General features: G+C 61.5%; 54 protein-coding genes and 1 riboswitch (2 of these 55 cut by a window edge). Of the genes, 34 read left to right on the plus strand and 20 right to left on the minus strand.

Annotated features, from left to right (window positions below; all coding sequences use genetic code 11):
* The 9 genes from AAIA72_RS14375 to AAIA72_RS14415 form a co-directional block, all read left to right on the plus strand.
* A protein-coding gene (locus AAIA72_RS14375; protein ID WP_369600979.1) for a type II secretion system F family protein crosses the window boundary here: on the plus strand, positions 1-935 show its 3' portion. Its footprint begins 295 nt before the window's first position; the window shows 935 of its 1,230 coding nt (coding positions 296-1,230); the start codon falls outside the window, past its left edge; it ends in the stop codon at positions 933-935.
* Positions 932-1,441 carry a hypothetical protein gene (locus AAIA72_RS14380; RefSeq protein ID WP_369600980.1) on the plus strand — a complete coding sequence of 170 codons (510 nt, stop codon included), beginning with the start codon at positions 932-934 and terminating at the stop codon, positions 1,439-1,441. The genes AAIA72_RS14375 and AAIA72_RS14380 overlap by 4 nt, the downstream gene beginning before the upstream one ends.
* Positions 1,442-1,555: 114 nt before the next feature.
* The gene (locus AAIA72_RS14385) at positions 1,556-1,993 is read left to right on the plus strand and encodes a type II secretion system protein (protein ID WP_369600981.1); all 438 of its coding nucleotides are present in this window, start codon (positions 1,556-1,558) and stop codon (positions 1,991-1,993) included.
* 43 nt (positions 1,994-2,036) lie between these two features.
* Positions 2,037-2,525, plus strand: a complete 489-nt coding sequence (locus AAIA72_RS14390; protein WP_369600982.1) for a type II secretion system protein — start codon at positions 2,037-2,039, stop codon at positions 2,523-2,525.
* The gene (locus AAIA72_RS14395) at positions 2,503-3,012 is read left to right on the plus strand and encodes a prepilin-type N-terminal cleavage/methylation domain-containing protein (RefSeq protein ID WP_369600983.1); all 510 of its coding nucleotides are present in this window, start codon (positions 2,503-2,505) and stop codon (positions 3,010-3,012) included. The genes AAIA72_RS14390 and AAIA72_RS14395 overlap by 23 nt, the downstream gene beginning before the upstream one ends.
* Positions 3,012-3,785: a PilW family protein gene (locus AAIA72_RS14400; protein WP_369600984.1), complete on the plus strand. Its 774-nt coding sequence runs from the start codon at positions 3,012-3,014 to the stop codon at positions 3,783-3,785. Before AAIA72_RS14395 ends, AAIA72_RS14400 begins: the two co-directional genes overlap by 1 nt.
* 4 nt (positions 3,786-3,789) lie before the next feature.
* On the plus strand, positions 3,790-4,191 hold the full coding sequence (locus AAIA72_RS14405; RefSeq protein ID WP_369600985.1) for a hypothetical protein: 402 nt from the start codon (positions 3,790-3,792) through the stop codon (positions 4,189-4,191).
* Positions 4,192-4,424: 233 nt separating this feature from the next.
* Positions 4,425-9,125: a DUF6701 domain-containing protein gene (locus AAIA72_RS14410; RefSeq protein ID WP_369600986.1), complete on the plus strand. Its 4,701-nt coding sequence runs from the start codon at positions 4,425-4,427 to the stop codon at positions 9,123-9,125.
* Between the two features lie 14 nt (positions 9,126-9,139).
* Positions 9,140-13,828: a DUF6701 domain-containing protein gene (locus tag AAIA72_RS14415; protein WP_369600987.1), complete on the plus strand. Its 4,689-nt coding sequence runs from the start codon at positions 9,140-9,142 to the stop codon at positions 13,826-13,828.
* Positions 13,829-13,831: 3 nt separating this feature from the next.
* Here AAIA72_RS14415 and AAIA72_RS14420 read toward each other — a convergent pair whose 3' ends face one another.
* The 4 genes from AAIA72_RS14420 to AAIA72_RS14435 all read right to left on the minus strand — a co-directional run bounded on the left by AAIA72_RS14420 (position 13,832) and on the right by AAIA72_RS14435 (position 17,396).
* On the minus strand, positions 13,832-15,319 hold the full coding sequence (locus AAIA72_RS14420) for an AAA family ATPase (RefSeq protein ID WP_369600988.1): 1,488 nt from the start codon (positions 15,317-15,319) through the stop codon (positions 13,832-13,834).
* Positions 15,320-15,377: 58 nt separating this feature from the next.
* Complete coding sequence (gene speD / locus AAIA72_RS14425) at positions 15,378-16,175, minus strand: adenosylmethionine decarboxylase (protein ID WP_369600989.1); 798 nt, start codon at positions 16,173-16,175, stop codon at positions 15,378-15,380.
* 86 nt (positions 16,176-16,261) lie between these two features.
* The gene (locus AAIA72_RS14430) at positions 16,262-16,684 is read right to left on the minus strand and encodes an OsmC family protein (RefSeq protein ID WP_369600990.1); all 423 of its coding nucleotides are present in this window, start codon (positions 16,682-16,684) and stop codon (positions 16,262-16,264) included.
* Positions 16,685-16,769: 85 nt separating this feature from the next.
* Positions 16,770-17,396, minus strand: a complete 627-nt coding sequence (locus tag AAIA72_RS14435; protein ID WP_369600991.1) for a hemolysin III family protein — start codon at positions 17,394-17,396, stop codon at positions 16,770-16,772.
* Positions 17,397-17,652: 256 nt separating this feature from the next.
* Here AAIA72_RS14435 and AAIA72_RS14440 point away from each other — a divergent pair, with 256 nt between their 5' ends.
* The 7 genes from AAIA72_RS14440 (at position 17,653) to crp (ending at position 24,871) form a co-directional block, all read left to right on the plus strand.
* The gene (locus AAIA72_RS14440) at positions 17,653-18,234 is read left to right on the plus strand and encodes a NapC/NirT family cytochrome c (RefSeq protein WP_369600992.1); all 582 of its coding nucleotides are present in this window, start codon (positions 17,653-17,655) and stop codon (positions 18,232-18,234) included.
* A gap of 28 nt (positions 18,235-18,262) precedes the next feature.
* A complete protein-coding gene (locus AAIA72_RS14445) occupies positions 18,263-20,863 on the plus strand; it encodes a molybdopterin-dependent oxidoreductase (protein ID WP_369600993.1) in 2,601 nt (866 codons plus the stop codon).
* A 12-nt stretch (positions 20,864-20,875) separates the two neighbouring features.
* Positions 20,876-21,685, plus strand: coding sequence for a 4Fe-4S dicluster domain-containing protein (locus tag AAIA72_RS14450; protein WP_369600994.1), 810 nt, complete (start codon positions 20,876-20,878; stop codon positions 21,683-21,685).
* Positions 21,672-21,941 carry a hypothetical protein gene (locus AAIA72_RS14455; protein WP_369600995.1) on the plus strand — a complete coding sequence of 90 codons (270 nt, stop codon included), beginning with the start codon at positions 21,672-21,674 and terminating at the stop codon, positions 21,939-21,941. The genes AAIA72_RS14450 and AAIA72_RS14455 overlap by 14 nt, the downstream gene beginning before the upstream one ends.
* A gap of 6 nt (positions 21,942-21,947) precedes the next feature.
* Positions 21,948-22,595 carry a molecular chaperone gene (locus tag AAIA72_RS14460; RefSeq protein ID WP_369600996.1) on the plus strand — a complete coding sequence of 216 codons (648 nt, stop codon included), beginning with the start codon at positions 21,948-21,950 and terminating at the stop codon, positions 22,593-22,595.
* A complete protein-coding gene (locus AAIA72_RS14465; RefSeq protein ID WP_369600997.1) occupies positions 22,592-24,106 on the plus strand; it encodes a 4Fe-4S binding protein in 1,515 nt (504 codons plus the stop codon). The genes AAIA72_RS14460 and AAIA72_RS14465 overlap by 4 nt, the downstream gene beginning before the upstream one ends.
* 123 nt (positions 24,107-24,229) lie before the next feature.
* Positions 24,230-24,871, plus strand: coding sequence for a cAMP-activated global transcriptional regulator CRP (gene crp / locus AAIA72_RS14470; RefSeq protein ID WP_369600998.1), 642 nt, complete (start codon positions 24,230-24,232; stop codon positions 24,869-24,871).
* 71 nt (positions 24,872-24,942) lie between these two features.
* Here crp and trpC read toward each other — a convergent pair whose 3' ends face one another.
* From trpC to AAIA72_RS14485, 3 genes are all read right to left on the minus strand, one after another.
* Entirely contained in the window at positions 24,943-25,755 is an 813-nt protein-coding gene (trpC, locus tag AAIA72_RS14475; protein ID WP_369600999.1) for an indole-3-glycerol phosphate synthase TrpC, read from the minus strand.
* Positions 25,755-26,801, minus strand: a complete 1,047-nt coding sequence (trpD, locus tag AAIA72_RS14480; RefSeq protein ID WP_369601000.1) for an anthranilate phosphoribosyltransferase — start codon at positions 26,799-26,801, stop codon at positions 25,755-25,757. Before trpD ends, trpC begins: the two co-directional genes overlap by 1 nt.
* Before the next feature lie 73 nt (positions 26,802-26,874).
* A complete protein-coding gene (locus tag AAIA72_RS14485) occupies positions 26,875-27,459 on the minus strand; it encodes an aminodeoxychorismate/anthranilate synthase component II (RefSeq protein ID WP_369601001.1) in 585 nt (194 codons plus the stop codon).
* A gap of 225 nt (positions 27,460-27,684) precedes the next feature.
* Between AAIA72_RS14485 and AAIA72_RS14490 the strand changes: the two genes are divergently transcribed.
* The 3 genes from AAIA72_RS14490 to AAIA72_RS14500 are packed head-to-tail and all read left to right on the plus strand — an operon-like array spanning position 27,685 to position 30,854.
* On the plus strand, positions 27,685-28,686 hold the full coding sequence (locus tag AAIA72_RS14490; protein WP_369603013.1) for an ABC transporter substrate-binding protein: 1,002 nt from the start codon (positions 27,685-27,687) through the stop codon (positions 28,684-28,686).
* A gap of 42 nt (positions 28,687-28,728) precedes the next feature.
* Positions 28,729-29,622, plus strand: coding sequence for an ABC transporter permease (locus AAIA72_RS14495; protein ID WP_369601002.1), 894 nt, complete (start codon positions 28,729-28,731; stop codon positions 29,620-29,622).
* Positions 29,619-30,854 (plus strand): glycine betaine/L-proline ABC transporter ATP-binding protein, encoded by a 1,236-nt coding sequence (locus AAIA72_RS14500; protein WP_369601003.1) that lies wholly within the window; start codon positions 29,619-29,621, stop codon positions 30,852-30,854. Before AAIA72_RS14495 ends, AAIA72_RS14500 begins: the two co-directional genes overlap by 4 nt.
* Here the strand turns inward: AAIA72_RS14500 and trpE are convergent.
* The 5 genes from trpE to AAIA72_RS14525 form a co-directional block, all read right to left on the minus strand.
* A complete protein-coding gene (trpE, locus tag AAIA72_RS14505) occupies positions 30,846-32,318 on the minus strand; it encodes an anthranilate synthase component I (RefSeq protein ID WP_369601004.1) in 1,473 nt (490 codons plus the stop codon). The two genes, AAIA72_RS14500 and trpE, sit on opposite strands and share 9 nt — an antisense overlap.
* A complete protein-coding gene (locus tag AAIA72_RS14510) occupies positions 32,315-32,875 on the minus strand; it encodes an HAD-IA family hydrolase (RefSeq protein WP_369601005.1) in 561 nt (186 codons plus the stop codon). The genes trpE and AAIA72_RS14510 overlap by 4 nt, the downstream gene beginning before the upstream one ends.
* Positions 32,848-33,012, minus strand: a complete 165-nt coding sequence (locus tag AAIA72_RS14515; RefSeq protein WP_369601006.1) for a hypothetical protein — start codon at positions 33,010-33,012, stop codon at positions 32,848-32,850. Before AAIA72_RS14515 ends, AAIA72_RS14510 begins: the two co-directional genes overlap by 28 nt.
* A complete protein-coding gene (rpe, locus tag AAIA72_RS14520; protein ID WP_369601007.1) occupies positions 33,009-33,686 on the minus strand; it encodes a ribulose-phosphate 3-epimerase in 678 nt (225 codons plus the stop codon). The genes AAIA72_RS14515 and rpe overlap by 4 nt, the downstream gene beginning before the upstream one ends.
* Before the next feature lie 71 nt (positions 33,687-33,757).
* Positions 33,758-35,791, minus strand: coding sequence for an alkyl/aryl-sulfatase (locus AAIA72_RS14525; protein WP_369601008.1), 2,034 nt, complete (start codon positions 35,789-35,791; stop codon positions 33,758-33,760).
* Between the two features lie 102 nt (positions 35,792-35,893).
* Here AAIA72_RS14525 and AAIA72_RS14530 point away from each other — a divergent pair, with 102 nt between their 5' ends.
* Together AAIA72_RS14530 and AAIA72_RS14535 are read left to right on the plus strand one after the other, a co-directional pair.
* Positions 35,894-36,154, plus strand: a complete 261-nt coding sequence (locus tag AAIA72_RS14530) for a hypothetical protein (RefSeq protein ID WP_369601009.1) — start codon at positions 35,894-35,896, stop codon at positions 36,152-36,154.
* 156 nt (positions 36,155-36,310) lie between these two features.
* Positions 36,311-37,609 (plus strand): DUF3530 family protein, encoded by a 1,299-nt coding sequence (locus tag AAIA72_RS14535; protein ID WP_369601010.1) that lies wholly within the window; start codon positions 36,311-36,313, stop codon positions 37,607-37,609.
* Here AAIA72_RS14535 and AAIA72_RS14540 read toward each other — a convergent pair.
* From AAIA72_RS14540 to AAIA72_RS14555, 4 genes are read right to left on the minus strand one after another with little or no spacing between them, the layout of a single operon-like run.
* Positions 37,587-38,342: a DnaJ domain-containing protein gene (locus tag AAIA72_RS14540; RefSeq protein WP_369601011.1), complete on the minus strand. Its 756-nt coding sequence runs from the start codon at positions 38,340-38,342 to the stop codon at positions 37,587-37,589. The two genes, AAIA72_RS14535 and AAIA72_RS14540, sit on opposite strands and share 23 nt — an antisense overlap.
* 38 nt (positions 38,343-38,380) lie before the next feature.
* Entirely contained in the window at positions 38,381-39,082 is a 702-nt protein-coding gene (gene murU, locus AAIA72_RS14545) for an N-acetylmuramate alpha-1-phosphate uridylyltransferase MurU (protein WP_369601012.1), read from the minus strand.
* Positions 39,079-40,104, minus strand: coding sequence for an aminoglycoside phosphotransferase family protein (locus AAIA72_RS14550; RefSeq protein ID WP_369601013.1), 1,026 nt, complete (start codon positions 40,102-40,104; stop codon positions 39,079-39,081). Before AAIA72_RS14550 ends, murU begins: the two co-directional genes overlap by 4 nt.
* Positions 40,101-41,240: a patatin-like phospholipase family protein gene (locus AAIA72_RS14555; protein WP_369601014.1), complete on the minus strand. Its 1,140-nt coding sequence runs from the start codon at positions 41,238-41,240 to the stop codon at positions 40,101-40,103. The genes AAIA72_RS14550 and AAIA72_RS14555 overlap by 4 nt, the downstream gene beginning before the upstream one ends.
* A 114-nt stretch (positions 41,241-41,354) precedes the next feature.
* Here AAIA72_RS14555 and AAIA72_RS14560 point away from each other — a divergent pair, with 114 nt between their 5' ends.
* From AAIA72_RS14560 to AAIA72_RS14600, 9 genes are all read left to right on the plus strand, one after another.
* Complete coding sequence (locus AAIA72_RS14560; protein ID WP_369601015.1) at positions 41,355-43,673, plus strand: LPS-assembly protein LptD; 2,319 nt, start codon at positions 41,355-41,357, stop codon at positions 43,671-43,673.
* Positions 43,674-43,676: 3 nt separating this feature from the next.
* Positions 43,677-44,978 carry a peptidylprolyl isomerase gene (locus tag AAIA72_RS14565; RefSeq protein WP_369601016.1) on the plus strand — a complete coding sequence of 434 codons (1,302 nt, stop codon included), beginning with the start codon at positions 43,677-43,679 and terminating at the stop codon, positions 44,976-44,978.
* Positions 44,975-45,973, plus strand: a complete 999-nt coding sequence (pdxA, locus tag AAIA72_RS14570; protein WP_369601017.1) for a 4-hydroxythreonine-4-phosphate dehydrogenase PdxA — start codon at positions 44,975-44,977, stop codon at positions 45,971-45,973. Before AAIA72_RS14565 ends, pdxA begins: the two co-directional genes overlap by 4 nt.
* Positions 45,963-46,775: a 16S rRNA (adenine(1518)-N(6)/adenine(1519)-N(6))-dimethyltransferase RsmA gene (gene rsmA / locus AAIA72_RS14575; protein WP_369601018.1), complete on the plus strand. Its 813-nt coding sequence runs from the start codon at positions 45,963-45,965 to the stop codon at positions 46,773-46,775. Before pdxA ends, rsmA begins: the two co-directional genes overlap by 11 nt.
* 1 nt (position 46,776) lies before the next feature.
* Entirely contained in the window at positions 46,777-47,589 is an 813-nt protein-coding gene (locus AAIA72_RS14580) for a symmetrical bis(5'-nucleosyl)-tetraphosphatase (RefSeq protein ID WP_369601019.1), read from the plus strand.
* The gene (gene thiS / locus AAIA72_RS14585; RefSeq protein WP_369601020.1) at positions 47,586-47,786 is read left to right on the plus strand and encodes a sulfur carrier protein ThiS; all 201 of its coding nucleotides are present in this window, start codon (positions 47,586-47,588) and stop codon (positions 47,784-47,786) included. Before AAIA72_RS14580 ends, thiS begins: the two co-directional genes overlap by 4 nt.
* 53 nt (positions 47,787-47,839) lie before the next feature.
* Positions 47,840-48,634, plus strand: coding sequence for a thiazole synthase (locus AAIA72_RS14590; RefSeq protein WP_369601021.1), 795 nt, complete (start codon positions 47,840-47,842; stop codon positions 48,632-48,634).
* A 173-nt stretch (positions 48,635-48,807) separates the two neighbouring features.
* The gene (gene slmA, locus AAIA72_RS14595; RefSeq protein WP_369601022.1) at positions 48,808-49,422 is read left to right on the plus strand and encodes a nucleoid occlusion factor SlmA; all 615 of its coding nucleotides are present in this window, start codon (positions 48,808-48,810) and stop codon (positions 49,420-49,422) included.
* A 45-nt stretch (positions 49,423-49,467) separates the two neighbouring features.
* Entirely contained in the window at positions 49,468-50,268 is an 801-nt protein-coding gene (locus tag AAIA72_RS14600; protein WP_369601023.1) for a substrate-binding periplasmic protein, read from the plus strand.
* Here the strand turns inward: AAIA72_RS14600 and AAIA72_RS14605 are convergent.
* Together AAIA72_RS14605 and AAIA72_RS14610 are read right to left on the minus strand one after the other, a co-directional pair.
* Positions 50,257-51,081, minus strand: coding sequence for an inositol monophosphatase (locus tag AAIA72_RS14605; RefSeq protein WP_369601024.1), 825 nt, complete (start codon positions 51,079-51,081; stop codon positions 50,257-50,259). The genes AAIA72_RS14600 and AAIA72_RS14605 overlap by 12 nt on opposite strands.
* Positions 51,074-51,919 (minus strand): prephenate dehydratase, encoded by an 846-nt coding sequence (locus AAIA72_RS14610; RefSeq protein WP_369601025.1) that lies wholly within the window; start codon positions 51,917-51,919, stop codon positions 51,074-51,076. Before AAIA72_RS14610 ends, AAIA72_RS14605 begins: the two co-directional genes overlap by 8 nt.
* Before the next feature lie 77 nt (positions 51,920-51,996).
* On the opposite strand from AAIA72_RS14610, the gene AAIA72_RS14615 reads away from it, so the two are divergent.
* A complete protein-coding gene (locus AAIA72_RS14615; protein ID WP_369601026.1) occupies positions 51,997-52,311 on the plus strand; it encodes a DnaJ domain-containing protein in 315 nt (104 codons plus the stop codon).
* On the opposite strand, the gene AAIA72_RS14620 is transcribed toward AAIA72_RS14615, so the two are convergent.
* Positions 52,271-52,990 carry a phosphotransferase gene (locus tag AAIA72_RS14620; protein ID WP_369601027.1) on the minus strand — a complete coding sequence of 240 codons (720 nt, stop codon included), beginning with the start codon at positions 52,988-52,990 and terminating at the stop codon, positions 52,271-52,273. The genes AAIA72_RS14615 and AAIA72_RS14620 overlap by 41 nt on opposite strands.
* Before the next feature lie 64 nt (positions 52,991-53,054).
* Positions 53,055-53,146, plus strand: a riboswitch (TPP riboswitch).
* Positions 53,147-53,191: 45 nt separating this feature from the next.
* Between AAIA72_RS14620 and thiB the strand changes: the two genes are divergently transcribed.
* Genes thiB through AAIA72_RS14635 form a run of 3 tightly spaced genes read left to right on the plus strand, consistent with a single transcriptional unit; the run spans position 53,192 to position 56,302 of the window.
* On the plus strand, positions 53,192-54,172 hold the full coding sequence (gene thiB, locus AAIA72_RS14625; RefSeq protein WP_369601028.1) for a thiamine ABC transporter substrate binding subunit: 981 nt from the start codon (positions 53,192-53,194) through the stop codon (positions 54,170-54,172).
* The gene (locus tag AAIA72_RS14630; protein ID WP_369601029.1) at positions 54,172-55,674 is read left to right on the plus strand and encodes a hypothetical protein; all 1,503 of its coding nucleotides are present in this window, start codon (positions 54,172-54,174) and stop codon (positions 55,672-55,674) included. Before thiB ends, AAIA72_RS14630 begins: the two co-directional genes overlap by 1 nt.
* The gene (locus AAIA72_RS14635) at positions 55,658-56,302 is read left to right on the plus strand and encodes an ATP-binding cassette domain-containing protein (protein WP_369601030.1); all 645 of its coding nucleotides are present in this window, start codon (positions 55,658-55,660) and stop codon (positions 56,300-56,302) included. The genes AAIA72_RS14630 and AAIA72_RS14635 overlap by 17 nt, the downstream gene beginning before the upstream one ends.
* A gap of 69 nt (positions 56,303-56,371) precedes the next feature.
* Here the strand turns inward: AAIA72_RS14635 and AAIA72_RS14640 are convergent, their stop codons facing one another.
* On the minus strand, positions 56,372-56,431 hold the 3' end of the coding sequence (locus AAIA72_RS14640; protein WP_369601031.1) for a PEP-CTERM sorting domain-containing protein. 687 nt of this gene lie beyond the right edge of the window; the window shows 60 of its 747 coding nt (coding positions 688-747); its start codon lies beyond the right edge, outside the window; it ends in the stop codon at positions 56,372-56,374.

Consider the following 56,431-nt stretch of genomic DNA (forward strand, 5'->3'; position numbering starts at 1 on the left):
GCTCCGAAGCGCTGGCGGAAACCCTGAACGACGTGACCCGTCGCCTGGAATCAGGGGTCAACCTGGCCACCTCCATGCGTGCACATCCGGAAGTGTTCAGTGACCTGTTCGTGGCCATGATTCATGTGGGCGAGAACACCGGTCAGCTTGAAGAGGCGTTCAGGCAGCTGGCGGAAAACCTTGAGCTGGAACGGGAAACCCGCAAGCGGGTCAAGCAGGCGGTGCGGTATCCCATCATGGTCATTGTCGCCTTGTTTGTGGCGCTCATGATCGTGAACTATTGGGTCATTCCCGCCTTTGCCGGCGTATTTGCCAAACTGGGAGCGGACTTGCCCCTGCCCACCAAGATTCTGATTGCGTCCAGCAATTTCTTCATTCACTACGGCTGGCTGGTGGGCATCGTGCTCGTGGCCACCGGATATGGGCTCTACCGCTGGGTCAAGACACCCCGGGGCCGCTATCTGTGGGACAGGCAGCGCCTGCGTTTGCCAGTGCTGGGCCCGCTGTTCGAGCTGGTGGCGCTGAGTCGGTTTGCGCGCAACTTCGCCATGATGCTGCGGTCGGGCATGCCGATCATCCATGCCCTGTCTCTGGTGGCCGATGCGGTCAACAACGCCTACGTGGGCGAGGCCATCCGCAACATGCGTTCCGGAATCGAGCGGGGGGATACGCTGCTGCGAACCGCCAATCAGACCGGGATGTTCTCGCCTCTGGTGCTGCAGATGCTGGCCGTGGGGGAGGAGACCGGACAGATTGACGGGCTGCTGCTGGAAGTGGCCGACTTCTACGATGAAGAAGTGGATTACGCCCTCAAGCGGTTGTCCGAGTCCATCGAGCCCATTCTGCTGGTGTTCATGGGGATCCTGGTGCTGATTCTGGCGCTGGGCGTGTTTCTGCCCATCTGGAACCTGGGGCAGGCGGCACTGGGCAAATGATGAACCGGCTGGCCGAAAAGGGACTGAGGCTGGAGTTCTGGATTACCCTGACGGTCGTGGCCGTGCTGGCGGGATGGCAGCTTCGGGCGCTGGAGCGGGCTGCCGATGACGCCATCACGACTCAGGCGGAACAGGCGGCAGCGGCCTTGCGCAGCGCTCTGCGTGGCATGCACCAGGTCTGGCTGGTGCAGGGTCAACCCGGGGAAGCCGGGCCGCTGGAGACGCCCCCGCAACTGGGGCTGCAGGATGGTCTGAAGTGGTGGTTGCGCATGAACGCGGCCGGTTGGCCGGTGGATGCCCGGCTCGAAAGTGATCCGCAGCAGGTCGCCGGTGCAGAGCCCTGTGAGCGGCTGTGGCAGGCACTCTGGGCCAGCCCGGCACTGCGTTACGCCGGCAAGGGGGTGGAGGTAATGCCCATTGAGGACGGTTGCCTGTACCGGCTGCCGGGCGGCGACATTGAATACCGGATGTCTGCAGGGGAGGTGAGCCTGAAAAAGCAAAACTGAATACATTTGGCACCCGGCCGACAGATTTTCAAAAGTTTACAATGGATTTGTAAATTTGGATCTATACTGGAACTAAATCTGGAAAATTTGATCACGCACTGAAAGAGGTCTGCAATGAAGAAACAAACCGGTTTTACCCTGATTGAACTGATCATGGTGATTGTCATCCTGGGCATTCTCGCCGCCTTTGCGCTGCCGAGGTTTGCGGATTTTGGGAGTGATGCGAGGAAGGCCTCCCGATCTGCAATTGATGGGGCGATTCGATCCGCATCTGCCATCGCGCATGCTGCATGTTTGGTTGATTCCGGGTGCGATGCAACCGCGGCGACAGCTACCGTGACTCTGGATGGCCAGACTGTAGATATGGTATATGGTTATCCGGCAGGTTCTGCTACTGGAATCGGTGTGGCGGCTGACGTTCAAAACGTTACTGCTGCATATGCTTCGGGTGTTGCAACGTTTACGGTTGGCACAAGCTGTACGGTAACTTATACACAGCCATCTGCAGCAGGAAATGCTCCCACTGTCGCTGGTGTTTCCACTTGTCCCTGATGCAAGCTAGGCCAGGTGAGGTCGTTTAAGGAGCCCGTGAGCTGTGAATCAGCGGGACGGTGGCTTTACCCTGATCGAACTGATCATGGTCATGGTGGTGCTGTCGGTTCTGGCCGTCAGCACCATCGGCCTCTTTGCCGGGCAGGGTGAGTTTGCCGGCAGGCTGCAGCGGGATCAGTTGCTGGCCCATCTGCGGCTGGCGCAGCAGGTGGCCCTGGCCCGGCATGATGTGAGTGCACCCGCGACCACCTGGACGCTTTCACGGAGTGGCGGCACCCTGCAGGCGCAGATCGTACAGGGCGCCTACAATACGGTGCGCAGTCTGGAAGAGGCGGGAACCACTGTCACCTGGTCCTCTGCCACGACAACCAGCTGTGGTGCGGCGACCGGCACTCTGCCGCTCACGCTGACCTTTGACCAGCTTGGCGATCTGGCCAGCGAGACCCTGATCTGCGTCAGCGGCAACGGTCAGACCTGGCCGGTTTGTGTGTCAGCAGCGGGGTATGCCTATGCCGGCGTATGTACACCGTGAGCGTGGTGTCACGCTTATCGAACTCATCATCACCATTGTGATCCTCAGTATTGCTGTGGTGGCTGTTGTGTCGGCCATCAGCAGCAGCATTGGCCGCAGTGCCGATCCGCTCTGGCAAACCAAATCCCTCCAGCTGGCGCAGGCCTATCTGGACGAAATCGGCACCAAGCGCTTTGACGAAGATACCGGCAATGGCGGCGTGCCTCCGGATACCAGCGGTGTGTGCGATATCGGGGCAGAGGCCGGAGAAACCCGCGCCACCTTTGACGATGTGGATGACTACGACGGGGTCGATGACTCGCCGCCGGTTCTGCAGACGGCTGCGGGCTTCTCCAGTTATACCGGTTACCGGGTTCAGGTGGCGGTGGTCTGTGCCGGGACCGAGATGGGCGGTGCAGACAACAATGCCGCGAAGCGGATTGACGTGACCGTCACCCCGCCGGGGCAGTCTGCTCTGGTATTCTCGCTCTATCGGGGGAATTTCTGATGTGTGGCGCACGGGGTTTCACGCTGATCGAGCTGATCATGGTGATCGTGGTCGCCTCCGTGCTGGGCATGGGCGTGGTCAGTTTTCTCGGCCACTCGGTAGAGGGATATGTGGACACCGCGCAGCGCCAGCAGATGGCCATGGCGGGGACGAGTGCCATGGAAAAAATGTCCCGGCGTTTGCGCGACGCCTTGCCCAATTCCATCCGGGTCGGCAGTAGTGGTCGCTGCATTGAATTCATTCCCATTCTGGCGGGTTCGGAATACCTGTCGGTACCCATTGCGACGGCGGCTTCGACCTTTGATGCGGTGACCGGTGCGCGTGCTTCTGCGGTCACCGGCCGGGTCGTGGTCTATCCCATCAGCACCTCGGCTCTGTACAACCCGTCCAACCCCGGTACCCTCACGACTGTCGACGGTACTTTGCCCGCAGGCACGGGGCAGGTGACGGTGACATTGGATGCGGCGCATCAGTTTGTGCAGGACTCACCCACACGTCGTTTCTTTGTGGTGAATACACCGATGACCTACTGCCAGGTGGGCACGCAGCTTTTCCGCTATCAGGGGTATGGATTCAATAGCACGCCCGCCTGGCCGCCAACGGGCGGGACACGGACACTGATTCTGGACAATCTGGTGGCCAATTCCGTGACCTTTGATTATCTCCCCGCAACTCTGGTTCGCAATGCGGTGGTCAACCTTGGCCTGGAACTCTCCGTGGGTGGGGAGAACTGGGTACTTCAGCAACAGGTGACCTTGCGCAATGTGCCCTGAACACATGTCCTCACGACGCCAGACCGGTATTGGCCTGCCGGCGGCCCTGTTCGTCATCGTGGTGCTGGCTCTGGTCGCGGTCGCCATTACCGAACTTGAGCGCAGTTCGGCAGAAAGTTTCAGCTTCAATGTGCTTTCTCAGCGTGCATTCTACGCCGCAGAAAGCGGCGCCCAGATTGGCCTGAACCGCCTGTTCCCGCCTGGCGGTGCGGCATCCGCCTGCAGCAACAGCTACTTCGGGGCGACCCAGACTTTCAGTCAGGCGGGCCTGCAGGGCTGCTCGGTCACCGTCGCCTGCCGGGCGGATACAGTGGGCATGGAGACGGTCTATACCCTGACCGCAACGGGCCAGTGTGGTGCGGGAGCCGATTCGGCGATCCGGATTGTGGAGGTGCGGGCGAAATGACATGGTGTCTTTTAACATGGCGCCGGTTTTGTCTGGTACTACTGCTGTGCATGGTGTTGCCTGTTCAGGCGGCCTGGATCATACAGACGCCACCTGCCACAGCCTTTGAGCCAACGGCGACGGCGGTCAACTGGACAATGACCGGCCCCTATCCTGCCGATGATGACTATGAGCTGGTCACATTAGGTTTTGGTTTTCCATTCGGAGGTGTGACGTACAATCAGGTTCGTATCATGAGCAATGGCTTGCTGCACTTCGGTGCAGATCAGATGCTGCATCAGGCCTGGCAGAACCAGTCTTTGCCATACGGCCCGGCAGACCGGTTTATTGCACCCTATTGGGATGACCTTTCACCCGCGGCAGGGGGAAGCGTGACCTGGGATGTGCTGGGGACGGCACCCTACCGGCGGATGGTGGTAACCTGGCAAAATGTGCCGCATTTCCCCAATTCGGGACAATATACCTTTCAGGCTGTGCTCTATGAGACAGGCATCATTCGTTTTCGGTATGGTGGCGGGAGTACAGATGGCAGTAGTGCAACCATAGGCCTGGAAGTCAATAACACATTATTTAGTCAGCATGCCTACAACACCTCGGGTAGTGTCGGCACCACTGCCGATCTGTTGTTTATTGAAAGCTTTCCGGCGATTACGGCTGCCGGCGGGGTCTGTGGGACGGAAAATGCGGTGGTGGTTCAGTTTGCCTCTGCACCGCCGATCGCTGCACGGGATCCGCAGGCCTATACATTGAGTGGTGGGGTGTCCGTGCTCAGCGTGACGCAGCAAAGCCCGGATACTTTTGTTCTGCATACCTCTTCGCTAGACGGTGCAGCCACCTACACCCTTCAGGTTCCAGGTCAGGCTCCGGTAACGGTTAGTTATAGCGGCCTGATGGGGCACTACTTTGATCAGCGGGACAGTTCGGGCAATAAGGTAGCGTGGAATGCAGGCGGCTTGTTCACCGGGAATGAGTATTACCGCCAGGATGCACAAATCAATTTTTCATGGAACAGCGGGATGCCCTCCGTATTTTCCATGCCTGGTGATGGGGACCGATTCAGCATCCGCTGGACCGGATTTCTGGTGCCCTCAACAACTGGAGTTTACGAGTTCAGGTTGTATTCCGATGATGGCATGCGCCTGAATCTCAATGGAACCGAAATTGTCAATGACTGGAATCTGCACGCGCCCCGGTTTTCTGCCCGCTCTGCACCCCAGACGCTGCAGGCCGGTACGGTGTATCCCATACAGGTGGAGCATTTTGAGAACGGCGGGCGGGCATACGCGCAGCTTTGGTGGCGCCGGAATGGCGGGGCAGATCAGGTCGTGCCGGCGACCGAGCTCAGAAGCTGTGCTGTGTTGCCTCCCCCACCGACCGCGGTAGCGCATTATGCATTTGAACAGACGGACTTCTCCGGAACAGGGATCCCTGTTGGTGAATATACAGGAAATGGACGTGATGGTGTGACGGTGGGGGCTGTTGCGACAGACCCTGCCGGCAAGGTATGCAAAGGCATGACTGTACCCGATAACACCTCGTCTGCAGTCCAGAGCGCAGTGAATACCCGGCAGGACGTGGATACCGTGCTCGGTAGTCAGGGGACCATTGCGTTCTGGTACCGGAGTGTGAACAACTGGGCTGACGGTGTGAACCGCACATTGCTGGATGCCAGTACCCGCGTGTTTAACTCTGCGTGGGACAAGTATTTTTATCTTGCCAAGCTGGCTGACGGGCGATTACGGTTCGCGCTCGAGGATAGTGCAGATGGTGATTATGTACTGACTAGTGGTGCTCAGAGTATCGGTGCCGGTACCTGGACCCATATCGCGGTGAGTTGGGATCTCCCGAATGACCAGATGTATGTCTTTGTCAATGGTACGCTCATTGCATCACAGGCTTTCAGCACCAATGGTGTGCTGGGGGATGTCGGCAGTCTCTACGTGGGAGATAACAGTTCAACCTACGCGGCGCCCGGAGCTTCAGCCAACGGAACCCTGGATGAAATCCGGCTCTACTCCTCTGTGTTGTTATCCACTCAGGTGGCTCAGGTGATGAATCTGACTCATCCTTGCGCAGCACCGACAGGGTGTGCTGCAGGTTTTCCCGATGCGCTGGCGAGCCCTGCCGGTGGCCCTCTGTCGATGGGTAAAAATGTGACCGTAAGTGGACCGGATGCCATGTTACCGGTAGGCAGCCTTACTGCCGGTGCAGGTACACTTTGTAACGGGCAGCCGTGTGTCGCCGATCCCGCAACTACAGTCGCATCTATTAACCCCGGTACATTTCCGCCGACAGCCGGAACCACAAATCTTTCAGTCCCCCAAAATGGTACGGGTACTCTGGGTAGTGGAGGGCAAACCCAGTACAACAAGGTATCTGTGGGCAAGACAGGGACGCTGAATGTCGTTGCGGGAACCGGGCCTTTTTACATTAACCAGCTTACATTGGCGGATAACGTCATACTCAACCTGGTGACTGGGGATTACTATATCAATCAGAGTAATCTGAAGTTCAAAAATGTCACCCTGAACGTGGTGGGTAGCGGCACGGTTCGTCTGATTTTCAATCAGGCTGTTAACTTCGGAGACAAGCTGAGGGCGAATTCACCCGGTGGCACGTCGGGAGACCCTTCCCGGCTGATCATGTATGGCTATAGTAACATCCGTTTCCGGAAGCAGAGCGTGGTCAGCGCTTATGTGTATGGTCAAGGTACTATCCGGGTGGATGACAACAGTCAGATCAATGGCGCGCTGACCGCAGATACTCTGGATATTCGCCAGAACACAACCATCAGTTACGATGGCACCGCATTGCTCAATGCGGATTTTGGCTCCTTGTGTGGCAGTTGTACGTTGAGCGGGTTTGCTGTGACCGTATCGGCGTCAGCATTGACCTGCCCCGGCAATGCGGCTGCGGTTTCGCTGACGGCACAATGCAGTGGCGGCGTGACCAAGACCGATTATAGCGGCACTATCAACCTCACCACGTCCTCCGCCCATGGCGACTGGTCGGTGACCGCGGGCAACGGCACGCTGTCGCCGAATCCGGATACGGATGACAACGGCGCAGCCACCTATACCTTTGATGCGGCGGACAATGGCGTGGTGACACTGGCCCTGGCCAACAGCCATGCGGATCAGCTCACGGTGGCCGTGAATGATGCCAGTGCGGGCGTGAGTGCCACCAGCAGTCCCATCACTTTCCTCGACAATGCCTTTGTCATCGACAGTACGGACAGCCTGGGTTACGACTTCATCGCCGGCCGGGACCACGCCCTGTCGGCAACGCTCTGGCGCAAGGACCCGTCGACCGGCGTTTGCGCCATTGCCACGGGCTACAGTGGTACGTACAGCCTCAAGGCCTGGCTGACACGGGATGGGGCCGACCCGGGCGGTGCGGCGCCGGCCGTGACCGCAGCCAGTACGGCTACGCTGCCCAATGCGGTGCCCGGCAGCAACAACCTCAGCGTGGCCTTCAACAATGGGGTGGGCGCGCTGACCTTGCAAACGACGGATGTGGGCAAGTACACCCTCAACCTGCGGGATGATACCAGCGGGTTTGTTCAGGACGCTGCCGGCAACCCGCTCACCATTGATTCCACCGCCACCAGCTCACCCTGGGTGGTCAGGCCGTTTGGACTGCATGTGGAAGCTGCGGGCAATCCGGCAGCCGGCTCGGCCACGGGCCCGGTCTTTACCCAGGCCGGAACGGGATTCACCCTGAATGTCCGTGCGGTGCAGTACCAGAGTGCGGACGACGCCGATGGCGATGGCCAGCCGGATAGCGGCGCCAATCTGGCAGACAACGCGGCGACCGCCGGCTTCGGGCAGGAAAACCCTGCAGAAACGGTCACCCTCAGCAGTACGCTGGTTGCTCCTGCCGGGGGCAATGACCCCGGCCTGACGGGCACCCTTGTGCTCAGCGCCTTCACCTCGGGCACGGCCACCGGCACCTATAGTTATGGTGAGGTTGGCATCATCGACATCAGTGCCGCGCTCACCGATAGCGACTATCTGGGCAGCGGCAAGACCCTGACCAGCAGCACCGGCAACGTGGGACGTTTTATCCCGGCGGATTTCAGTCTCAGCATCAGCCAGCCCGGCTCACTGGACAGCGCATGTACCGCTGCGGGCACCTCCTACATCGGACAGGCCATTCCCTGGGCCAATGTGCCGATTGTGACGATCACGGCGCGCAATGCCAGTGGGGCGACCACGCAGAACTATACGGGCGCTTTCGCCAGGCTGGTGGCCGGGGATGTCAGCGTGACAGCACCCGCGTCAGACAGCACCAACGGCCTGAGCGTCACCGCCACCCTCAACACCGGTGCCCTGAGCGGCAGCAACGGCGTGTTCCAGTACAGTTTCAGCGCACTGGATACCTTTATCTATGACAAGGTGCTCACCGCAAAGGTAGCACCCTTTGTTGCCGACCTCCGGCCACAACTGACTGCCGTGACCGACTCGGATGGTGTGTCGGCTACGGGCATGCCGCTGGGTCTCGCGCCTGCAGGCAGCACGGTCTACTGGGGCCGGATGAAACTGGAAAACGCCTTCGGCCCCGAGACCTTGGCCCTGGACGTGCCGTTCAGCATCCAGTACTGGGATGGCAGCCAATACCTTATCCATGCCGGAGACAACTGCACCACCTACGACGTCAATGATGCCACCTACAGCCTGAGCCTGACCCCGCCTGCCGGCCTGACGACCACGGCCAGCGGAGCGGGCACGGTGGTGGCCGGAGCGGGCAGCCTGACCCTGTCGGCACCCGGAGCGGGCAATACGGGCACTGTTATCCTGCAGTGGAATCAGCCGGACTGGTTGCAGGATGACTTTGACGGCGATGGCACGCTGGACCTGCCGTCCTCCGGGGCGACCTTTGGCCAGTACCGAGGCCACGACCGCATCATCTACTGGCGTGAAGTGGTGCAGTAAGGAGAGTGAGGAGGATGGGTTTCAGCATTCGTTCATTCGTCCTGATTTATCAGACCGCGCTTGCCGGAATACTGCTTTGGAGCAGCCTGCTTTTGAGTGCGCCGGCCTACGCCTGGAAAATGGAAGCAGGTACCTTCACCTTGCCGACAACCAGCAGCAGTACGACCTGGGTGCCTGTCAGCTTTCAGCAGTCCTACAGTGTGGCACCGGTGGTGTCTGTCATCATGTCCAATGCCGGGCCCAACGCCAGTGACGTACGGATTCGCAATGTCACAACAACGGGCTTCGAAGCGTTGCAAGTGGAACCCTGGAGTGAAGACGGGCCACATACGACCGTGACGGTGATGTACGTGGCGGTGGAGCCGGGTGCGCACACGCTGCCCGATGGCACGATCCTGGAGGCGGGTACTGTCTCGACCAAGGAGATCCAGTTTCAGACCAGCAATGCAGATAAACCCAAGGATGCGGGATGGACGAAGGTCAAGCTGGCGAGCAAATTTGCAAAAGAGCCGGTGGTTCTGGCTGATCTTCAGACCGCAAACAACGAGTCAGGCGCGGTGCCCGGCAAGCCATCGGATCCCTGGTTTACCGTGGCGGTGGACTCGGTGAAAAAGAAGGACTTTCAGCTGGCGATCGAGCGCAGTGAGGTGTATGACAGCCGCTACTGGTGGTTTGGCTGGTGGTACATATACAATACACCTGCAGCCCCTGAAACCATTGGCTACATTGCCTGGGAAGCGGGCAAATCGAACAATTTAAAATCCATCACCAATCTGACGGTGCTCTGGCAAAGCATTCGGGCTGCTTCCGCGGTCAAGGGATGGAATGATGGTTGTTCCACCGTTGGATTTGGTACCAGCTACGCAGGCACCCCCATCGTTGTTGCCACCAAGAACAGCAGGAATGAGGCAGATGGCGGTTGGTTCCGGTTTTGCAGTCAGTCATCATCTGCCATCGGCCTGACCATCGACGAAGATGATGCCATTGATTCGGAGCGCAATCATGTCGCTGAAGATGCGGGCATTCTGGTATTCAGTGGCAGCTTTGCCTATGACTCCAACTATACGCCTGCACCGCCCGACCCCTTCATGATCGAGGCGGGCGAGTTCACGGTGGATTCCTCTGCCTTCAAGACCGTGACCTTCCAGCAGGTGTACCCCAATCCGCCCGCGGTGTTCTTCTTGGTGGATACCACCAATCCGGATGCCTCCAATGTCCGCATCCGCAACGTGACGCGCACGGGCTTCGAAGTGATCCAGGTGGAGCCGCCGACACGCACCACGGACAACCCCGATCCGGTCGTGACCGTGCACTATGTTGCGGCGACCTATGGTCAGCATACCTTTCCGGATGGCACGAAAGTGGAGGTTGCCAACATTCCCATGACCCGCTACCAGACAAAGCTGCTGGGTGGATCAGGTTGGCTGGCTGCGGGCTTTTCGGCAGGTTTTACATCCACACCGGCGGTGCTGGCCAATGTTCAGACCATGAACAATGAACCGGCACACGTGCCGGGTACGGATTCGCTGCCCTGGTTATCGGCTGCCGTACGCAATGTGACGTCTTCCGGCATGCAGATTGCGCTGGAGCGGGCGGAGGTCAAGGGGGGCTCGGTATCGGTCGCGGAAGATGTGGCCTATCTGGCCGTGGAGCATGGCACCATTGCAGACTTTTATGACATTGCCGGCCAGCTTGTACAGGCAGAGGCACAACGATCACCTGATACGCTGACAGGGTGGGGTACATGCCGGACGATCAGCTTTTTGCAGAGTTACACGAGTGCACCGCTGGTTGTCGGGGAAAAGAATACCCGTGACGGTGGGGATGGCGGCTGGTTGAGGCGCTGTTCCGTTTCGACAACCGGCGTTCGGCTCTCCATTGACGAAGACACCAACAATGACACCGAGCGGAACCATACCACCGAGCGAGCTGGCCTGATGGTGTTTTCGCGTACTTTTGCCGCAGACTTTTCTCTTGTGGCCAATTATACGCTGGACGGCCCGTCCTGGAACGGCACGCCAGGCGAAGTGCTGGACGGGAGTGGGCATAATCTGCATGGCACGGCCATCGGCGGGGCAAAGTCCGCACCGGCCAAGGTGTGTTATGGCGCGACGCTCAATCCCTCCAATTCGGGCACGGATTACATTGAAGTGCCGGACAATACCCTGCTGGACATTGATGAGGAGTTGACGGTTGCTGCCTGGATCAAGATTGACAGTATACCGGCCAGCGACCTCAAGACGATTGTCTCCAAGGACGAGAACTATGAGTTTCACATTGATTCCGGCGGCAGGGTTTTCTGGTGGTGGCAGAATTCCGGCGGTGCTACACGTTCCTTTACTTCCGCGTCGGTGGTGGCTCCGGGCACCTGGACCCATGTGGCCATTGTGTACTCGCTCCGGAATGGCCGGCAAAGCATTTATATCAATGGCGTGGAAGACGCTTTCCGAACGTATGGCGGTGAAACGCTTTTGTTGAACAGCGATCCCTTCCAGATCGGAGCGGATCAGGGCTATGCTGGCCGCGAGTTCAACGGCCAGATTGATGAAGTCCGGGTCTATAGCCGCCCGTTGGATGCGCTGGCACTGCAGGCGGTGATGAACGTGACGCGCCCCTGTGCCGCAGTACTGGATCACTTCGATGTCACGGTATCGCCCAGTGCATCAACCTGTGTGCCGACGGCAGTGACAGTGACCGCACGTGATCCGGGCAACAATATCCTGACCAGCTATGCCGGCACCATCAACCTCACCACGTCCTCCGCCCATGGCGACTGGTCGGTGACCACGGGTAACGGCACGCTGTCTCCGAATCCGGATACGGATGACAACGGCGCAGCCTCCTATACCTTTGATGCGGCGGACAATGGCGTGGTGACACTGGCCCTGGCCAACAGCCATGCGGATCAGCTCACGGTGGCCGTGAATGATGCCAGTGCGGGCGTGAGTGCCACCAGCAGTCCCATCACTTTCCTCGACAACGCCTTTGTCATCGACAGTACGGACAGTCTGGGTTACGACTTTGTCGCCGGCCGGGACCACGCCCTGTCGGCAACCCTCTGGCGCAAGGACCCGTCGACCGGCGTTTGCGCCATTGCCACGGGCTACAGTGGTACGTACAGCCTCAAGGCCTGGCTGACACGGGATGGGGCCGACCCGGGCGGTGCGGCGCCGGCCGTGACCGCAGCCAGTACGGCTACGCTGCCCAATGCGGTGCCCGGCAGCAACAACCTCAGCGTGGCCTTCAACAATGGGGTGGGCGCGCTGACCTTGCAAACGACGGATGTGGGCAAGTACACCCTCAACCTGCGGGATGATACCAGCGGGTTTGTTCAGGACGCTGCCGGCAACCCGCTCACCATTGATTCCACCGCCACCAGCTCACCCTGGGTGGTCAGGCCGTTTGGACTGCATGTGGAAGCTGCGGGCAATCCGGCAGCCGGCTCGGCCACGGGCCCGGTCTTTACCCAGGCCGGAACGGGATTCACCCTGAATGTCCGTGCGGTGCAGTACCAGAGTGCGGACGACGCCGATGGCGATGGCCAGCCGGATAGCGGCGCCAATCTGGCAGACAACGCGGCGACCGCCGGCTTCGGGCAGGAAAACCCTGCAGAAACGGTCACCCTCAGCAGTACGCTGGTTGCTCCTGCCGGGGGCAATGACCCCGGCCTGACGGGCACCCTTGTACTCAGCGCCTTCACCTCGGGCACGGCCACCGGCACCTACAGTTATGGTGAGGTTGGCATCATCGACATCAGCGCCGCGCTCACCGATAGCGACTATCTGGGCAGCGGCAAGACCCTGACCAGCAGCACCGGCAACGTGGGACGTTTTATCCCGGCGGATTTCAGTCTCAGCATCAGCCAACCCGGCTCACTGGACAGCGCATGCACCGCTGCGGGCACCTCCTACATCGGGCAGGCCATTCCCTGGGCCAATGTGCCGATTGTGACGATCACGGCGCGCAATGCCAGTGGGGCGACCACGCAGAACTATACGGGCGCTTTCGCCAGGCTGGTGGCCGGGGATGTCAGCGTGACAGCACCCGCGTCAGACAGCACCAACGGCCTGAGCGTCACCGCCACCCTCAACACCGGTGCCCTGAGCGGCAGCAACGGCGTGTTCCAGTACAGTTTCAGCGCACTGGATACCTTTATCTATGACAAGGTGCTCACGGCAAAGGTGGCCCCCTTTGTTGCCGACCTCCGGCCACAACTGACTGCCGTGACCGACTCGGATGGTGTGTCGGCTACGGGCATGCCGCTGAGTCTCACGCCTGCAGGCAGCACGGTCTACTGGGGCCGGATGAAACTGGAAAACGCCTTCGGCCCCGAGACCCTGGCCCTGGACGTGCCGTTCAGCATCCAGTACTGGGATGGCAGCCAGTACCTTGTCCATGCCGGAGACAACTGCACCACCTACGACGTCAATGATGCCACCTACAGCCTGAGCCTGACCCCGCCTGCCGGCCTGACGACCACGGCCAGCGGAGCGGGCACGGTGGTGGCCGGAGCGGGCAGCCTGACCCTGTCGGCACCCGGAGCGGGCAATACGGGCACGGTCATCCTGCAGTGGAATCAGCCGGACTGGCTGCAGGATGACTTTGACGGCGATGGCGTGCTGGACCTGCCGTCCTCCGGGGCGACCTTTGGGCAGTACCGAGGCCACGACCGCATCATCTACTGGCGTGAAGTGGTGCAGTAGGCGTCAGCCGGCGTTCACGCAGCGGCCGGCGGCCCACTGCCGCAGGGCCTCCACATCCTCGCAGCGCACCACGGAAAGGGGCTGGGTGGCATGCAGGGCATGGAGAATGTCTTCCGTGCCCAATGGCTTTTCACTGTGGGCGCTGTGGTAGATGGCGGAAACAATGGCCTGCTCGATCTCTGCCCCCGAAAACCCTTCGGAAACCTGGGCCAGCGCATTGAGGTCGAACTGAATGGGTTCCAGTTGCCGCTTGCGCAGGTGGATGTCAAAGATCTCCCGGCGCACGCTTTCATCCGGCAGATCCACGAAGAAGATTTCATCCATGCGGCCCTTGCGCATCAGCTCCGGTGGCAGGCGCGAGACATCGTTGGCGGTGGCAACCAGAAAGACCGGATGGGTGCGCTCGGCCATCCAGGTGAGTAGCGTGCCCAGCAGGCGGCGCGAGACACCATCGTCACTGTCGGACTGAGCCAGGCCTTTCTCCACCTCATCCATCCAGAGGACACAGGGGCTCATCAGTTCGGCCATCTGCAGGGCCTCGCGCAGGTTCTTCTCCGTTTCACCCACATACTTGTTGTACAGCGCGCCCATATCAAGGCGAATCAGTGGCAGCTCCCAAAGTCCGGCCACGGCCTTGGCTGCCAGACTTTTGCCGGCGCCCTGAACACCCAGCAGGAGAATGCCGCGTGGGGGCTCCAGTCCCTGAGGCTGCCGGCCCTCCAGAAAGGCGCCACGTCTCTGCATCAGCCACTGCTTGAGATGGGACAGACCGCCCACCTCGGAAAACCGGGCCGTATCCAGTTCAAAGCGTACGGCCCCTTCCAGATCCAGCAGATCGAACTTGGCCTTGTTCACGGCCGGCAGATCAGAAGGCGTGATGGCACCGTCGTCGAAGATGGCCGCCCGGGCAAGCCGTCTGGCATCACTCCATGAAAGGCCCTGCAGGTTGCGGACCAGGGCATTGAGTGCGCGCCCATCCGCTTTCACCTTGCTGCCATGTTGCTGGGCCCATTTGTTGGCTTCCTCCCGGACTATGGCGAGGATTTCTTCCGCGTCCGGCATGCGCAGGCTGAAACGCGCCGAATAACGCCGTATCTCCGGGGGAAGCGTCATCTGGTGGCTGATGAACACCAGTGTATGGCCGAGCTGGCCGTAACGCAGGGCAATGTCCTTGACCAGGCGCACCCGCTCGGGGCTGCCCTCCAGAAACGGATGGTAGTCGCAGAGGGCATAGAGTGCGGGCGTGCGCGCCTGCTTGATATGTTCCAGCACGGCGCCCGGGTCTTTCAGCGGATCTTCCCGGCTCAGCTCGAATCCGAAGCCGCCGGCCCGGTTGAGACCTTCCGTGATGGTCCAGGTATACAGGGTCATGCCCTGCCGGATGGCCACGCGGGTCAGCAAGTCCAGAACATGCTGTTCTTCATGTGATTCCACCACCACAAGTGGTGTCTTTGAGGCAATGATGAGGGCCAGATCACGGGCATCAGGCATGAGAAATCTCCCGGTGTGGATGCCCGAAGCATAGCACAGCCCCCGAGGGGGCTGCGAATCAACGATCCGGCATGTTGCGCGAGTAGAAGATCTCCAGCATTTCCTTGCGCAGGCGCTTGGCAATGCTCTCCTGCTCTTCAGGGCTCAGGGCGTCCACCCCGGTGCCGAACAGATAGTTGTCCAGATTGAACTCCTTGAGCAGCATCTTCGTGTGGAACAGGTTTTCCTGATACACGTTGACGTCAATCATCTGATACGCATTGCGCGTATCTTCACTCAGGAAGTTCTGGATGGAATTGATGTCGTGATCAATGTAGTGCTTCATGCCGTCGGTATCGCGGGTGAAGCCGCGGACACGGTAGTCGATGGTGACGATATCCGAGTCAAAGCTGTGGATCAGGTAGTTCAGCGCCTTCAGGGGCGAGATCAGGCCACAGGTTGATACGTCGATGTCCGCACGGAAGGTGCTGATCCCGTTGTCCGGGTGACTTTCCGGGTAGGTGTGCACGGTCACGTGGCTCTTGTCCAGGTGGGCTACCACGGTTTCCGGCAGCGGGCCGGGGCTCTCCGTCGTGGCATGACTCGGCGGCGCAACCTCATGCTCGGCAATGAGCATGGTCACGGAAGCGCCGTGGGGATCGTAGTCCTGACGTGAAACATTGAGGATGTGCGCACCGATGATATCGACCACGTCCGTGAGGATCTGGGTCAGGCGCTCGGCGTTATACTGCTCGTCAATATACGCGATGTACTCTTCGCGCTGCGATGGCGTTTGCGCGTAACAGATATCGTAGATGTTGAAACTGAGCGACTTGGTCAGGTTGTTAAACCCGTGCAGTTTAAGCTTAGGCTTCATTCCGGATCCTCACGACTGGCCCAAACCCCGCCGGCATTGAGCCGGCATGCTGCCCGCTTGCGCAGGCCCTTCAAGCGAAACGCGAATTATGCACCAGATTGAATCGCGTAGCTATGGGTAATTTCCACGCCGCCGCGTTCGAGCATGATGGATGCCGAACAGTACTTCTCCGCAGAGAGCTCAACGGCCTTTTTCACCAGGTTCTCGCGCAGATTGTTGCCGGAAATGATGAAATGCACATGAATTCGCGTGAACACTGCGGGCACCGCGTCGGCACGTTCGGCGGTGATTTCGGCACGGCAGCCGGTTACATCCTGACGGCTTTTTTTCAGGATGTGGACCACGTCAAAGCTGGTGCAGCCGCCCAGGCCCATCAGCAGCATTTCCATGGGACGCGGTCCCTGGTTCCTGCCCCCGTGATCGGGCGGGCCGTCCATGATGAGGGTGTGTCCGGAGCCGGACTCTGCCACAAACTTGGCGTCGCCGCCCCAGGTAATGGTCGTTTTCATGCTTGGGTGTCCTCCACCGCTGACTATCGCGGCGGAAGCGTACCACAAAGCCGTGTGATTGTTGAGCGGCCTGTCGCGGATGGGATTACGCTGTCAGCACGTACCCGTAGATGGACGCAAAGTGCATCGCTGCACCGCCCAGCACGAACAGATGCCAGATCGCGTGGGAGTAGGGCACCCCCTTCATGGCGTAGAACACGGCACCGATGGTGTAGAGCAGACCACCCCCTGCAAGCAGCCACAGGGCCTCACCGGGCAGTGCCACGTAAAGCGGGTAGATGATCACCAGCGCCAGCCACCCCATGAGCAGGTAGGTGGTGAGCGAGATTTTCGGAAAACGCTGGCCGGCCAGCAGCTTGAATCCGACGCCTGCCGCCGCCAGGCTCCAGATGACCAGTGTCATGGGCACCCCGACCGAATCCTTGAGGGTGATCAGCAGGAAGGGGGTGTAGCTGCCTGCGATCAGCAGGTAGATGGCGGAATGATCCAGGGTTTTCAGCCACTTCTTCATTTCCGGGCGTTTGGCACCGTGGTAGAGGGTGGAGGCCAGGAACAGCAGCACCATTGACAGGCCATAGACCACGGCACAGGCCACTTCAATCGTGCCCTGCGCTCGCATGACAAGGGCCACGAGACCGGCCAGGGCCAGCAGGCAGCCGGCACCGTGAGAAAGGGTATTGAGACGTTCTTCAGCGGGGGAGTATTCGGACATGATGTGCCTTGATGCAAAACAAACTGTGAGGCTGTATGCCACCGTTGGGCAAATTTAACACAATCCGTCGCGAAACCCTAGTGCCCGCCCCGATTGAATAGCAAGCGCCTCCCGACGGCTTTCTTACAAAGCCGTAAGAAAAAGCCGGTGAATTTGACCGGTGTCAAATCGCCTTTCCACCAAAGGGGTATTGTAAACCTGTCGGGGAGCCGTTCCTCGGCGCCCACTTTCTAAAAGAAATAGAGGCCGAGAGAGTATGAGCAGGCGATTGAAGACCTTTTTATCCGTGTTGCCTCTGCTGATCGTGGGAGTTCTGGCGGGCCACTTCCTGACAATCGGGCAGGAAGCCTTCAATGAAGCGACGGCCACAACTGAATTCTGCGGTTTGTGTCACGCGTCGATTGTGGAGAGTGAGACGTTCAAGACGTCCAATCACCGCATGAACCGGTTCGGCGTCACTGCCGAGTGTGGTCAATGCCACACGCGTGAGGGGTTCTATCTTGAAACCTGGGATCATGTGTCCTCGGGTATCCGCAGCCTGGTGCTGGGGATCGCCAAGGGTCACCTGACCGACCCGGAGTTGCAGGATACGCTGGGCGAGGAAATGGCGCACAATGCGCGGGACTGGTTTGTTTCCGTGGATTCGGCGCCGTGCAAACGCTGTCACAACGATCCTTCCGGATACCCCATGTCCGGACGGCCGGGTGTCGCGCGTGAGCATGAAAAAGCCAAGCGGCAGGGGATTTCCTGTATCGGGTGTCATTACAACCTGGTGCACGAAGCGCAACCTGTGCGACCTGAATTCAAAGCCGCCAACACGCTCAAAGATGATCACTGATCGAACTCGCAGATTTCCGGAGGCAGTTATGCAAACCACGCGTCGAGGATTTATCAAGGGCATGGGCGCCCTGGGAGCCGCCGCACAGATTACTGTGGCGCCGACCCTGATCGCCAGCGCCGTCAACAAGGCCAATGCAGCCGAAGCCGCCAAGGGCCCGGTTGTGGATTATGTGAAGTCCACCTGTGTGCACTGTGTGAACTTCTGTGGTATCAACGTCAAGCGCCAGAACGGCGTCATCCGGGCCATCTATCCGGATGAAGCCCGCAAGGAATTCTACAACGACGGCATTTGCCCGAAAGGGGTTTCCGGGGTGTTCAACACCTATAACCCGTACCGGGTGAAGAAGCCGCTCAAGCGTACCAATCCGAAAAAGGGTGTGAATGAAGACCCGGGCTGGGTGGAAATCAGCTGGGAAGAAGCGCTCAATACCATTGCAGACAAGCTCAAGAAAATCAGAGAAGAGAACCCATCAAAGCTTGTCTGGCAGCACGGACACGGAAAGTATCTGATCCAGGACAAGTTTCCAAAGGCATGGGCCAAGGCATTCGGCACACCCAACGTGGTACACAGGACGACTGTCTGCGAATCAGCGCGCCATGTGGCAGATGAAACCACCTGGGGCGGCCATGCCTGGATGCCGGACCTCAAGCAGACCGAGCTGATGCTGGTTTTCGGGGCCAACCCCTATGAAGCCGAGCAGTGGGCACGCTGGCTGGATCATCAGATTCTGGATGCGCGTGAGCGCGGCATGAAGATGGTCTATTTCGATCCGCGTCACTCCAGTGCAGCAGCCAAGTCGGATCAATGGGTGCCCATCCGCCCGGGCAAGGATGTCCTGTTCTGCCTGGGGATGGCGAAGCAGCTCATCGAGATGGGCTACATCGACGAGGAGTTTCTGGTTGAATACACCAACTCCACTTCGCTGGTGGGTGCGGACGGCAAGATTCTGCGCAACAGCAAAGGTGAGGATCTGGTCTGGGATACGGTGACGAAGACCGCCCGGCCCTTCAAGGAAGGCGTCCGGCCCGCATTGCGCGGCAGCTATACCGTGCAGGGGCGCAAGGTGCGTACTGCCTTCGAAGCCTTTGTGGACAGCCTGAAGGAGATTACGCCGGAGTATGTGGAAGAGGTGACTTCCGTTCCTGCCCGGACATTGCTGGAACTTTCCCGCGAGTTTGGCGAAAAGGCCCGTATCGGTGCCACAGTGAAGATTGACGGGGAAGAGTATCGTTACCGGCCGGTGGTTGTGCATACCTTCCGCGGGATGGCCGCCAAGGAGTATGGTGTGCAGAACTGGCGTTCCGGCCTCATCCTGATGATGCTGGTCGGTGCCATGGATGCGGTGGGCAGCCAGCTCCTGCACCATGTCAACCCGGACTACAAGAGCCGCAAGGTGGCCAAGTGCGAGTATCCGCCCAAGCGTGTGGATCTGCAGGAGTCTGTGTTCTTCCCTTATGCCACACATAATGTCGCACAGCAGGTCGCATTGACACAGCTTGATCCTGAAAAGTACGGCTTGCCTTATAAGCCGGAGATGAACATTTTCTATGCCACTAACAGACCATTCTCCACCTCGGAGGCCCTGAAGCAGTTTGAAGGTTATGCCAAGACCTTCAATGTGGTGATCGATATCTATCTGACCGATGTTACGCAGGTGGCTGATATTGTCCTGCCGGACGTGACCTATCTGGAGGATTATCAGTTTGCGCCCACCCGTTGGACGGCTGACACGTCTCATGTGGCAATCCGGCAGCCTGTCGTCAAGGAACGTGCATATGGTGTGAAGTACAGTGCCCAGGAAGTCATGCTGGAGCTGGCTCGCCGTGTAGGCTTCTATGAGGACTACATCAAGAACATCAACAAGAACTTCAAACTCAAGAAGTATGCGCTGGATCCGAAGAATCCCCGTATCACACCGAAGGAATTGGTGGCTGCTCTGTGGCTTGAAAAAACCAAAGGCAAGCCCTTCAGTTATGCGGAAGAGCACGCCTTTGTAGGCAAGCACAAGAAGCCGGAGGATATGTATCACCACGGCGTCGAGAAACACTACAAGGGGGCCGGCAAGCCGAAGATCAATTTCTATGCCGAGCAGTTACTGCATACCTATGAGAAGATTGCCGATCTCAAGCAGAAGCATGGCATTGATGCCATTGATCTCGAGCGCTACAAGGTCGCCCTCTCGCCGGTGCCCACGAAGGAACATGCCTTCCCGACCCCACACCGTGAGGCGAAGGACTATCCGCTGTATCTGACGACCTACAAGCGCATGTACCGGAACCAGGCGGGCAACATGTCCTTCAACCCGATCCTGAACAACCTCGGGCCGGATACGGATCACAACTTCATGCTGATCCAGAAGCAGACAGCGAAGAAGCTCGGGATCCGCAATGGCGACGAAGTGATCATCGAAACCCGTGTCGGCAAGGCGCGTGCCGTGGCCAAGGTGGTGGAAGGGCAGCATCCGGATGTGGTGTCCGTGTCCTATCACTACGGCAACATCGGCGTGGCCTATCCCGACTGGGCGCGCAAGGGCACCTGGATCAACCCGGTACTGGAGCTGCATCCGGATCTCATTGCCGGCATGAACAGCTTCAACGATACCAAGTGCAAGGTCTACAAGGCTTAAGGAGCGGATACCATGACAAAGCTTGTACGTGTAATTGACATGGAGCGCTGCATGGGCTGCCGCTCCTGTATCGCCGCCTGTCACGTGGAAAACCATTTCACGCCGGGCGCCCCCTGGAACATGATGATCGAGCGGGAGGTGGGCAAGTACCCCTATTCGCGCACGGTTTTCTCAACCATGAACTGCATGCACTGTGAAGAGCCGGCCTGCAAGAAGGCCTGTGACGCCATTGGTGTGCAGGCCATCAGCAAGAACGAGTTGGGCGTGGTTATCATCGACTACGACAAGTGCATCGGCTGTGGTTACTGCTTTGCGGTCTGCCCCTATGGGGTGCCGCAGGAAACCAGGGCGGAGAACATTGATAACCTCTTCCCGGGGCAGGACAAGACCCCCTACGAGGCAATCCCGGACAGCGAGCGCCATCCGACCCATCGCAAGAAGGGCAAGACCTATCAGAAGTGCACCTTCTGTGCTCACAAGCTGGACAAGGCGGTGGCCGATGGCAAGGTGGACCGGATCGGCAAGGACCCGGAGTATACACCGAGCTGCGACCTGGTCTGCCCGGTCAGTGCACGGCACTTCGGCGATATCGAGGATCCGAGCAGCGAAGTGGTGCGGATCATTGGCGAGAAAAAGGCAGCGCGCCTGAAGGAAGAATTCGGCACGCACCCGCAGGTGTACTATGTGCTTGAAGGGGGGACTACTAATGTGGACCAAACTTGCAACCGCGGCACTGATCGTGGCGGCCTCAACGGCTTGGGCAGAAAAGCCGGTCAAGAGTGTCGAACTGTCCCGCGTGGCGGAGCAGTTGCGCAACCATGAGATCAACATCGAGCAGGGTCCCGGTCTGGACCGGGAGCATGGCCGCTTCCATGTGATTCACTCGGATGTGCTCATGCTGGACTGCTCCACCTGTCACGGAAAGCCCAAGTATCGGGAAGGCGTGCTGAACTTCTCCAAGTTCAAGCCTTTCCCTGCCAAGGCCAAGGGACAGTTTGAAAAGAGCGTGTGTCTGGGGTGTCATCAGGAAGGCGGTATCGCAACGACTTTCTACACACCGTCCACGACCGACGAGTGAGGTGGCATGACACATACTGAAGAGCTCAGAACCGAGAGTCAGACCCTGTGGCTTCTGGCCGAACTGAGCGCCGAGACACCAGCCCGTGAGCGGCTGGTGTCTTTGCGTCAGGCCCTGGAGACCGCACGGGAAACGGATCCCGAGGATCCGATGGCTGTACTGTGGCTGGCCGGGCTGGAGGAGGCGCTGGATTCCGATGCCGGCTGGCTGGAGGTCCGCAAGGATTATGTGCGCCTGTTTTCAGGGGTGTACAAGGAAGGGGGGCCGACACCCCCCATGCAGTCGGCCGTCATGCCGGACGGCGGTGACATGGTCCAGCTGATGGCGCATCTGGCCGATCTGTTCGCCCGCTCGGGTTTTGTCCGTCCGGAGGGGCTGAGCCATGCCCATGACCACGTGTCAACCCTGTTGTTCTGTCTTGCCGCCCAGCGGTTCGGTCAGGCACAAGCCCTTGATGAAGGGGATACGGAAGCGGCCGAACGGTTTCAGCGACTGTATCATTACACCCTGCGCAATCATCTGCTGCCCTGGGTGCCGGCCTGGCTGGAACAGGCGCAGCGGCATGCGCGCAGCACCTTTTACAAGGCGTGGATGGCCGGCCTCAATGATGCCGTTCACCAGCTTCGTGCCACACTGGAGACAGAAGACGCATGAGTGCACTTGAAGTTGCCCTGACCCCCCTAAAAATGCTGCAACTGGATAACGCGGGCCATGCGCTGGTACTGGGCGCAAACCGTTTGGCGCCGGGGGTGGCCGACGCGCTCAAGGCGGCCGGACTGAAGCTCGTCGCGGCAGGGGCCTCGCCCTCTGAGCAGGATGCGGCCTGTTTCCGTGACCGTATACCGGCTGCACCGGACCGGATTGAAGGTTGGCTGGGACATTTCAGTACCCGCCTTCGCCTGAGGGATCAGGATGAGGATCTCGGCGTATTCAGCGGGCGCTCCGACAACCATTGGGACTGGATCATTGATGCCCGTCCTGCCGGTGCCTTCGCCACGGAGATGGCACCACCCGGTTACCTCCATTTGCCGGACGGCACCCTGACCGAGGCTGCACGGGCGCAGTTGGCCCTGGCGGGCGAAAAGCAGGTTTCCATTCCCCGGCATGTGCAGCACAGGCCGGAACGTTGTGCTCATTTCAATCTCGGCCACGAGGGCTGTACCCGTTGTCTGGAGGTGTGTCCGGCCGGCGCGCTGAGGAGCGAGGACGGCATGATTCAGGTGCAGCCGGAACTTTGTCACGGTTGCGGCACCTGTGTCATGGCGTGTCCCACGGGTGCCATCCGTTACGACTATCCCAGCCTGCAGGGCGTGCTGACTGCAGCGCTGGATGCGCTGCATGAGAGGGGAACTGATGCAGCGGGAACGGTGCGCATCGCATCGGTACCCGTTCCCGAGACACCCGGTGTGCTGGATGTCCAGTTGCCTTCCGTGATCAGTTTTGGTGCAGAGTTGTGGCTGTCATTGCTGGCCATGGGCTGGGCCCGTGTACACCTGGTGACGCAGGGTGTGCCTGCCAGTACCCGGGCATTGATACGGGATGAGGTTGCGCACTGGAACAGCATTCTGGATGTGCCCAGACTGGTGGTGACGGATGTATACGAGGCGAACGATGAGCCCGTGATCCCGGCGCAGGTGACGCCGCTGCCGTCTTCATTCCGCACCTGGAAAACGGACAAGGCGCGCCTGCTGGGTGATGCCCTGGCACGCCTGATTCCTGCGGATGAAGGCTTTCTCGCCCGGCCGCAGGGCTTTCCGCTGGGGCGTGTGGTCATCAATCCGGAAGCCTGTACTCAGTGTCTGGGCTGCGTGCAGTTGTGTCCGGTGGACGCCCTGAGCGCCAATGATGCCGAAGACCGCCTTGAATTCAGTACCCTGCGCTGCGCGCAGTGCGGCATTTGCGCCAGCGGCTGCCCGGAGCAGGCGATTCGCATTGAACCGGGGCTGGAGCTGGCACCTGAACGCCGGACACAGCCTGTCGTATTGTTTGAGGTGGAAAAGGCCCGCTGCCGGGGCTGTGGGGCACCCATCATGTCGCGACGGGTACTGGATTCCGTGCGTGCGCGGCTGGCGTCGGATCCCAAGGTGAATCTGGATGTGCTCGATCTGTGTCAGGAATGCCGGGTGAATCACCTGTTCGGCTTTCCGCTGGGTGACAAGGATTGATTCGCCAGATTGGTCTATACTGTTCACACAGCGAAGTTGCTGCGCACGCGGGAAGTTGGTATAAGTTTCTGAACAACAATATCACTCCTGCGTTCGCAGTTCACAAAGGTGGGACAGAACTCTATGGCGACACTGACCAGAACCGTCGAAAACAAAACCAAGCATCTGGACTATTTCCTGAGCCAGTGCCATCGCCGGCGTTACCCGGCCAAAAGCACCATCATCTATGCAGGGGACAAGAGTGATTCCCTGTTCTATATCATCAAGGGATCAGTGACGGTCATCATCGAGGATGATGACGGGCGCGAAATGATCATGGCCTACCTCAATGCGGGCGATTTCTTCGGCGAGATGGGGCTGTTTGACAATGAAGACTGTCGCAGTGCCTGGGTCAAGGCCAAGACCGAATGTGAAGTGGCGGAAATCAGCTACACCAAGTTTCGCGAGATTGCCCAGGAAGATCCCCGCATCCTCTATTTCATCGGCGAGCAGATGGCCACGCGCCTGCGCCAGACCACCCGCAAGGTTGGAGACCTGGCCTTCCTGGACGTGACCGGCCGCGTGGCCCGTACGCTTCTGGATCTGTGCAAGGAGCCGGATGCCATGACGCACCCGGACGGCATGCAGATCAAGATCACCCGTCAGGAAATCGGCCGCATTGTCGGCTGTTCACGCGAAATGGTCGGCCGCGTGCTCAAGGCGCTGGAAGAACAGGGGCTGGTGCAGGTCAAGGGCAAGACCATGGTGGTGTACGGTACCCGATGACGCTTCTTCTGCGGGCCATGCCCGAACAGGCAGGCCCGCGACCTCAGGGACAGTGCCCCTGAGGTCGGGATTCAGGCTGCGGATTCGGGGAAGAACAGCGTTCTCAGCTGGCTGCCCGGATCTTCTGCCCGCATGAAGGATTCACCCACCAGGAAGGTATGCACCTCGTGGCGCAGCATCAGCTCCACGTCATCCCGTGTGTGAATGCCGCTTTCGGTCACGATGATCTTGCCGGCGGGGATGTCCGGGATCAGTTCGATGGTGGTGTTCAGGTCCACGTGAAAAGTGTGCAGGTCCCGGTTGTTGATGCCCAGCAGCGGTGTGTTCAGGGGCAGGGCAGCTTCCATTTCCCGGGCATTGTGCACTTCCACCAGCACATCCAGACCGATTTCACGGGCCAGATCACAAAGGCGGGTCATGGTGGCGCTGTCCAGCGCGGCGGCAATCAGGAGAATGCAGTCGGCACCGATCATCCGGCTTTCATACACCTGATACTCGGAGACGATGAAATCCTTGCGCAATACCGGAAGCTGGCAGGCATTGCGTGCGGCGATCAGGTAGCTGTCCGCACCCTGAAAGAAGTCCACATCGGTCAGCACGGACAGGCAGGTGGCCCCGCCGGCTTCATAGCTTCGGGCGATGGCCGCCGGGTCGAAATCTTCCCGGATTACGCCCTTGCTGGGAGACGCCTTCTTGATTTCGGCAATCACGGCAGGTTGCTCCCGGTGCAGCTGATCGGCAATGGCCCGGGCAAAGCCCCGCGGCACCGGTGCCCGAACGAGATTGTCACGCAACACGGCCAGCGGCAGGCGCCGTTCCCGGGCAGCCACTTCCTCGTGCTTGCGGTCAATGATCTTGCGGAGAATGGTGGGCGTTTCGCTCATCAGGCCTCATCTTCCTGTGCAAAGATACGGGTAAAGCTTGCCAGTTCCTCGATCTTGGCCAGCGCCAGGCCGCTGCCGATGGCATCCAGTGCCTGCTCCACGCCGGCCTTCAGGGTGTCGGCGAGATCCGCGGCGTAGATGGCGGCCCCGGCATTGAGTGCCACCAGGTTCCGTGCACGCACGGCCACGGGTTCCTGACTGTCACCCAGTGCTGCTTCGATGACCCCCAGACTTTCTTCGGCGCTGGAGACGCTCAGGCCATCCAGGGTGTCGGTGGCCAACCCCACGTCTTCCGGTGTCAGGGTGTAGGTGGTCACTTCCCCGTTGCGCAGCTCGGCCACCTGTGTGGGTGCGGCGAGGCTGATTTCATCCAGTCCGTCATCGGCATGCACCACCAGCACATGCTCGCTGCCGAGCCGTTTGAACACCTGGGCCAGCGGCTCGCAGAGGCGGGCATCAAACACGCCCATGACCTGCTTCCTGACGCCGGCCGGATTGGTCATGGGGCCCAGCACATTGAAAATGGTGCGGATGCCCATTTCCCGGCGCGGGCCGATGGCATGCTTCATGGCGCTGTGGTGAGCCGGCGCGAACAGGAAGCCCACGCCTACGGCCTCGATGGTGCGGGCCACTTGTTCCGGGGTGAGCACCAGATTGACGTCCGCCGCTTCCAGCACGTCTGCGCTGCCGGTGGCGCTGGAGACGGAGCGGTTGCCATGCTTGGCGACCTTGCCGCCCGCCGCCGCGACCACAAAGGCGGCCGCAGTGGAGACGTTGAACAGGTTGGCACCGTCACCGCCGGTGCCGCAGGTGTCCACCAGATGCTCGCCGGTGACGTGGACGGGGGTGGCCAGCTCGCGCATGACGGTGGCCGCGCCGGTGATTTCCTCGATGGTTTCGCCCTTCATGCGCAGTCCGACGAGAAAGCCGCCAATCTGGGCCGGTGTGGCCTCGCCGGTCATGATCTGGCGCATCACGGCGCTCATTTCATCGGTGGAGAGATCCTGATGCTGTGTCACCCGTGCCAGTGCTGTTCTGATGTCCATGCCTGCTCCTGCCTGTTCTTGTCGTGTTGAGGTGCCATTGAAGGCTGATTGTACCCAAGCGGGACGGTGCCTGCTACGCCTGTTGTCCGAGGAAGTTGGCGAGCAGGTCGTGGCCGTGTTGAGTCAGGATGGACTCCGGGTGAAACTGGACGCCCTCGATGGGCATTTCCCGGTGTCGCACGCTCATGATTTCCTCGCGGCTGCCGTCCGGATTGCGGGTCCAGGCCGTCACTTCCAGACAGTCGGGCAGCGTTTCGGGGTCAATGACCAGTGAATGGTAGCGGGTCGCGGTGAACGGATTGCTCAGGCCGGTGAACACGCCCGTGTTGGTGTGCCAGATGTCGGAGGTCTTGCCGTGCATGACCCGTTTGGCGCGGATGATGCGGCCACCGAAGACCTGGCCGATGCTCTGGTGCCCCAGACAGATGCCGAGGATGGGGATGCGTCCGGCAAAGTGGCGGATGGCGTCCATGGAAATGCCCGCCTCGTTCGGGGTGCAGGGTCCGGGTGAGATGACCAGGCGCTCCGGCGCCAGGGCCTCCAGTTCATCCAGCGTGATCTGGTCATTGCGGAACACGCGCACGTCCGCGCCCAGTTCCTGCAGGTATTGCACCACGTTATAGGTAAAGGAGTCGTAGTTGTCGATCATGACCAGCATGATGTCGTCCCCGGCATTGCAATCAGTGGAAAGCGCAAAGAATACCCGTTTTCAGGCGCGCTGGCGAGCCGCCCTGCAGATCCCTGTCAGATATGTTATACTGTTTGGGTATGCTTTAAAAACAACAAGTTATGTTTTGCATGTATCTTTGGCCCGATTTCAGGGCTGTCAGAACGGTTAACTCCGCTCACGATTCACAATCAAACAGAACAAGGTTTACCCATGATGAAAAAACTCGTTGCTCCCGTTGTCGCTGCGCTGTCATTCAGTGCCGGTGCTGTTTCCATGGCCCAGGCGGAAGAGTGCGGTGCAGTCACGATCGCCGATATGAACTGGAACTCTGCAACCCTGATCGCAAACCTGGACCGGATCATTCTGTCGGAAGGTTACGGCTGTGATGCCGAACTGGTGCCGGGCGATACACAGCCCACCGGTGCCTCCATGATTGAAAAGGGCGAGCCGGATATCGCGCCCGAATTCTGGAGCAATTCCATGAAGGAAGCGCTTGACCGGGGTATCCGGGAAGGTCGCCTGGTCAAGGCCGGTGTCACGCTCTCGGATGGTGGTGAGGAAGGCTTCTGGGTGCCGGCCTATCTCGTGGAAAAGTATCCGGAAATGAAGACCATTGATGGTGTACGCAAGCATGCCAGGCTCTTCAAGCACCCGGAAGATCCGGACAAGTCTGCATTTTACGGGTGTCCCGCGGGCTGGAACTGCCAGATTTCCTCCACCAACCTGTTCAAGGCGCTGAAGCTGGCGGACGCGGGTTTTGAATATGTGGATCCGGGTTCAGGTGCGGCGCTGGCAGGTTCCATCGCCAAGGCTTACGAGCGCAAGGCACCCTGGTTTGGTTATTACTGGGCACCCACGGCCATTCTGGGCAAATACAAGATGGTCAAGGTGGACTTTGGTGCCGGTGTGGATGTGGAACACTTCCGGACCTGCATTACGCAGCCTGACTGTCTGAACCCGAAACCGACGGCCTACCCGCCCTCGGCCGTGGATACCATTGTGGTGGCACCCTTTGCCAAGCGCGCACCGGAAGTCATGGCGTATCTGTCAAAGCGCAGTTTTGATAACGCGACCATGAACGAGTTGCTGGCCTGGATGGAAGACAACCAGGCTGACGGTGAGACCGCTGCAAGGCACGTTCTGGAGGACTACAAGGATCTCTGGAAGTCCTGGGTGCCTGCCGCGGTGGCCAGGAAGGTTGAAGACGCGCTTTGAGCCGCATCCGTATAGACAGACAGAGATAGCAGGTAGAGTTTCATGTCAAAAAGCCCGTTTTGGGAGTTTCCGCAGATGGACCGGGCGGACCTGGTTCATCTCAGGAAGGCCATGGATGAGGCCTACCGCAACTTTTCCCGGACTTACGGGGACAGCATCGAGAATTTCTTTGACCCGTTGCTGTCGCTGCTGGTCTGGCTTGAAAAGCTCCTGCTGGCCGCACCCTGGTGGTCCGTGTTGCTGGTGATTCTGGGGATTGTCTGGCTGGCCAGCCGAAGCCTGAAGATGGTGGTGGCCGTTGCCGTCACCTTCCTGCTCATCGGTTACTTCGGCATGTGGGACAACACCATGCGGACGCTGAGCATGATTCTGGTCTGCACTTTCCTGGCAATTGTTCTGGGTATTCCCATCGGTATCGCGATGGCACGTTCGGATCGTGTGCAGCGCTGGGTGACGCCCGTTCTGGATGTCATGCAGACCATGCCTGCCTTTGTCTATCTCATCCCGGTGGTCATGCTGCTGGGGATCGGCAAGATCCCGGGCCTGATCGCGGTTGTGATCTATGCCATTCCGCCGGTGATCCGGTTGACCAATCTGGGTATCCGGCTGGTGGACAAGGAAGTGCTGGAAGCCGCGACCGCCTTTGGTGCCAATGCGCGCCAGCGTCTGTGGGGGGTGCAGCTGCCGCTGGCCATGCCGACCATCATGGCCGGTGTGAACCAGACGATCATGATGGCGCTGGCCATGGTGGTCATTGCCTCAATGATTGGTGTGAAGGGCCTGGGCCAGCCGGTACTCAAGGCCATCACCAATCAGTACTTCACGCTGGGATTGCTGAACGGTCTGGCCATTGTGGCGCTGGCGATTGTCTTTGACCGGGTGTCTCAGGCCTTTGCCAAACGCACTCAGGCACATCTGGGAGGAGACCAGCAATGAATGATGCCAACCAGCCGCTGATTCGCGTGAGAAACCTGTTCAAGGTATTCGGCCCGGATCCGCAGTCGGTCATGCCGCGGGTGCATGCCGGTGAGAGCAAGGCAAAGATTCTGGAAGAGACCGGGCATACGCTTGGTCTGCGCAATATCAATCTGGATATTCAGCGCGGTGAGATCTTCGTCATCATGGGCTTGTCCGGTTCCGGCAAGTCCACCCTGATCCGCCATTTCAACCGTCTGATTGACCCGACCGAAGGGCAGATTCTGCTCGATGGCACGGACATCGTGCGGCTCTCCCAGAGTGAGCTGGAAACCGTGCGCCGTGAGCGCATGGCCATGGTGTTTCAGCGCTTCGGCCTGTTTCCCCATCGTACGGTGCTGGAGAATGCGGGCTATGGTCTGGCTATCCGCGGTGAGCCCCGGGCAGTCTGGGAAGAACGGGCGCGCCACTGGCTCGAAGTGGTGGGGCTTACCGGCTATGCCGACCAGTACCCCAGGCAGCTCTCGGGCGGACAGCAGCAGCGCGTGGGGCTGGCCCGGGCGCTCTGTACGGAAACCGATGTGCTGTTGATGGATGAGGCCTTTTCGGCACTGGATCCGCTGATCCGCAGCGAGATGCAGGATCAGCTGATTGCGCTGCAATCCGAATTGCACAAGACCATTATCTTCATTACACATGATCTGGATGAGGCGTTGCGTCTGGGTGACCGGATTGCCATTCTCAAGGATGGCGAGGTGGTACAGATCGGCACACCGGCGGAGATCCTGCTGCATCCGGCTGATGATTATGTCGATGCCTTTGTCCGTGATGTGAATCGTGCCCGGGCGTTGACCGTGGAAACGGTAATGAAGCCCCCGGCCCTGCGGATCAACGCGGAAACCATTGGGGAGGCCCTGGCACAGATGCGCAAGGGCGCCACCGAGTTCGGTTACGTGGTAACCGATGAGGGTTATGTGGGTGTCGTCTGTCAGGAGCGTCTCGAAGAGCTGGCAGAAAAGGAAGGTGAAGATACCGAACTCGGCCCCGAAGTGCTGGAAGATGTGCCGACTGTCACCGAGGATGCGGTGATTGAAGAAATCATTCCTGAAACCCTCACCAGCGACTATCCCTTGCCGGTACTGGATGAGGAAGGGCATCTGACCGGACAGGTCTCCCCGGACAGCTTGGTGGAAGTGCTGTCGGACAAGTCCGGGGAACGCCTGTCATCCGACGATGACAGGAAGTCAGCCTGATCGTCTGAGGCCGTTTTCCGCCAGCGTCAGGGCGCGCAGCAGCGCGCGCCCCTTGTTCAGGGTTTCCTTCCATTCCAACCGGGGGATGGAGTCGGCCACCACGCCGGCTCCGGCCTGAATGTGGATCTGGCCGTCGCGGATGACTGCCGTGCGGATGGCAATGGCGGTATCCATGTTGCCCTGGAAGGACAGATAGCCCACGGCACCACCGTAAATCCCGCGCTTGACCGGCTCCAGCTCGTCGATGATTTCCATGGCCCGCACCTTGGGAGCACCGCTGAGTGTGCCGGCGGGCAGGGTGGCCTTGAGGGCATCCATGGCACTGACACCGGGCCTGAGCTGTCCCTTCACATTGGAGACGATGTGCATGACGTGGGAGTAGCGCTCGATGATCATCTGATCCGTGACCCTTACCGTACCCGTTTCACTGACCCGGCCCACGTCGTTGCGGCCGAGGTCGATGAGCATCAGGTGTTCGGCAATTTCCTTGGGATCGGCCAGCAGTTCGGCTTCCAGTGCCCGGTCTTCCTCCTCGGTACGGCCCCGGCGGCGTGTACCGGCGATGGGGCGCACGGTCAGCACATTGTCTTCCACGTGGGCCAGGATCTCGGGTGACGAGCCGACCACGTGAAAGTCCCTGAAATCGAAACAGTACATGTAGGGCGAGGGATTGAGGCAGCGCAGGGCCCGGTAGAACGTCATGGGCGCCACGGCACAGGGTGCGCTCAGGCGCTGGGAGATGACGCACTGCATCAGGTCACCGGCAAGAATGTAATCGCGGATTTTCTCCACCGCCGCCTCGAAGGCATCCTGGCCGAACGATGAGACAAACGCGGATTCCGGCGTCGGGGGCAGCTGTGGCGGATGCACCATGTCGTCCGGCACCGGTGCGCGCAGGCGGGCTTCCAGCACATCCAGGGCCGCTTTTGCCTCGGCCATGGCATGGGGGGCGTCCGGATCCACGTGCGTGATCAGCAGCATGGTGCCCGAGAGGTTGTCGAAGACCACCAGTTGTTCGGAAACCAGCAGCAGGATATCCGGCGTCCCGAGAGTATCCGGCGGGCAGGTATCCTTCAGTCTGGGTTCCACGTAGCGCACGGTGTCATAACCGAAATAGCCCACCAGTCCGCCGCAGAAGCGGGGCAGGGGGCGGTCGGATGTCACTTCGTAGGCACTGTGAAAACGGGCAATCCAGTCCAGCGGGTCAGCGGTTTCAAGGGTTTCCACGCAGGCGTCGCCCACGAAACGCCTGAGTGTCGTGCCCCGCACCTCCAGACGCTCCCGGCAGGGCAGACCGATGATGGAGTACCGGCCCCACTTGTCTCCGCCCTCCACCGATTCCAGCAGATAACTCCACGGACCGCTGGCCAGCTTCAGGTAGGTGGTCAGGGGCGTGTCCAGGTCTGCCATGATTTCCCGGATGACGGGAACCCGGCGACGGAGGGGGAGGGAGGTGTCTGTCATGTGCCGTCCAAAGCCTCTTGGTTCAACAGGGTGAGCAGAAAGTCATGAGTCAGGTGATCCAGCCGGTCCACCAGATGATCCGGTCCTGCAGCGGCCACCGGTTCACCATGATTGTAGCCATAGGGAACGGCGATCACCGGCAGGCCGGCATTGCGGGCAGCACGAACGTCCGTGACCGAGTCACCGACCATGATGGCTCGCCGTGCCGGTACGCCAAGTTGTTTGCAGGCGGTCAGCAGCGGAGCGGGATCCGGCTTGCGCACGGGCAGTGTATCACCGCCGATGATGCCGGAGAAGTACGGGGCCAGACCGGTTTGCGTCAGGATGGGGCCGACAAAGCGTTCCGGCTTGTTGGTGACAACAGCCAGGTGCCAGTGCGGTGCAACCGACTCCAGAAAGGGGATGACACCGGGGAAGACACGTGTGTCGGTGTGCCGGCTTGCCCCGTATGCGTCCATGAATCCGGCCAGGGCCTGATTCAGCAGGGCTTCATCCGGTGCATGGCCCAGTGCCCATGCGAGTGCCCTCTCTACCAGCTTTGCCGCACCATTGCCCACCCATTCCCGGGTGCGGGATTCGCCTGCCGGGGCAGGCCAAGCCGGCCAAGTGCCGTGTCCAGCGCCTGCGCGAGGTCGGGCACGCTGTCCACCAGCGTGCCATCCAGATCAAAGAGCAGGGCCCCGGCAGGACTCATTGGCCCCGCACGGCGGCAATGCGTGCCTTCATTTCGGTGATGGTGGCGGCATAGTCACCGGCGTTGAAGATGGCGCTGCCGGCCACAAAGGTATCGGCGCCGGCTGCGGCAATGTCCGCAATGTTGTCGAGGTTGACGCCGCCGTCGATTTCCAGTCGGATTTCCCGGCCGCTGGCCTCAATGCGCTGCCGGGCAAGGCGCAGTTTTTCCAGGGCTGACGGAATGAACTTCTGGCCGCCGAAACCGGGGTTCACGCTCATCAGCAGAATCATGTCCAGCTTGTCCATCACGTGATCCAGCACGTTCAGGGGGGTGGCCGGGTTGAGTACCAGGCCGGCCTTGCAGCCCAGATCCCGGATCAGTTGCAGGGAGCGGTCCACATGCAGGCTGGCTTCCGGGTGGAACGTAATGTAGGTGGCACCGGCGTCGGCAAACATGCGGATCATGTCATCCACCGGCTGAACCATCAGGTGCACGTCGATGGGTGCGGTGATGCCGTAATTGCGCAGGGCCTTGCAGACCATGGGGCCGATGGTCAGATTGGGGACATAGTGATTGTCCATGACATCGAAATGCACGATGTCGGCACCGGCGGCCAGCACCGCATCCACTTCCTCGCCCAGCCGGGCAAAGTCTGCAGACAGGATGGACGGGGCGATCAGGGGTGTGAGCATGACGTCTCCACGCAGTTGGATATCGAAGCGGGGATTTTACCTGCTTGGCGACGCCCTGTCAGGTCATGGTGTCACGATGGCAAAGTTCCCCCCGGTTTGTCCAGCAGACTGAAGAAGCGGATCAGGGCCAGGACGCTGCCTTCCGTGCGCAGTTCGTCACCCGGAATGAGGCGCTTGAGACTGGCGTTGCCGATCAGGATGTCCACGAAGAGCTCCCGGGTCAGATGCAGGGTGGCATCGGCTTCGGCAGAGAGATCGTCAGGCTCGGGCTGCAGGACCGCATTGTCCACGCGAAGGAGCCAGGACTGGTTCAGGTCCGTCAGATGGAGCCGGATGCGCAGCTGCACACCCTCCGCCCTGGGGCCATTCAGGCTGGCGGCCAGGGTATCCAGAAAACGTTCCGGTGGCGTGTGCATCAGCACGTTTTTCATGGCCGTCTTGTCCAGCCCCTTGTCGGGTGCACCATGACGCAGTTCCCAGGCCGCGGTCAGGTATTCATCGCGCCAGGGGCCGGATTCGGAGAGGTAGCCCAGCTGATCATAAACCCGCGCCAGCAGGGCGCGGGCATCCCGGTTGTCCGGTTCGGCAAGGACGGCCTGATTGAGCAGCTGGGCCAGCCAGCGATATTCCCGGTGTGCCGTTTCGGGCGAGGCTTCTGCAACCGCATCGAAGCGGGCCCGGGCATGGTCAACGACCTTTGCAACGCCGCCCATGAGCGCCAGAGTGCGTCGGGCAGCTTCCGTTTCCGGCAGGGGGTCGAGTTCGGCAGGGTTGCCGTTGTACCAGCCCATGTAGCGCTGATAAACCGCCCGGGCATTATGTTTTACGGTGCCATAGTAACCATGATTGTAGGCTGGCATGCTCAGACTTTCCGGCAGCCTGAGCTGGTCGGCGATCTCGGACGGGGTGAAGCCGGCGTTGATCAGGCGAATGGTCTGATCGTGGATGTAGCGGTAAAGATCGCTTTGCTTGCGCAGAAAGGACTGAACGGCGGCCTGACCGCGGATGGGCCAGTGATGACTGCCGAAATAGACCGTGGCATCACCAAATAGGGTGCGGGCCTGGTCAATGTAACGGCTCCACTGCAGGGCATCGCGTACCTTGGCACCTCTGAGCGTGTACAGGTTGTGCAGGGTATGCGATACCACTTCGGCACCGCAGAAGGCCTTGCGATCCGGGAGATAGAAGGTGAACTCCGCCGGGGCTTCGGCGCCGGGGGTGAACTGAAAGACAAAGGGCACGCCGTCAAGGGTCAGCGTTTGCGGGGTGTGATCAATCCACTCGGTGGGCGTGACGATGCCGTGCGTTCCCAGTGCCGGGGCCTTGCCCAGACCGGAATCCACATGCCCGCGAGGCGAGCGGGGCAGGCGGGTCCCATACATGTACATGGCGCGCCGGCTCATGGCCGGGCCGGTGAGCACGTTCTCGGATGTGGCCTCCTCCAGAAAACCCTTCGGGGCGATCACCCGAACCGCTTTCCGTTCGGCAGCGGACATGAACGACAGGACGCCGTCGATACCGCCGAAGTGGTCAATGTGACTGTGCGTGAACAGAATCGCCCGGATAGGCTGGCGGCCCAGATGCTGACGGGCAAACGTCAGTGCGGCGCGGGCGGTTTCCGCCGAGGTCAGCACATCCACCACGATCCAGCCGGTCTGCCCCTGGATGAGGGTCATGTTGGCCAGGTCAAAGCCGCGTAACTGATAAATCCCGTCCGTGACCTTGTAGAGACCTGCCCGGCTGTTGAGGCGGGCCTGACGCCAGAGGCCGGGATGAACGCTGTCCGGGGCGGCGTCGGTCCCGGCAAGAAAGTCATAGTCATCCAGTGACCAGATGGGGGAACCCTCGGGGCCGGTGACGGTCAGATGTGTTGCGGCGGCGATCAGACCATCCTCCTCCGGTTCCGTCCCGGATTGTTTCGGGTCATGCGGTTGCGGACGCATTTGGCGATTGGCGGCTGCCGTCGCCGGGGTAGGGGCGGTAAAGCCGGCGGCGTCCGCATCGGGCGAGCGGGGCAGGGATGTGGTGCAACTGCTGAACAGGGCAGCACCGAGGAGAATCAGCCCCCCGTACCAGCCGGTGGCGGCAAAGTGCTTTCTGGCCATGACGGTCATCCGTTATTGTTGTTTTCCGTGCTCAGCCTAAGGTCATGGCTGAGTGAAATCAATCCTGTGTCCGCCAGGCCGGTCCGGAGAAAAGGAGCGTTCATGCCCTGGAGAATGGTGATGCTGACGACCCTGGCCATGCTGGCCTTTGCCGGCAACTCGTTGCTGGCGCGTGCGGCACTGAAAATGACGGTGCTGGATCCGGCCAGCTTCACAACGCTGCGCCTGGCCTCCGGTGCGCTGGCCTCGGGGCTCGGCTACGCCCTCTGGTATGCCGTGTTGCCCGCCATGCGGCCGTTCCAGGCCGCCAGCGTGCAACTCACGGTACCGGTCCTGGCGGCATTGGGGGGATTCTGCTCCTGAATGAGCCGTTGACGGTGAGACTGGTGGTGGCCTCCGCGGCCGTACTGACCGGGATCTGGATGGTGATCCGGCGCAAGGCTGCCGTTTGAGGCGTCAACTGGCCCTGAAGTTGCTAGACTGTTAGCAGGATCGGATAGGGCGAGGTGTTGCCGGGGCATGGGGATTCGGAATGTGGCGAAGCGAAGCGGGCAGGGGCTGAGGTGGTGGATCGCGCTAGCGACAGTGCTCGGAAGTCTGTGGGGCGCACCTCTGCAGGCGGAGGAGACACCAGCTCAGCCCCAGCCCGAAGCTGCAGGCGGTGCGGCCGAGGGTGACGGGACGCAAGCTGCGGATCAGGGCGCGGAGACAGGCGCTGATGAGGAGCCGGCGAGTGAGGACGGCGGAACGGCAGCTCCCGTGGTGCATCCGCGTCCCGGCTACGATGTGCCCAGAGCCATGGTGAATCCCGAGTGGAATCTGCTGGAAGGGCTGGCCCGTGAAGTACGGGGTGGTGAGTTTGTCCGGCTGGGACAGGACGGGCCGGCGGCCCCGGCCCTGTACTGGCCTGCGGTGGCGGAAAAGAATGAAGGCGGTGCGTTGATACTGGTTCCGGTGGGCGAGGGCTGGACGGTTCAGGGGCTGACCGCCCGGTTGGCGGCACGATTGCCCGAAGCCGGCTGGCACGCTCTGATGGTGGGCCTGGCGGATCCGGTGCCGGCCATTCCGGACCGGGTTCTGCCGGCCAAGGTGGCGATCCGCCCCAAACCGGCGGACTCGGAGGCAGAAGAGGATGCTGCAGATGAAGCGGATGGGAGCACTGCTTCGGATGAAACGGCGAACAACGCCCCGGCACAAGAGGATAGTGCGAGCGGATCACAGCCGGAAACCGGGGATGGAGAACAGCCCGCGGCGGACAAGGCCGTGGACATTGATGTGGCCAAGGGTGAAGGTCCGGCCGCCGAAGGTGCTGTACCTGACGCCAGTCCGGCCCCGGCAGACGGCGCCGTTGCCAAGCCTGTTGCCAAGTCACCGGACAACGCGGCGCGCCTCGCCCTGGCGTTTGATGAACTCCTGCGCCGCGGGCTGGCCAATACGGCAGTCATCGCCCTGGATACGGGGGTACCGGCCGCGCTGGCCGGACTGGCGGCCCGCCCGGAGATTCCCGAGCGCGGCCTGGTTCTGGTGCTGGTCAATGCCCGGTTTGCGGACTGGCAACGCTGGACTCGAAAGCAGCCTCAGCTCAGCCGTCTGGCCGTGCTGGATATCTATGACCGGGACCGGTCCGAGCTGGTGGCACAGGCCCGCCTGCGCCAGCAGAGTGCCCGCCGGCTGAAGTTCGCAAGGTATGATGTCTATCCCATGAGCGCGCCCGGTCTGGGACGAGGCAGTGAGCGACTGGCCCGCAAGGTGACCCGGTGGCTGCTGGAAGTGGCACCGGGGGAGGACCGGATCCTTAATGATTCAGGTGGCGCTTGAGCCGGGCATAGGCTTGCTGAATGGCCTGGGCCTGCTGCTTGTAGCGGGCTTCTGCAGCCGGATCGCTCTGGTGTGCCCACTTGTCAGGATGGTAACGGCTCATCAGGCGCCGATAGGCCTGCCGCACTTCTGCAAAACTGGCTCCCGGTGGCAGTTCCAGCGTCCGGTAGGCCGTATCCAGATCGCTCTCGGGATGATCCTGTTCGAAATGGGCCCGCACGGTGGTTTCCCACTGGCGGAACACGGCAGCGGGAATATGAAAGGCCCTGCGCATGCGTTCCAGCTTGTCGCGCTGGCGTGCGTCCGGGTTGCCCTGCAGCCATGCGGCCTGCAGCAGCGCAAAGGCAATCAGTCCGAGCGCCTCGGGATCGGCCGCGTGCCGGCGGTAAAGGTTACGGATACAGCCGTCAAACTGCGCCGGATCCGCAACGCCCCGGTCATAGGCGCCGAGCCCGGCCAGAACGTCCGCCTCGCTCAACCGGGCATGATGGCCCAGGTGCCGGATCAGGGATTCGGCCACCGCTGGCGGAAGCTGACCTTCGGTGAGCGCACCCAGCGCAGTGCACAGGGTGTCGCTGTCGAGTGGGCGTGAGCCGAGGTGAATCCGGATGTCCGGCAGCAGTTGCTCGAACCAGCGCTGCCAGCGATCGCCCCAGTAGCCACCGATCAGGGCCCCGATGGGGCCGCCGGTCATGAACCCCCAGAATGCCCCCCACTGATAACCTGTACGCATGGTGTTTTCCCTTGTGAGCGGGTCTGTGCCGGTTCAGTTTAACATGCCGGGTGTGGCGGTAAAGTATCGCTCTCGCCACGCAACCACCGGTCCAGCCAGTCGAGCCGCGCAGGGATGCCGATGTCGTACCAGTGGCCGGTGTAGTGTTCACCGAAGGCGGTGCCGGCACGGATGGCCTCCCGGATGACCGGTGCCAGCGGCCAGGGACCCTGTGGGAGTGCCTCGAACAGCCGCCGGTGATACACCCCCATGCCGGTGTAGGTCAGCATGGGCGTGCCCCGGAACTGCACCCGTCCGTCCGCATCCAGGGCAAAGTCCCCGGCCGGGTGATGGCCCGGGTTGTCGGCCAGCACCAGCCAGGCGTCTCTGATCGTTTTTTCGCGCAGCTGGCCGAACGGGTAGTCCGTCCAGATATCGCCGTTGATGACGGCAAAGTATTCGCGATCCAGCAGCGGCAGGGCCTTGCGGATACCCCCTGCGGTTTCCAGCGGTTCGCCTTCCGGGGAGTACAGGAGGGTCACGCCCCAGCGCTCGCCCTTGCCCAGTGCGGCTTCCAGCTGATCGCCCAGCCAGGCGTGATTGATGACCAGGCGGTTGAATCCGGCTTCTGCCAGCCGTTCGATAAGGTGTTCGATCAGGGGCTTGCCACCGGCCTGAAGCAGGGGCTTGGGGGTGTGCTCGGTCAGCGGGCGCATGCGGGTGCCGAGTCCCGCAGCAAGAATCATGGCGGTATCCATCATGCCGCTAGCGTCTCCTCGATGGCCGGCAGGACATGATCACGCACCCAGCGCACGAGCGGGGCGAGTTCCGGATGCCGTTCGCCCACACTGACGATGTAGCTCAGGGTGCGCGGAATGTCGTTCAGATACCGGGGCTTGTGGTCCCGCAGTGCCAGCCGGGCAAAGATGCCGGCCGCCTTCAGGTGACGCTGGATGCCGGTCCAGTCCAGATCCCGGTGAAAGGTCTCGCGGCTCGCGGGCCGGTGCTTGCGGCTGAGGAGATCGTACACCTCGTCAGCGCGGGCGGTTACCCAGTCTTCCGGCCAGCGGATGTAACAGTCACGCAGGAGCGACACCAGATCATAGGTGACGGGGCCGGTCACCGCATCCTGAAAGTCCAGCACACCGGGCAGGGGATCCCGCAGCATGAGATTGCGGCTGTGATAGTCGCGGTGCACCGTTACCTGAGGCTGGCCCAGGAAGACCTGTTCGAGTTTCCGGAAGACGTCCCGGAGCTGGCGCTGTGTCCGGGCATCGGGCGTCAGCTTCAGCTTGCGTGTCATCAGCCAGTCCGTGAACAGGCTGATCTCGTCACGTACCCTGCCGGCATCAAAGGGCGGCAGCGGGTAGTCGGGCGGTGAAGTCTGTTGCTGGATGCGCAGCAGAATGTCCAGCGCCGGTTCGTAAAAGCGTCGAGCAGCTTCGGCCTGATTGGCGTCGGGAACGGCCGTGCCGACGGCGCGGGCAAAGGTTTCGTTCCCGAAGTCCTCCAGCAGCATGAAGCCCTGCTCGCGATCCCAGTCCAGTACCCGGGGAACGGGAATACCGGCGCCGTGCCAGTGCCGTGCGATGGCCACGAAGGGGTGGCAGTCTTCCTTGTCCGGCGGGGCATCCATCAGGATGCAGGTGCCCGCGGGGGCATGGACTCTCAGGTAACGGCGAAAGCTGGCGTCACCGGAAACGGGCTCGGGAGGGGGAACGGGCTGTCCCAGAACTCGCGTGGCCCAATGGTGAGCCGCGGCGAGGCGTGAATCGTCTGTCATACGGTGTCTTCGTTGCAGCGAATGAAGTTGTCGAGCATCTTAGCGTGTGCCTTGGCATCTTCATAGCCCAACTGAATCAGGGCCTTGCAGAAATCGGCGTCAAACAGCAGGTAGCTGGCCAGGCTGCCGCTGGCTTCTTCCGGATCGTTGCCCCCCAGTACCCGACGCAATGTGGGGGGCAGTCCCTGCAGATGCTTGCGGGCAATATCGTTGATGGGTTGGCTGGGGGAGATGACCAGGATGTCCAGGGGAGAGAGACCGCGTTGTGCGGTCACTTCGGGGGGCAGCGCCTGAATCAGATCATTCATGGCCAGGGCCCGGTCGATGTCGTTGTCCACCGTATCCAGGAAGAGCGCATTGAGGATGTGTTCCATGATGCCGGCGATGGTGGGCGCATGGGTCTGCTTGCGGCGGATCACCGAGCAGGTGCGGTTGGCACTGACACTGATCACCAGCAGCCGGCGTGCCCCGAGATGAATGGCCGGACTCAGCGGGGCCATCTGCCGCGTCACGCCATCACCGAAATATTCCCGGTGTATGCGTACCGGCGGAAAGATCATGGGAATGGCCGACGAAGCCAGCAGGTGATCCACGTTGAGGGTGGTGCGCAATCCGACCCGTTGTCCCAGATGCCAGCCGCTGACCTCCTCCTTCGCCTGAAAGAAACTGATGCTCTGGCCACTGGCATAGCCGCAGGCTGTGACACAGACTGCGCGCAGCCGATTGTTCTGAATCGCCTCGTTCATCGCATCGAAGTTGATTTCCCCCTCCAGAAAGTGACGCAGGGGGGTGTTGTCCAGCAGCGAGGCGCGGCTGTGATCGCCATCGGTACCCATGATCGCCTTGGCGAAGCGACCCAGCTGTCTGGCGAGGCTGATGAAGTCATTCTTGTACACCTTGTCGGCAGACAGGTTTTCCCAGACCGATTCCATATGTTCGACGGCATGGCGAAAGATGCCGGCACGCGATGCCAGCCCCACCGCATTCAGTGCGCCGGCGGAGGTGCCGCAGAGGATGGGGAAGGGATCATGAAGGCCCGGAAACTGTTCCGCGATGGCCTTCAGCACGCCTACCTGGTAAGCGCCACGGGCGCCACCACCGGTCAGAACCAGGGCCGTATCGGGTGGACAGTTCATGGGTCGGAAGCCTTGGAATTTGTGGATGTCGTAATTGCAATATAGTCAGGTTGGCGGACACTGCGCAAGCCGGTATCATGCTCCCCCTGACAAGCGAGGTTTGGGAGAGGTGCCGTGATCGGGTGGAACAAGGCTGCGGGTGCCCTGCTGGGGCTGCTGTGCGCGGTGGCACAGGCAGAAGATAGCCCGGTGCCGGATCAGGGTGCGGCCTGGCTGGACTGGCAGCCGGATCAGGGCGCGAGCCTCTGCGGCGGGCGCTATGTGGAGCCGGCGTTCAGCCCCTCGGGGCTGGAAAGCGGTGCCGTGCGTGTTCAGGCGGACAAGGCAGTGGGCCAGGCAGACCTGCAGATGCAGCTCTCCGGATCCGTGCAGGCCTGGCAGGATGACTGGTATCTGACGGCACCCCTGCTGGAGTATGACCGTACAGCCGGTCAGGCTGCTGCGCCCGACGGGCTTGTGGCCCGCGCACCCGGTATCGTGGTGCGGGGAGAGCAGGCTCGCTACGAACTCGATACGGGTGCCATGACGCTGACCCATGCCTCCTGGCTGCTGCATGCGCAGCACATGCGGGGGGAGGCAGGTGAGGTGGAGAGCCCGGCGCCCGCACTGTTGAGGATTCGTGATGGTCGTCTGACCACCTGCGCGCCGCCGGACAATGACTGGCAGTTGGTGGCCAGCGAAATCGATCTGGATCGCGAACAGGGTGAGGGGCGTGCGCGCCATGTCCGCCTGGAGGTCAGGGATATTCCGGTGCTGTATGTCCCCTGGCTCAGTTTTCCCATTGATGACCGGCGCCGCAGCGGCTTCCTGTATCCGTCCTTCGGTACGTCCAATACCGGACGGGGCATGTATCTGGCGGCGCCCTACTATTTCAATCTCGCACCCGATTATGATGCCACGCTGTATCCGCAATATGTTCATGGCCGTGGACTGTTCACGGAACTGGAGGGCCGGTGGCTGGGCCGCGCGGCTTCGGCGGGGACGCGGCTGGGCTGGATCGCCCATGACAGCGAGTACGCCCGGCTCAATCCGGAATCGAACGCCCGTCGCTGGGGACTGGATGTGGAAGGGCGCTGGCAATGGGCGCCGGAGTGGCGCTCCGAACTGGATCTCAATGCGGTCAGTGATGACGATTATCTCACTGACCTCAACCGCAACCTGAGCATCGTTCAGAGCGACCATCTGACCCGCCGGCTGACCACCTCCGGCAATGGTGAGGACTGGCGTCTGAGCATGGAACTCAAGGGCTTTCAGACCGTGGATGACAGCATTGCCCTGTCGAGCCGCCCGTACATGACCCTGCCGCGAATCACCGGCAGCTATCAGATCCCCGCAGACGAGCGGACCACCTTCACGCTGGCGGGAGAATACGCCTATTTCTGGCGCGATAACGAAACCCTGACCAGCACGGCGGCCATTAACGGCCAGCGGCTGCGCTGGCAACCCCAGCTCAGCCGGCGGTATGCGTCGTCCTGGGGCTACGTGGAGCCGCGTGTGCGGCTGGATCACACGGATTACTGGCTGGAAGACGCCCCCTCGGGCATGGCGGCCCACCAGGGGCGGACCGTGCCCTTTGCGGTGCTGGATGCGGGCATCTGGCTCGATCGCGAGCTGGATATTGCCGGCACGCCTTACGTCCAGTCTCTGGAGCCGAGGCTGTTCTACGTCTGGTCGCCGGCCCGTGAACAATCCGATCTGCCAGACTTCGATACCAGCGTCAGCAGCTTCAGCTACAGTCAGCTGTTTCAGGAAGACCGCTTTTCCGGCGGTGACCGGGTGGGCGACAACAACCGCCTGACACTCGGCGTGACCACGCGTTTCACCCGCACCGATACCGGAGCAGAAGTGCTGCGCGGCAGTCTCGGGCAGATCCTGTATTTTGAGGATCAGACGGTCGACCTGTCCGGCAGCGGCACCACGACCCTCGGCAGCTCATCCTGGGCGGGCGAGCTGGTCTGGACCCCGAACGAGCGGACCGACATGAAGGTGGAAGGGCAGTGGGATCCGCGCGACAGTCGTACCGAGAAGGGGGCCACGACCTTTTCCTGGCATGATCCGGATTACGCCCGCATTCTCAACCTCAGCCATCGCTACCTGCAGGATGATCTGGAACAGACGGATGTCTCCTTCGTGCATCCGGTTGCCCGGGATGTCAGCCTGCTCGGACGCTGGTTGTTCGAACTGACCAATCACCGCACAATTGGTACACTGGCGGGAATGGAATACACCGACTGCTGCTGGCGCGTGCAACTGGTGTATCAGCGCTATCTCAAGGACAGCTCCGATACCAGTGCCAGTGAACTGGACAGTGCCGTACTCATTCGATTTGAACTGCGCGGACTGGGCGGTCTGGGGGATCGCTTCAGCGAAGCCCTGGACTCGCAGATCCGTCATTTTGCTGCCCGTCAGCAGACCCGACAAACCAAGTGGTAACCCATGCAAAGATACCGAAAGATTCGCCTTGCTCTGCTTCTGATTCTCAGTCTGGCCGTTCAGTCCGTCCAGGCGGCCGTCACCTGGACCGATTGGGTGGAGGCCATCGTCAATGACGGGGTCGTGCTGCACTCGGAGGTGGAAAAGCGCCTTGACCAGGTCATGAAGCGCTTTGCCGGCCAGCCCGGCGCTCCGACCCGTGACCAGCTTCGGAAGCGGGTGCTGGAACAGCTCATTCTGGAATCCATACAGCTTCAGCTGGCCGAGCGGGCCGGTATCCGTGTCAGCGACCGCGAACTGGATAGTGCCGTGGCCGGGATCGCGCGTCAGAACGGCATGACGGTGGATCAGTTCCGGCAGGCCATCGAGTCCGAGGGCGTGTCCTTTGCCGAGGCGCGGGAGCAGATCCGTCGGGAAATGACGCTGGCCCGCATCCAGCAGCGGGAAGTCAGCCGCCGGGTGCGCATCACCGAGCAGGACATTCAGGCCTACCTCAACTCACCGGATGCCCGGGAGAAAAATCAGCCACGCTATCACCTGGCGCACATCCTGATCGAGATCCCCGACGACGCCACGCCCGAACAGCGGGAAGCGTTGCGAGAGAAGGCCCGCAAACTGTCCGGACAGCTCAATCAGGGGGCGGACTTCGCCGCGGTGGCCGCCACCGAGTCGGCAGCCTCCACGGCCCTGAACGGTGGGGATCTGGGCTGGCGCAAGGCCAGCGAGCTGCCCACACTCTTTGCGAACGTGGTGCCCGGGCTCAAGCCGGGCCAGACCTCCGAGCCCATCGAAACGCGGGGCGGATTTCATCTCGTCAAGTTGGTGGAGGTGAAGCGGGGGGCTGAAAAATGGGTCGAGCAGCGCCACGTCCGTCACATTCTCATTTCGCCCAACGCCATCCGCACGGATGAGCAGGCCCGCAAGCGGGCGGAAGAACTGTACGAAGAGCTCGGGAAGGGTGCGGACTTTGCCGAGCTGGCGCGCGCCTGGTCCGATGACAAGGTATCCGCCAGCAGCGGCGGCGATCTGGACTGGGTCTCCCCGGGAACCATGGTGCCGGAATTCGAGCGTGTCATGAGCCAGACGCCGGTTGGCGAAATCAGCAAACCCTTCCGGAGCCGTTTTGGCTGGCATATTCTGCAGGTGCTGGACACGCGTCAGGCGGATATCGGCGATCAGGTCCAGAACTCCGAAGCCCGTCAGGTGCTTCAGCAGCGCAAGTACGACGAGGCCCTGCAGGCCTGGTTGCGGGAAATCCGCGGTGAAGCCTATGTCGAGTATACCGGGCAGGAGCTGACGCAATGAGAATCGCCATCACGCCCGGAGAACCGGCAGGGATCGGGCCGGACATTGTGGTGGAAGCGGCCCAGATGGCCTGGCCGGCGGAGCTGGTGGCCATTGGCAGTGCCACCCTGCTCAGGGAGCGGGCGAAGAAGCTGACATTACCGCTGGAAGTGCATGAATTCGATCCTCACAAGCCGCCCGCGCGGCATGCACCCGGGCACCTGACCGTACTGAATGTGCCCACCACGGCGCCTGTGGAGCCCGGCAAGCTGAACGTCGCCAATGGCCAGTATGTTCTGGACACCCTGCGCAAGGCTGTCAGCGGCTGCCAGAAGGGGACCTTTTCGGCCATGGTCACCGGGCCGGTCCACAAGGGCATCATCAATCAGGCCGGCGTGGCCTTCACCGGGCACACCGAGTTCCTGCAGAAGCTGACCGGGGTGGAACGTGTGGTGATGATGCTGGCAACGGAAAATCTGCGGGTGGCCCTGGTCACGACCCATGTTCCGCTGGCACAGGTACCGCGCCTGATCACCCGCGAACGTCTGAATCAGGTGCTGCGTGTGCTCACCCATGATCTGACGGAGAAGTTCGGGCTGGTGCGACCGCGCATCGTGGTGGCCGGCTTCAATCCGCATGCAGGGGAGGGCGGCCATCTGGGGCGTGAGGAAGTGGACATCATCGGGCCGGTTCTGGATGCCTGGCGCAGCAAGGGCTGGCTGATTGAAGGGCCGCTGCCGGCGGACACCCTGTTTACACCCAAGTACCTCAATCATGCGGACGCCGTGCTCTGCATGTACCACGACCAGGGGCTGCCGGTGCTCAAGTATGAGGGCTTCGGCCGGGCGACGAACATCACCCTGGGGCTGCCCATCATCCGCACATCCGTGGATCATGGCACGGCACTGGATCTGGCCGGATCGGGGCACGCGGACTGGGGCAGCCTCAAGGTGGCGATTGAAACGGCCATTGAAATGGCCGAACGGCGACAGGGGATCTTGCATCATGGCCGGTGAACACGGCGGGCATCGGGCCCGCAAGCGTTTTGGTCAGAACTTTCTCCATGACCGGGGGGTGATCGACCGGATTGCCCGGTCCATACAGGTGACGCCCGAAGACTGGGTGGTGGAAATCGGCCCGGGGCAGGGGGCGCTGACGGAGGCCCTGCTGGCGGGCAAGCCGCGCAAGCTGCTGGCCATCGAACTGGATCGTGATCTGGTTCCGGGGCTGCGGGTCCAGTTCTTTGATCAGCCCGCTTTCGAGGTGCTGGAGGCAGATGCCCTGAAGGTGGACTTCGGTACATTGCTGCCGGAAGCGGATCGCTTGCGTGTGGTGGGCAACCTGCCCTACAACATTTCCACACCCCTGATCTTTCATATTCTGACGCACGCGGACCGGATTGCCGACATGCACTTCATGCTGCAGCGCGAGGTAGTGGAGCGGCTGGTGGCGAAACCGGGCACCTCCGAATACGGCCGGCTCAGTGTCATGGCCCAGTACCGGTGCGCGATCAGTCACCTGTTTGATGTGGGGCCGGGGGCATTTCGTCCGGCGCCCAAGGTGTGGTCAGCGATTGTGCGCCTGGCGCCGCACCGCGAGCTGCCCTGGCCCTGCCGGGACGAAAGGCTGCTGGCCAACATGGTCCGTCAGGCCTTCACTCAGCGGCGCAAGACCCTGCGCAACGCACTCGGGCAGTATCTGACGCCGGCAGACTGGGACGCCACGGGCATTGATCCGGCGCGGCGGCCGGAGACACTCAGCGTGGCCGAATTTGTGGCACTGGCCAATCACGTGAGCGGGAAGGAGAAGGAATCCTGAGATGGCAACCTGGATTGTGGGCGATGTACAGGGGTGTAACGCCAGTCTCGGTGTACTGCTGGACAGGCTGGGGTTCAGCCCGTCACGGGACCAACTCTGGCTGGCCGGAGACCTGATCAACCGCGGGCCGGACTCGCTGGGTGTCATGAAGCGGGTGCTGGCGCTGGGAAACAGCTGCAACGCCGTCCTGGGCAACCATGACCTGCATTATCTGGCCACGGTTCTGGGGTGGCGCAAGCCGCGGCCCAAGGACACCTTTCACGACATTCTGCAGGCCCCCGAGCGCGACGCCATTACCCGCTGGCTGCGCTCTCGGCCCATGCTGGTCCGGTTTGATACCTGGCGCACCGTTCTGACTCATGCCGGCCTGCCGTTCATGTGGACGGTGGATGAAGCACAGCAGCGGGCGCGGGAACTGGAGCGCAAGCTGCGCTCGGAAAGTGCCGGCCGCTTCCTCGCCTCCATGTATGGTGATGCCCTCGGGCATGACGAGGATGCCCGGACCCCGCTGGATCGTCTCATCGTCACCACCAACTATCTCACCCGCATGCGCTTCCTCGACGAAAGGGGGCGCATGGATTTTGCCGCCAAGGAAACCGTGGACAAGGCCCCGGAAGGGTACCAGCCCTGGTTCCGTTACCCGAGACCGGATGACTGGCGTATCGTGTTCGGTCACTGGGCCGCATTGCAGGGCCATACCGGCGTGCCCGGCTTTGAGGCCATTGATACCGGATGTGTCTGGGGCGGGCGGCTCACGGCCTATCAGCTGGAAACCGGAGAACGGGTCAGTGTGCCCGCACAGGAGAAGTCATGAAACTTGTGATCAACGGTGAAGCCCATACTTTCGAAGCGCCGCTCACCCTGGCGGAACTGATTGAACGACTGGGACTGAAGGGGCGGCGCATTGCCGTGGAGCATAATCTGGAAATCGTCCCCCGCAGCCAGTTTGCCGAGACCCGGCTGGCGGACGGGGATCGTCTGGAAATTGTCCATGCCATCGGTGGCGGCTGAGAGCCCTCCCGCCACCCAACCCGTGAACCCTGAAAACCTTCAAGGACCTGCCCATGCAAACGGAACGAACTGACCGACCTCTCGTTATCAATGGCGTCACCTACACCAGCCGTCTGCTGGTGGGAACCGGAAAATACCGTGATCTGGACGAAACCCGCCGGGCCATTGAGGCCAGTGGCGCCCAGATTGTCACGGTCGCTGTGCGACGCACCAACATCGGACAGAACCCCGGCGAACCCAATCTGCTGGACGTGATTCCGCCGGATCGCTATACCCTGTTGCCCAATACGGCAGGCTGCTACACCGCCGAGGATGCCATCCGGACCTGCCGTCTGGCCCGGGAACTGCTGGACGGCCATGACCTGGTCAAGCTGGAAGTGCTGGGCGACCAGAAAACCCTGTACCCGGATGTGACGGAAACGCTCAGGGCGGCCGAAGTGCTGATCCGGGATGGCTTCAAGGTCATGGTCTATACCAATGATGACCCCATTGTCGCCAAGCGGCTTGAAGAGATGGGGTGTGTGGCGGTGATGCCGCTGGGGGCCCCCATCGGTTCCGGTCTGGGTATCCGCAATCCGTACAATATCCGCATGATTCTGGAAGAGGCGCGGGTGCCCATTCTCGTGGACGCGGGTGTGGGCACGGCGTCCGATGCCGCGGTCGCCATGGAACTGGGTTGCGACGGAGTGCTCATGAATACCGCCATTGCCCAGGCTCAGGATCCGGTGCGCATGGCCCGGGCCATGAAGCTGGCCGTTGAGGCCGGTCGTGAGGCCTGGCTGGCCGGACGCATGCCCAGAAAACTGTACGCCAGTGCATCCAGTCCCATTGACGGCACCTTCTTCTGAAAAAGAGATGTTTGGCGTTAGCAGAATTTGACGAAGATCATCCTCTAACGCCAAACATTGCAAAATTGCGTAAAAACCACCTACCCTGCTGTGCTATTTCCTTCTACAATGGCCCAAATAGTCCATTTGGTCTATTTGATCTGGACGCGGGTTGCAGAAGGACACACATCAGGATGAAAAAAGACAGACATAACAGGAAGGCCCAAATCCTCCAGGCATTGGCGCAGATGCTGGAAAACGAGGTGGGAGGGAAGATCACCACAGCCCGGCTGGCAGCGGAGGTGGGCGTTTCCGAAGCGGCCCTGTACCGCCATTTTCCCAGCAAGGGCAAGATGTTCGAGGGATTGATCGAATTCATTGAAGAGACACTGATCAGCCGCATGAAGGCAATCCGGGATGGCAAGGCCCGGCTGCTGGAGCAGACGGATGCCGTCATTGTGCTCTGGCTGACCTTTGCGCAGAAGAACCCGGGCATGTGCCGCGTCATGATGGGGGATGCTCTGGTCGGGGAGCATGGCCGGCTGCGTCAGCGCGTGGCCCAACTGTTTGCCCGGCTGGAAACCGAGCTGCGGACCTGGGTGCGCGATGCGGAAATCCGCGACGGCGAACGCCTGTGTGTGCCGGAAGCCGCCTTTGCCAACTTCGTGGTCGCTATGATTGAAGGGCAGATTCATGCCTTGGTACGGCATGCCTACGACTACAATGCTCTGCAGTACTGGGAAGATCAACGTCACGTTTTGTCAGCTTTTCTGGCCAATCGTCTGGAAGAACTGCCCGCACTGAACTAAGGTTATGTCTGAACCCGGCCGACGGGTCGGTCCCGGAGGATAGCCTTGAGCCATTTTCGTACCCTCATCGCATTGCTGTTCGCTGCGCTGGCCGCGCTGAACGGTCATGCGGAGGAGGGTCGTCATGTGCGCATTGCTACCGGGGAATGGCTGCCCTACGTGAGTCAGAGCCTGCCCCAGCACGGGGCGCTGGCCCAGCTGATCACCGAGGCCTTTGCCCGTGCCGGTTATACGGTGGAATACGGGTACTTCCCCTGGAGCCGGGGCTATGAGCTGGTCAAGAAGGGCGAGTGGGATGCCACCATGCCCTACTACTGCTCGCCCGAACGGCAAAAGCTGTTCTATTGCTCCGAGCCTCTGGTACAGGGTGAGCAGGTCTTCTTTCATCTCAAGGGTAAGGCTCCGCCATGGGAGACCCTGGCCGATCTGAAGGGCGTGCCCATCGGTGCCACCCTGGGCTACTACTATGGCGAGGAATTCGAGGAGGCCGAGCGTAACGGCACCCTCAGCATCAAGCGGATCGCCAGTGACGAAACCAACATGAAGCTGCTGTTCATGGGCCGGATCCGTCTCTTTCCCCAGGACAAGATGGTGGGTTACAGCGTGGCCCGCCGATTGTTCCCGGCGAGTCTGGATGAGCTCACCCACGATCCGCGACCGCTGCACACCCAGGCGCTGCACCTGATCTTTCCGCGCAAGGGAGAGCGGGGCAAAAAACTTCTCGACATCTTCAACCGGGAGTTCCTGGCCCTGAAGGCCAACGGCACCGTACAGCGTTACCTTCAGGCCATGCTTGACGGCGAATACGAGCGTGGCATCACGCCCGTTCCGCCATCAGGGAATTGACAGCGGCCGGGCGTCCGCCTCGGCGATGCGCTGACGCAGCCGATCGTAGAGGGCCGGTGTGGCAATCACGATATCCTTGCCGTACAGCGCTTCCGGAAATCCTTCGGGCACTTCATACACATGCCCGCAGCGGGCACCGGCTTCTGCCGCAATCAGGCGGGCTGCCGCAAAATCCCAGGGACTGACGGACTCATAGTAGGCATCCAGCCGACCCATGGCGACCCAGCAGATGTCCAGCGCAGCCGAACCGATCCGGCGCACATCCCGGCAGGCCGAGAGCACGTTTGCCAGACGCTTGATGAGGCCCGGCACGGGGGCCTTGTCATAGGGAAACCCCGTGGCCACCAGGGCCTGGCGGAAATCGGTCTCGCCGGATACACGGATGGGCTCGCCATTCAGCCAGGCCCCCTGACCGGCCACGGCCGTGAAGGTTTCGTTCTGGAAGGGGGCATGCACTACGCCCACCTGCGCCACACCATCCTTCAGCCAGGCAATGGACACGGCCACCTGAGGCTGGTTGTGGGCGTAATTGACCGTGCCGTCAATCGGGTCCACCACCCACAAGGGGCCGTTGCGCAGCAGTTCCAGTTGTTGCTCGGGTGCAGCTTCTTCGGACAGGATGTGATGATCCGGAAAGGTTTCGCGCAGGCGCGCGTGAATGAGCTGATCCACGGCCACGTCGGCATCGGTCACCAGCTCCTGATGGGCCTTGTAGCGGGTCGTCAGCCCCGAACGGCGGGCCCGGACAATATGCTCGCCGGCCTCGCGGGCCAGTTGTTCGGCAAAGGTCAGAATGGCTCTCGGATCAGTCATGGAAGCTCTGGCTCGCTCGGAATGGATGGGCCTCGTAGGTGCCCAGGATGCGCACGTCTTCGGCAAAGAATCCCAGTTCCTCCAGTGCCCGCTTCATGGGGGCAGACTTGATGTGGCCCTCGATATCCGCATGGAACTGGGAGGCATTGAGGGTGCCGCCGGGCATGTAGCTCTCCAGCTTCACCAGGTTGATGCCGTTGGTGGCAAAGCCGCCTAGCGCCTTGTACAGGGCTGCCGGAATGTTGCGTACACGGAACAGAACCGAGGTGATGTAATCCTTGCCCGGCTCGTAGGGGGGATAGTCGGGCCGTGAGGACAGGATGATGAACCGGGTGGTGTTGCCGTTCTCATCCTGAAACTGGTCGTCGAGAATCTCCAGCCCGTAGAGTTCGGCAGCCAGCCGGGAGGCAATGGCGGCATCATCCTTCTCGCTGCTGCGGCTGACCTGCAGTGCGGCGCCTGCCGTGTCCAGCGTGGCTTCCGGCTGATAACCGGCTTCGGCAATGTGGCGGGCACACTGGGCCAGTGCCTGGGGGTGGGAGTAAACCTTGCGGATGTCCGTCTTGCGGGTGCCCGGCTTGGCCATCAGACAATGATTGACGGGCTCGAAATGCTCACCGATGATGTGCAGGGACATCTTCGGTATCAGCCGGTAGATTTCTTCCACCCGGCCAGCCGTGGAGTTTTCGAGGGGAATCATGGCCAGCTCTGCCTCGCCCCGTTCCACCGCTTCCATGGCGGCCAGAAAGGATCCACGGGGTTCGGACGGCCGGTCCGGAAACACGTGGGTGCAGGCAAGATGGGAATAGGCCCCTTCATGGCCTTGATAGACGATCACGTTACCCCCTAGACTGTCAGCTCCGTTTCAGGCCCGCTATTGTAGCGGGTAAACCGGCCCGAACCCAAGGAGAAGCCGTGCGTTTTCAACTCTTGATCATCATTGCCCTGGCGCTGGCCATCATGTGGTACCTCAGACTCGGCCGCAGGCGGGGCAGCGGTGCTGCCGAACCCCATCGTCCGCCCGCCCGGGATGCCGTGGCCCGGGCCTGGCAGGTGCTCGGACTGAAACCGGGCGCGACAGAACGGGAGGTGATCGAGGCCCACCGCCGGCTCATGGCCAAGTTGCATCCGGATCACGGCGGCAGCGACTATCTGGCCAGCGAGATCAACACCGCCAAGGACACCCTGCTCAGGCATCTGCGCGAGAAGTCACGACCGGAAGGGTTCTGATCACCCGTGACCAGAGGTCATTCACGGCCTGCATGAGCGTACAGGCTGCCTCCAGATCTGCGTTTGCGATGCCCATGAGGCGGGCCAGACGCCTGCGCCCGGGTTCTCCGAGACGGAAGCCCAGGGCGGCAGAGGCGATATCCGTCAGGGGATCGCCGACGGCGGCATATTCCCAATCCAGAATCACCCAGTGCCCCCGATGCACCACGATGTTGCCCGGGTGCCAGTCGTGGTGGCAGAGCACCCGCCGGCCGGTCGGACGCCATGTCCGGATGAGGCCGGCGACCTGTTGGCGCAGGGTGTCAGGCAGTGGGGCGGCACGGGCCATCAGGTGGCGCAGGGTATCCCGCATGTCGAGCGTCGGTATGTCCTCTTTTACAGGCGTGTCGTGCGCCTGTCTGAGGTAGTGTGCCAGCGTGTACAGGGGGGTGTGTTGTCCGCTGGCGGGATGCGGGCCGGGCACGAAGCGTGTCACCAGCCGTTCGGGTGACCAGTGGAGGACTTCGGGCGCCCAGGGGCGGGACCGGATGGCCTCCAGCACCCGCCGCTCTCGTTCCCGGTCCACGCCGAGTCGTGCGCTGTCCGGGTGGTTTGAACGGATCATCGCCAGCGTTCCGTCAAAACGGGCAGGGTACGTGTGATTGGCGAGGCCGGGCAGCAGGGATGGGGTTGGGTTCATGGCGTCAGTATAGCCTGCCGGAAATTGAAACTATACCCGGATGCCCGGCACGCGCTACAATGACTCCGACTCGCCGGGGTGCGCCAGAGGCGCTGAGAAAGACCCGTCGAACCTGATCCGGATCATGCCGGCGGAGGGAGCGAGCACCGTCCAGTGGGCGCGGCCCCTCCGCATGACTGTTTCAACTGAGGGGGAAGCCGAATGAAAGTCCTGTCCGTCCTGCTGGGGGCGCTCCTGTTCTGGGGTACGGCCCAGGCCGAGACCCTGCGTGTCTATACCTATGAATCTTTCGTCTCCGAGTGGGGCCCCGGCCCGGAAATCGAAAAGCGTTTCGAGGCCCGGTGCGGCTGCGATCTGGAGTTCGTGGGGCTTCAGGATGGTGTGGCGCTGCTCAACCGCCTGAAGCTGGAAGGCGCGCAAAGTGATGCGGACGTCATCCTCGGCATTGATGATGGGCTGGTGGCCGAGGCAGAAAAACTGGGCCTGTTCGCCCCGCACGGACTGGACCTCTCCGGTCTGAACCTGCCCGTGACCTGGACCGACAACTATTTTGTGCCCTATGACTACGGTTATTTCGCCTTCATCTACAACGCCGACAAGCTCCCCGAACCCCCTAAGAGCCTCAAGGCACTGGTGGCCGACCCGCAACTGAAAGTGATCTATCAGGATCCGCGGACCTCCACTCCCGGACAGGGCCTCATGCTCTGGATCAACACAGTCTATGGCGATGCTGCCGAACAGGCCTGGAAGCAGCTCGCCACCCATACGGTGACCATCACGCCGGGCTGGAGCGAGGCCTACAACCTGTTTCTGGAAGGGCAGGGCGATATGGTGCTGAGCTATACCACCTCGCCCGCCTACCACATGACCTATGACAAGACGGACAAGTACCGGGCCGCTGTGTTCGGGGAAGGGCACTATACCCAGATTGAAGTGCTGGGCCGGCTGGCCCATGCGCGCCATCCTGAGCTGGCCAACGACTTCCTGAAGTTCATGATCAGCCCTGCGGCACAGGATGTGCTGGCCGGTACCAACTGGATGTACCCGGTGCGTGAAGACGCCAAGCGCCCCGAAGCCTTTGACAGACTGCCCAAGGTGAAGCCGCTCCATCTGGCGCCGGCCGAGGTGGCCGCGCATCGCAAGGCCTGGATTGCCACCTGGCGGGCGGCGGTCAGCCGGTAATGAAACCATCGGGTGGGCGGTGGCTGCTGGCTTGCTGGGCGCGCTTTCCACTGGTGGTGGTGCTCGGCGCGCTGGCGGGCCTCGCAGCCTATCTGCCCCGGGATGACCAGTGGCTGCGGGTATTCGACAGCTGGCTGGTTCAGGTGGTGGGGTTTTCCGTCACCCAGGCCGTGCTGTCCGCCCTGTTGTCACTGGTGCTGGCCGTGCCCTGTGCCCTGTCTCTGGCCGCCCGGCCTTTCCGTGGGGCGCCTCTGCTTGCTGCCGGTCTCAATCTGGCATTCATCATGCCCGTACTGGCGGTGGCTCTGGGCGTGGCCCTGCTGTTCGGGCCCGGTGGCTGGCTGGCGCGTGAGGGCGGGGCTTACGGATGGTTCGGCATCCTGGTTGCCCATGTCCTGCTCAACTTGCCCTTTGCCGTGCGGGTATTCTGGTGGCGCCTGAGTCAGATTCCGCCCCATCATCTGCGTCTGGCCCGGCTCATGGGGCTGACACCCTGGGCCCGCCTGCGCTGGATTCAGTTACCGCCCCTGTGGGCGGCGGCACGCAGTCTGTTCGTGCTGATCACGTTGCTGTGCTTCAGCAGCTTTACCGTGATTCTCGTCCTCGGTGGCGGGCCGCGGTTCACCAATCTGGAAGTGGCGATCTATCAGGCCTTGCGGCTGGACTTTGACCTTCAGGCGGCAGGGATCATGGCCCTGATCCATGCCGGCCTGGCCAGCGGTCTGATACTCGCCGCGGGGCGCATGCAGACACTGGCCGGCGAACAGCCGCCCCCGCCGGTGGAGGCGGCCGCACCCCGGTGGCACCAGTGGTTGGTGATCGGATGGCTCACCGGCGTGCTGCTGGCCCCGCATGGCGCACTGGTCTCCCGCGCCCTGAGCGCGGAATGGGTGATCCCGTCGCGCTTTGGTGAAGCCCTGGGCACCAGCCTGTCCATTGCCCTGTGCAGTGCGTTGCTGGCCGTGTCGCTGGCGGTGGCACGGGCACTGCAGGGCGAGCGCAAGGCCCGGCTGGGCGATTATGGCCTGCTGGGTCTGCCGGTTATGGTGCTGGCGACCGGCTGGTATCTGCTGGCGCTCAAGGGCGGCTGGGTCCGGCAGGCCGGCTGGCCGCTGGTCGTGATGTTCAACGCCCTCATGGCCCTGCCGCTCATCTTCCAGCCCCTGCGCAACCGACTGGAAGCCGTGTACCGGCGCGATGCCCGCAAGGTGGCGCTGCTGGGGCTGACGCGCTGGACGGCCGTGCGACGGATCTACGGCCCGCAATTGTGGCCGGTGCTGCGCTGGGCACTGGGCATGGCGGCCGTACTGAGCCTGGGGGATCTGGGTATTGCTGCGCTGGTGGGCAGTACGGATTTCGTGACCCTGCCCCTGCTGATCTACCAGGCCATGGGCAGTTACCGGATGGCGACGGCAGCACAGGTCATGCTCATCCTGCTGGCCCTGTGCGCGCTGACACTCTGGTTTGCAGAACGCAGGGGGATGCATGTTGCACGTGGATGATCTGCTGATCCGGCAGGCCGGGCTGTGCTGGCAGTGGAATTTCAGCCTGGCACCGGGCGAACTGCTGGTGATTCACGGACCCAGCGGCGCGGGCAAGACCACGTTGCTGGAAACCCTGGCGGGTCTGCGCCCGGCTGCGGGCGGTGCCGTGCGCTGGGCAGGGCGGGACGTGCTCGATCTGGCACCGGCTCGCCGGCCCTTTGCGCTCATGTGTCAATCCGGCAATCTGTTTGACCACCTGACCGCGCGACAGAATCTTGCCTTTGGCGTATCTCCCACCGGACGCCTCTCTGCAGAGCAGAAAGTGCAGGTGGAAGCCGCCGCCCGGCGCTTTGGCATCACTGAGGTGCTGGCGCAATTGCCCGGTGAGCTCAGTGGCGGACAGGCCCAGCGGGTGGCGTTGGCCCGCACCTTCCTGCAGGGCAAGCCCGTGCTGCTCCTGGATGAACCCTTCGCATCACTGGATCCGGCCATGCGTGAAGAGGGCATGCGCTGGGTGAATCAGATGCGTCGGGAGCACGATACCGCCGTGATACTGGTGACGCACCATGTCAGTGAGGTGGAGGCGGATGCAACGCGGATGCTGGCCTGCGAGGCGGCCTCGGGGCAGAGGGACTTTGGGGACTGAGGGTCATGCCGCGGAGTTTTGCCTCCGCGGCAGAGGATGGCACTGCTGCAGTGCGCTTGCCGGAGCGGGTTATTTCACAAGAGCCCGGCGACGGCGCGCCAGAGAAAGTCCCAGCAGACTGATACCCAG

This window comes from Thermohahella caldifontis (assembly GCF_041153465.1).
Lineage (GTDB): Bacteria > Pseudomonadota > Gammaproteobacteria > Pseudomonadales > Oleiphilaceae > Thermohahella > Thermohahella caldifontis.

Coding starts and splice junctions, on each gene's coding strand:
- AAIA72_RS14380 (WP_369600980.1), top strand. CDS start 932: ATGATGAACCGGCTGGCCGAAAAGGGACTGAGGCTGGAGTTCTGGATT.
- AAIA72_RS14385 (WP_369600981.1), top strand. CDS start 1,556: ATGAAGAAACAAACCGGTTTTACCCTGATTGAACTGATCATGGTGATT.
- AAIA72_RS14395 (WP_369600983.1), top strand. CDS start 2,503: ATGCCGGCGTATGTACACCGTGAGCGTGGTGTCACGCTTATCGAACTC.
- AAIA72_RS14400 (WP_369600984.1), top strand. CDS start 3,012: ATGTGTGGCGCACGGGGTTTCACGCTGATCGAGCTGATCATGGTGATC.
- AAIA72_RS14405 (WP_369600985.1), top strand. CDS start 3,790: ATGTCCTCACGACGCCAGACCGGTATTGGCCTGCCGGCGGCCCTGTTC.
- AAIA72_RS14410 (WP_369600986.1), top strand. CDS start 4,425: ATGAGCAATGGCTTGCTGCACTTCGGTGCAGATCAGATGCTGCATCAG.
- AAIA72_RS14415 (WP_369600987.1), top strand. CDS start 9,140: ATGGGTTTCAGCATTCGTTCATTCGTCCTGATTTATCAGACCGCGCTT.
- AAIA72_RS14420 (WP_369600988.1), bottom strand. CDS start 15,319: ATGCCTGATGCCCGTGATCTGGCCCTCATCATTGCCTCAAAGACACCA.
- speD (WP_369600989.1), bottom strand. CDS start 16,175: ATGAAGCCTAAGCTTAAACTGCACGGGTTTAACAACCTGACCAAGTCG.
- AAIA72_RS14430 (WP_369600990.1), bottom strand. CDS start 16,684: ATGAAAACGACCATTACCTGGGGCGGCGACGCCAAGTTTGTGGCAGAG.
- AAIA72_RS14435 (WP_369600991.1), bottom strand. CDS start 17,396: ATGTCCGAATACTCCCCCGCTGAAGAACGTCTCAATACCCTTTCTCAC.
- AAIA72_RS14440 (WP_369600992.1), top strand. CDS start 17,653: ATGAGCAGGCGATTGAAGACCTTTTTATCCGTGTTGCCTCTGCTGATC.
- AAIA72_RS14445 (WP_369600993.1), top strand. CDS start 18,263: ATGCAAACCACGCGTCGAGGATTTATCAAGGGCATGGGCGCCCTGGGA.
- AAIA72_RS14450 (WP_369600994.1), top strand. CDS start 20,876: ATGACAAAGCTTGTACGTGTAATTGACATGGAGCGCTGCATGGGCTGC.
- AAIA72_RS14460 (WP_369600996.1), top strand. CDS start 21,948: ATGACACATACTGAAGAGCTCAGAACCGAGAGTCAGACCCTGTGGCTT.
- AAIA72_RS14465 (WP_369600997.1), top strand. CDS start 22,592: ATGAGTGCACTTGAAGTTGCCCTGACCCCCCTAAAAATGCTGCAACTG.
- crp (WP_369600998.1), top strand. CDS start 24,230: ATGGCGACACTGACCAGAACCGTCGAAAACAAAACCAAGCATCTGGAC.
- trpC (WP_369600999.1), bottom strand. CDS start 25,755: ATGAGCGAAACGCCCACCATTCTCCGCAAGATCATTGACCGCAAGCAC.
- trpD (WP_369601000.1), bottom strand. CDS start 26,801: ATGGACATCAGAACAGCACTGGCACGGGTGACACAGCATCAGGATCTC.
- AAIA72_RS14485 (WP_369601001.1), bottom strand. CDS start 27,459: ATGCTGGTCATGATCGACAACTACGACTCCTTTACCTATAACGTGGTG.
- AAIA72_RS14490 (WP_369603013.1), top strand. CDS start 27,685: ATGAAAAAACTCGTTGCTCCCGTTGTCGCTGCGCTGTCATTCAGTGCC.
- AAIA72_RS14495 (WP_369601002.1), top strand. CDS start 28,729: ATGTCAAAAAGCCCGTTTTGGGAGTTTCCGCAGATGGACCGGGCGGAC.
- AAIA72_RS14500 (WP_369601003.1), top strand. CDS start 29,619: ATGAATGATGCCAACCAGCCGCTGATTCGCGTGAGAAACCTGTTCAAG.
- trpE (WP_369601004.1), bottom strand. CDS start 32,318: ATGACAGACACCTCCCTCCCCCTCCGTCGCCGGGTTCCCGTCATCCGG.
- AAIA72_RS14515 (WP_369601006.1), bottom strand. CDS start 33,012: ATGAGTCCTGCCGGGGCCCTGCTCTTTGATCTGGATGGCACGCTGGTG.
- rpe (WP_369601007.1), bottom strand. CDS start 33,686: ATGCTCACACCCCTGATCGCCCCGTCCATCCTGTCTGCAGACTTTGCC.
- AAIA72_RS14525 (WP_369601008.1), bottom strand. CDS start 35,791: ATGGCCAGAAAGCACTTTGCCGCCACCGGCTGGTACGGGGGGCTGATT.
- AAIA72_RS14530 (WP_369601009.1), top strand. CDS start 35,894: ATGCCCTGGAGAATGGTGATGCTGACGACCCTGGCCATGCTGGCCTTT.
- AAIA72_RS14535 (WP_369601010.1), top strand. CDS start 36,311: ATGGGGATTCGGAATGTGGCGAAGCGAAGCGGGCAGGGGCTGAGGTGG.
- AAIA72_RS14540 (WP_369601011.1), bottom strand. CDS start 38,342: ATGCGTACAGGTTATCAGTGGGGGGCATTCTGGGGGTTCATGACCGGC.
- murU (WP_369601012.1), bottom strand. CDS start 39,082: ATGATGGATACCGCCATGATTCTTGCTGCGGGACTCGGCACCCGCATG.
- AAIA72_RS14550 (WP_369601013.1), bottom strand. CDS start 40,104: ATGACAGACGATTCACGCCTCGCCGCGGCTCACCATTGGGCCACGCGA.
- AAIA72_RS14555 (WP_369601014.1), bottom strand. CDS start 41,240: ATGAACTGTCCACCCGATACGGCCCTGGTTCTGACCGGTGGTGGCGCC.
- AAIA72_RS14565 (WP_369601016.1), top strand. CDS start 43,677: ATGCAAAGATACCGAAAGATTCGCCTTGCTCTGCTTCTGATTCTCAGT.
- pdxA (WP_369601017.1), top strand. CDS start 44,975: ATGAGAATCGCCATCACGCCCGGAGAACCGGCAGGGATCGGGCCGGAC.
- rsmA (WP_369601018.1), top strand. CDS start 45,963: ATGGCCGGTGAACACGGCGGGCATCGGGCCCGCAAGCGTTTTGGTCAG.
- AAIA72_RS14580 (WP_369601019.1), top strand. CDS start 46,777: ATGGCAACCTGGATTGTGGGCGATGTACAGGGGTGTAACGCCAGTCTC.
- thiS (WP_369601020.1), top strand. CDS start 47,586: ATGAAACTTGTGATCAACGGTGAAGCCCATACTTTCGAAGCGCCGCTC.
- AAIA72_RS14590 (WP_369601021.1), top strand. CDS start 47,840: ATGCAAACGGAACGAACTGACCGACCTCTCGTTATCAATGGCGTCACC.
- slmA (WP_369601022.1), top strand. CDS start 48,808: ATGAAAAAAGACAGACATAACAGGAAGGCCCAAATCCTCCAGGCATTG.
- AAIA72_RS14605 (WP_369601024.1), bottom strand. CDS start 51,081: ATGACTGATCCGAGAGCCATTCTGACCTTTGCCGAACAACTGGCCCGC.
- AAIA72_RS14620 (WP_369601027.1), bottom strand. CDS start 52,990: ATGAACCCAACCCCATCCCTGCTGCCCGGCCTCGCCAATCACACGTAC.
- thiB (WP_369601028.1), top strand. CDS start 53,192: ATGAAAGTCCTGTCCGTCCTGCTGGGGGCGCTCCTGTTCTGGGGTACG.
- AAIA72_RS14630 (WP_369601029.1), top strand. CDS start 54,172: ATGAAACCATCGGGTGGGCGGTGGCTGCTGGCTTGCTGGGCGCGCTTT.
- AAIA72_RS14635 (WP_369601030.1), top strand. CDS start 55,658: ATGTTGCACGTGGATGATCTGCTGATCCGGCAGGCCGGGCTGTGCTGG.